This is a genomic window from Citrobacter sp. CK198, assembly GCF_030333295.1.
In the GTDB taxonomy this organism is placed as follows: Bacteria; Pseudomonadota; Gammaproteobacteria; order Enterobacterales; family Enterobacteriaceae; genus Citrobacter_B; species Citrobacter_B koseri.
In genome coordinates, this window is the sequence record NZ_JAOWGE010000036.1 from 255117 (window position 1) to 312787 (window position 57671).

At 55.3% G+C, this 57671-nt stretch carries 53 protein-coding genes and 1 tRNA gene (1 of these 54 only partly in view); 25 read left to right on the forward strand and 29 right to left on the reverse strand.

Going from position 1 to position 57671, the window contains the following annotated elements:
• Positions 1–253 precede the first annotated feature (253 nt).
• The 5 genes from OGY62_RS22200 to luxS all read left to right on the forward strand — a co-directional run bounded on the left by OGY62_RS22200 (position 254) and on the right by luxS (position 3880).
• Positions 254–330, forward strand: a tRNA-Arg gene (locus tag OGY62_RS22200).
• 263 nt (positions 331–593) lie between these two features.
• Positions 594–1160, forward strand: coding sequence for a fructose-1-phosphate/6-phosphogluconate phosphatase (gene yqaB / locus OGY62_RS22205; RefSeq protein WP_012134803.1), 567 nt, complete (start codon positions 594–596; stop codon positions 1158–1160).
• On the forward strand, positions 1157–1585 hold the full coding sequence (locus OGY62_RS22210) for a YqaA family protein (protein ID WP_012134802.1): 429 nt from the start codon (positions 1157–1159) through the stop codon (positions 1583–1585). The genes yqaB and OGY62_RS22210 overlap by 4 nt, the downstream gene beginning before the upstream one ends.
• Positions 1586–1658: 73 nt before the next feature.
• Entirely contained in the window at positions 1659–3215 is a 1557-nt protein-coding gene (gene gshA / locus OGY62_RS22215) for a glutamate--cysteine ligase (RefSeq protein WP_012134801.1), read from the forward strand.
• Between the two features lie 149 nt (positions 3216–3364).
• The gene (luxS, locus tag OGY62_RS22220; protein ID WP_012134800.1) at positions 3365–3880 is read left to right on the forward strand and encodes an S-ribosylhomocysteine lyase; all 516 of its coding nucleotides are present in this window, start codon (positions 3365–3367) and stop codon (positions 3878–3880) included.
• Between the two features lie 123 nt (positions 3881–4003).
• On the opposite strand, the gene emrB is transcribed toward luxS, so the two are convergent.
• From emrB to OGY62_RS22290, 14 genes are all read right to left on the reverse strand, one after another.
• Positions 4004–5542 carry a multidrug efflux MFS transporter permease subunit EmrB gene (gene emrB, locus OGY62_RS22225; RefSeq protein WP_012134799.1) on the reverse strand — a complete coding sequence of 513 codons (1539 nt, stop codon included), beginning with the start codon at positions 5540–5542 and terminating at the stop codon, positions 4004–4006.
• 16 nt (positions 5543–5558) lie between these two features.
• The gene (gene emrA / locus OGY62_RS22230; RefSeq protein ID WP_024130884.1) at positions 5559–6731 is read right to left on the reverse strand and encodes a multidrug efflux MFS transporter periplasmic adaptor subunit EmrA; all 1173 of its coding nucleotides are present in this window, start codon (positions 6729–6731) and stop codon (positions 5559–5561) included.
• A 128-nt stretch (positions 6732–6859) separates the two neighbouring features.
• Entirely contained in the window at positions 6860–7390 is a 531-nt protein-coding gene (gene mprA, locus OGY62_RS22235) for a transcriptional repressor MprA (RefSeq protein ID WP_012134797.1), read from the reverse strand.
• Between the two features lie 90 nt (positions 7391–7480).
• The gene (gene ygaH, locus OGY62_RS22240; RefSeq protein ID WP_047461737.1) at positions 7481–7816 is read right to left on the reverse strand and encodes an L-valine transporter subunit YgaH; all 336 of its coding nucleotides are present in this window, start codon (positions 7814–7816) and stop codon (positions 7481–7483) included.
• Positions 7806–8543, reverse strand: a complete 738-nt coding sequence (locus OGY62_RS22245) for an AzlC family ABC transporter permease (protein ID WP_012134795.1) — start codon at positions 8541–8543, stop codon at positions 7806–7808. The genes ygaH and OGY62_RS22245 overlap by 11 nt, the downstream gene beginning before the upstream one ends.
• Positions 8544–8667: 124 nt before the next feature.
• On the reverse strand, positions 8668–9852 hold the full coding sequence (locus OGY62_RS22250; protein ID WP_012134794.1) for an MFS transporter: 1185 nt from the start codon (positions 9850–9852) through the stop codon (positions 8668–8670).
• A gap of 191 nt (positions 9853–10043) precedes the next feature.
• A complete protein-coding gene (gene proX, locus OGY62_RS22255; RefSeq protein WP_286460553.1) occupies positions 10044–11039 on the reverse strand; it encodes a glycine betaine/L-proline ABC transporter substrate-binding protein ProX in 996 nt (331 codons plus the stop codon).
• A 189-nt stretch (positions 11040–11228) separates the two neighbouring features.
• Positions 11229–12293, reverse strand: coding sequence for a glycine betaine/L-proline ABC transporter permease ProW (gene proW / locus OGY62_RS22260; protein ID WP_047461746.1), 1065 nt, complete (start codon positions 12291–12293; stop codon positions 11229–11231).
• Positions 12286–13488 (reverse strand): glycine betaine/L-proline ABC transporter ATP-binding protein ProV, encoded by a 1203-nt coding sequence (gene proV, locus OGY62_RS22265; protein WP_012134791.1) that lies wholly within the window; start codon positions 13486–13488, stop codon positions 12286–12288. The genes proW and proV overlap by 8 nt, the downstream gene beginning before the upstream one ends.
• 354 nt (positions 13489–13842) lie before the next feature.
• Positions 13843–14802: a class 1b ribonucleoside-diphosphate reductase subunit beta gene (gene nrdF, locus OGY62_RS22270; protein WP_012134789.1), complete on the reverse strand. Its 960-nt coding sequence runs from the start codon at positions 14800–14802 to the stop codon at positions 13843–13845.
• A 10-nt stretch (positions 14803–14812) separates the two neighbouring features.
• Positions 14813–16957: a class 1b ribonucleoside-diphosphate reductase subunit alpha gene (gene nrdE / locus OGY62_RS22275; protein WP_248622639.1), complete on the reverse strand. Its 2145-nt coding sequence runs from the start codon at positions 16955–16957 to the stop codon at positions 14813–14815.
• Entirely contained in the window at positions 16930–17340 is a 411-nt protein-coding gene (gene nrdI / locus OGY62_RS22280; RefSeq protein WP_012134787.1) for a class Ib ribonucleoside-diphosphate reductase assembly flavoprotein NrdI, read from the reverse strand. The genes nrdE and nrdI overlap by 28 nt, the downstream gene beginning before the upstream one ends.
• Positions 17337–17582 carry a glutaredoxin-like protein NrdH gene (nrdH, locus tag OGY62_RS22285; protein ID WP_024130882.1) on the reverse strand — a complete coding sequence of 82 codons (246 nt, stop codon included), beginning with the start codon at positions 17580–17582 and terminating at the stop codon, positions 17337–17339. Before nrdH ends, nrdI begins: the two co-directional genes overlap by 4 nt.
• A 262-nt stretch (positions 17583–17844) precedes the next feature.
• Positions 17845–18276, reverse strand: coding sequence for a carboxymuconolactone decarboxylase family protein (locus tag OGY62_RS22290; protein ID WP_024130881.1), 432 nt, complete (start codon positions 18274–18276; stop codon positions 17845–17847).
• Positions 18277–18379: 103 nt separating this feature from the next.
• On the opposite strand from OGY62_RS22290, the gene pdxR reads away from it, so the two are divergent.
• Positions 18380–19732, forward strand: a complete 1353-nt coding sequence (gene pdxR, locus OGY62_RS22295) for a MocR-like pyridoxine biosynthesis transcription factor PdxR (RefSeq protein WP_286460554.1) — start codon at positions 18380–18382, stop codon at positions 19730–19732.
• 33 nt (positions 19733–19765) lie between these two features.
• Here the strand turns inward: pdxR and OGY62_RS22300 are convergent, their stop codons facing one another.
• Complete coding sequence (locus tag OGY62_RS22300; protein ID WP_286460555.1) at positions 19766–20092, reverse strand: ElaB/YgaM/YqjD family protein; 327 nt, start codon at positions 20090–20092, stop codon at positions 19766–19768.
• Between the two features lie 162 nt (positions 20093–20254).
• On the opposite strand from OGY62_RS22300, the gene OGY62_RS22305 reads away from it, so the two are divergent.
• The gene (locus tag OGY62_RS22305) at positions 20255–20611 is read left to right on the forward strand and encodes a DUF2002 family protein (protein ID WP_012134782.1); all 357 of its coding nucleotides are present in this window, start codon (positions 20255–20257) and stop codon (positions 20609–20611) included.
• A 39-nt stretch (positions 20612–20650) separates the two neighbouring features.
• On the opposite strand, the gene alaE is transcribed toward OGY62_RS22305, so the two are convergent.
• Positions 20651–21100 (reverse strand): L-alanine exporter AlaE, encoded by a 450-nt coding sequence (gene alaE / locus OGY62_RS22310; RefSeq protein WP_024130879.1) that lies wholly within the window; start codon positions 21098–21100, stop codon positions 20651–20653.
• Positions 21101–21608: 508 nt separating this feature from the next.
• On the opposite strand from alaE, the gene stpA reads away from it, so the two are divergent.
• Positions 21609–22010 (forward strand): DNA-binding protein StpA, encoded by a 402-nt coding sequence (stpA, locus tag OGY62_RS22315; RefSeq protein WP_286460556.1) that lies wholly within the window; start codon positions 21609–21611, stop codon positions 22008–22010.
• Positions 22011–22117: 107 nt separating this feature from the next.
• Here stpA and OGY62_RS22320 read toward each other — a convergent pair whose 3' ends face one another.
• The gene (locus tag OGY62_RS22320; RefSeq protein WP_200092764.1) at positions 22118–22645 is read right to left on the reverse strand and encodes a rhodanese family protein; all 528 of its coding nucleotides are present in this window, start codon (positions 22643–22645) and stop codon (positions 22118–22120) included.
• Positions 22646–22835: 190 nt separating this feature from the next.
• Here OGY62_RS22320 and lysM point away from each other — a divergent pair, with 190 nt between their 5' ends.
• Positions 22836–23285 carry a peptidoglycan-binding protein LysM gene (gene lysM, locus OGY62_RS22325; RefSeq protein WP_286460557.1) on the forward strand — a complete coding sequence of 150 codons (450 nt, stop codon included), beginning with the start codon at positions 22836–22838 and terminating at the stop codon, positions 23283–23285.
• A 6-nt stretch (positions 23286–23291) separates the two neighbouring features.
• Here the strand turns inward: lysM and csiR are convergent, their stop codons facing one another.
• From csiR to glaH, 6 genes are all read right to left on the reverse strand, one after another.
• On the reverse strand, positions 23292–23984 hold the full coding sequence (gene csiR / locus OGY62_RS22330) for a DNA-binding transcriptional regulator CsiR (RefSeq protein ID WP_104868285.1): 693 nt from the start codon (positions 23982–23984) through the stop codon (positions 23292–23294).
• Positions 23985–24040: 56 nt separating this feature from the next.
• Entirely contained in the window at positions 24041–25441 is a 1401-nt protein-coding gene (gene gabP / locus OGY62_RS22335) for a GABA permease (protein ID WP_115608926.1), read from the reverse strand.
• A 129-nt stretch (positions 25442–25570) separates the two neighbouring features.
• Entirely contained in the window at positions 25571–26854 is a 1284-nt protein-coding gene (gene gabT / locus OGY62_RS22340) for a 4-aminobutyrate--2-oxoglutarate transaminase (protein ID WP_012134773.1), read from the reverse strand.
• Between the two features lie 24 nt (positions 26855–26878).
• Complete coding sequence (gene gabD, locus OGY62_RS22345) at positions 26879–28327, reverse strand: NADP-dependent succinate-semialdehyde dehydrogenase (protein WP_110493914.1); 1449 nt, start codon at positions 28325–28327, stop codon at positions 26879–26881.
• Between the two features lie 23 nt (positions 28328–28350).
• Entirely contained in the window at positions 28351–29619 is a 1269-nt protein-coding gene (lhgD, locus tag OGY62_RS22350; RefSeq protein WP_047461764.1) for an L-2-hydroxyglutarate dehydrogenase, read from the reverse strand.
• A gap of 27 nt (positions 29620–29646) precedes the next feature.
• Positions 29647–30624 (reverse strand): glutarate dioxygenase GlaH, encoded by a 978-nt coding sequence (glaH, locus tag OGY62_RS22355; protein ID WP_058667993.1) that lies wholly within the window; start codon positions 30622–30624, stop codon positions 29647–29649.
• A gap of 254 nt (positions 30625–30878) precedes the next feature.
• On the opposite strand from glaH, the gene OGY62_RS22360 reads away from it, so the two are divergent.
• Positions 30879–32354, forward strand: a complete 1476-nt coding sequence (locus tag OGY62_RS22360; RefSeq protein WP_286460599.1) for an alpha/beta hydrolase — start codon at positions 30879–30881, stop codon at positions 32352–32354.
• 36 nt (positions 32355–32390) lie between these two features.
• Here OGY62_RS22360 and OGY62_RS22365 read toward each other — a convergent pair whose 3' ends face one another.
• From OGY62_RS22365 to OGY62_RS22375, 3 genes are read right to left on the reverse strand one after another with little or no spacing between them, the layout of a single operon-like run.
• Positions 32391–33905 carry a tripartite tricarboxylate transporter permease gene (locus OGY62_RS22365; protein WP_012134767.1) on the reverse strand — a complete coding sequence of 505 codons (1515 nt, stop codon included), beginning with the start codon at positions 33903–33905 and terminating at the stop codon, positions 32391–32393.
• 10 nt (positions 33906–33915) lie between these two features.
• Complete coding sequence (locus tag OGY62_RS22370) at positions 33916–34350, reverse strand: tripartite tricarboxylate transporter TctB family protein (protein ID WP_175479745.1); 435 nt, start codon at positions 34348–34350, stop codon at positions 33916–33918.
• Positions 34351–34361: 11 nt separating this feature from the next.
• Positions 34362–35339, reverse strand: coding sequence for a Bug family tripartite tricarboxylate transporter substrate binding protein (locus OGY62_RS22375; protein WP_200024130.1), 978 nt, complete (start codon positions 35337–35339; stop codon positions 34362–34364).
• A 152-nt stretch (positions 35340–35491) separates the two neighbouring features.
• On the opposite strand from OGY62_RS22375, the gene tctD reads away from it, so the two are divergent.
• Positions 35492–36166, forward strand: a complete 675-nt coding sequence (gene tctD / locus OGY62_RS22380; RefSeq protein WP_012134764.1) for a transcriptional regulator TctD — start codon at positions 35492–35494, stop codon at positions 36164–36166.
• A complete protein-coding gene (locus OGY62_RS22385) occupies positions 36153–37565 on the forward strand; it encodes a sensor histidine kinase (RefSeq protein ID WP_286460558.1) in 1413 nt (470 codons plus the stop codon). Before tctD ends, OGY62_RS22385 begins: the two co-directional genes overlap by 14 nt.
• 91 nt (positions 37566–37656) lie before the next feature.
• Here the strand turns inward: OGY62_RS22385 and OGY62_RS22390 are convergent, their stop codons facing one another.
• On the reverse strand, positions 37657–38013 hold the full coding sequence (locus OGY62_RS22390) for a KPN_00521 family repetitive protein (RefSeq protein WP_071257955.1): 357 nt from the start codon (positions 38011–38013) through the stop codon (positions 37657–37659).
• 273 nt (positions 38014–38286) lie between these two features.
• Between OGY62_RS22390 and OGY62_RS22395 the strand changes: the two genes are divergently transcribed.
• Both OGY62_RS22395 and OGY62_RS22400 read left to right on the forward strand, forming a co-directional pair.
• Positions 38287–39588, forward strand: coding sequence for an AAA family ATPase (locus tag OGY62_RS22395; protein ID WP_012134761.1), 1302 nt, complete (start codon positions 38287–38289; stop codon positions 39586–39588).
• Between the two features lie 15 nt (positions 39589–39603).
• Positions 39604–40290, forward strand: a complete 687-nt coding sequence (locus OGY62_RS22400) for an RloB family protein (protein WP_024130874.1) — start codon at positions 39604–39606, stop codon at positions 40288–40290.
• 126 nt (positions 40291–40416) lie between these two features.
• Here the strand turns inward: OGY62_RS22400 and OGY62_RS22405 are convergent, their stop codons facing one another.
• Positions 40417–41250, reverse strand: a complete 834-nt coding sequence (locus OGY62_RS22405) for a MurR/RpiR family transcriptional regulator (protein WP_047463948.1) — start codon at positions 41248–41250, stop codon at positions 40417–40419.
• Positions 41251–41463: 213 nt separating this feature from the next.
• On the opposite strand from OGY62_RS22405, the gene OGY62_RS22410 reads away from it, so the two are divergent.
• From OGY62_RS22410 to iolB, 10 genes are all read left to right on the forward strand, one after another.
• Positions 41464–42969, forward strand: a complete 1506-nt coding sequence (locus tag OGY62_RS22410) for a CoA-acylating methylmalonate-semialdehyde dehydrogenase (RefSeq protein ID WP_198448576.1) — start codon at positions 41464–41466, stop codon at positions 42967–42969.
• Positions 42970–42980: 11 nt separating this feature from the next.
• A complete protein-coding gene (iolD, locus tag OGY62_RS22415) occupies positions 42981–44906 on the forward strand; it encodes a 3D-(3,5/4)-trihydroxycyclohexane-1,2-dione acylhydrolase (decyclizing) (RefSeq protein ID WP_286460559.1) in 1926 nt (641 codons plus the stop codon).
• Positions 44907–45221: 315 nt separating this feature from the next.
• Positions 45222–46208: an inositol 2-dehydrogenase gene (iolG, locus tag OGY62_RS22420; protein WP_012134755.1), complete on the forward strand. Its 987-nt coding sequence runs from the start codon at positions 45222–45224 to the stop codon at positions 46206–46208.
• A gap of 39 nt (positions 46209–46247) precedes the next feature.
• Positions 46248–47177: a substrate-binding domain-containing protein gene (locus OGY62_RS22425; protein ID WP_012134754.1), complete on the forward strand. Its 930-nt coding sequence runs from the start codon at positions 46248–46250 to the stop codon at positions 47175–47177.
• A 54-nt stretch (positions 47178–47231) separates the two neighbouring features.
• A complete protein-coding gene (locus OGY62_RS22430; RefSeq protein WP_115181253.1) occupies positions 47232–48779 on the forward strand; it encodes a sugar ABC transporter ATP-binding protein in 1548 nt (515 codons plus the stop codon).
• Positions 48780–48790: 11 nt separating this feature from the next.
• Positions 48791–49819, forward strand: coding sequence for an ABC transporter permease (locus OGY62_RS22435; protein ID WP_012134752.1), 1029 nt, complete (start codon positions 48791–48793; stop codon positions 49817–49819).
• Between the two features lie 10 nt (positions 49820–49829).
• Positions 49830–50963 (forward strand): Gfo/Idh/MocA family protein, encoded by a 1134-nt coding sequence (locus OGY62_RS22440; RefSeq protein WP_047461787.1) that lies wholly within the window; start codon positions 49830–49832, stop codon positions 50961–50963.
• 12 nt (positions 50964–50975) lie between these two features.
• Positions 50976–52880, forward strand: a complete 1905-nt coding sequence (locus OGY62_RS22445; protein WP_012134750.1) for a bifunctional 5-dehydro-2-deoxygluconokinase/5-dehydro-2-deoxyphosphogluconate aldolase — start codon at positions 50976–50978, stop codon at positions 52878–52880.
• 15 nt (positions 52881–52895) lie between these two features.
• Positions 52896–53786, forward strand: coding sequence for a myo-inosose-2 dehydratase (gene iolE / locus OGY62_RS22450; RefSeq protein ID WP_200029621.1), 891 nt, complete (start codon positions 52896–52898; stop codon positions 53784–53786).
• 9 nt (positions 53787–53795) lie between these two features.
• Positions 53796–54611, forward strand: coding sequence for a 5-deoxy-glucuronate isomerase (gene iolB, locus OGY62_RS22455; protein WP_047461795.1), 816 nt, complete (start codon positions 53796–53798; stop codon positions 54609–54611).
• A gap of 57 nt (positions 54612–54668) precedes the next feature.
• Here iolB and OGY62_RS22460 read toward each other — a convergent pair whose 3' ends face one another.
• Positions 54669–56210 (reverse strand): methyl-accepting chemotaxis protein, encoded by a 1542-nt coding sequence (locus tag OGY62_RS22460; protein WP_101744378.1) that lies wholly within the window; start codon positions 56208–56210, stop codon positions 54669–54671.
• A gap of 505 nt (positions 56211–56715) precedes the next feature.
• Between OGY62_RS22460 and OGY62_RS22465 the strand changes: the two genes are divergently transcribed.
• Positions 56716–57671: the 5' portion of a sugar ABC transporter ATP-binding protein gene (locus OGY62_RS22465; RefSeq protein ID WP_286460560.1), read on the forward strand. Its footprint extends 547 nt past the window's final position; the window shows 956 of its 1503 coding nt (coding positions 1–956); it begins with the start codon at positions 56716–56718; the stop codon falls past the right edge of the window.

A 57671-nucleotide genomic window follows, 5' to 3' on the forward strand; every position in this document is an offset into this window, starting at 1 on the left:
GATAGAGTACTCGGCTACGAACCGAGCGGTCGGAGGTTCGAATCCTCCCGGATGCACCATCTTCCCCGATATAACAGCTACGCTGTTGTTTCATGGTCTGCGAAGCTATCGCAAGCACCAGGGAGGATAACGTTGCTTCAGCAACGGCCCGTAGGGCGAGGCGCAGCCGAGTAATCCTCCCGGATGCACCATCTCTTACTTGATACGGCTTTAGTAGCGGTATCAAAATCTGCAATAAAGTAAGTTTCCCGATGCATCCGTAGCTCAGCTGGATAGAGTACTCGGCTACGAACCGAGCGGTCGGAGGTTCGAATCCTCCCGGATGCACCATCTTCTCCGTTATAACAGTTACGCTGTTGTTTCATGGTCTGCGAAATCGTCGCAAGCACCAGGGAGGATAACGTTGCTTCAGCAACGGCCCGTAGGGCGAGGCGCAGCCGAGTAATCCTCCCGGATGCACCATCCTTCTCCACCATCTTCTCCTGAATACCTCCATTACCTCTCTACCCTGAACAATCCTCATTTCTCTGTCAGCGACAAAATCAGTCAATTACGATAAAGTAACATCTGGTCATTTGGTTTGTGAGAACACGATGTACGAACGTTATGCGGGTTTGATTTTTGATATGGATGGCACCATCCTGGATACCGAGCCGACGCACCGTAAGGCGTGGGACGAGGTATTAGGGCGCTATGGTCTTCGCTTTGATCTGCAAGCGATGGTGGCGCTTAACGGTTCTCCAACCTGGCGTATCGCGCAGTCGATTATCGAACTGAATCACGCCGATCTTGACCCTCATGCGCTGGCGCAAGAAAAAACTGATGCAGTGAAAAGCATGTTGCTGGATAGCGTAGAGCCTCTGCCGCTGGTTGAGGTGGTCAAAGCCTGGTATGGCCGTCGACCTCTGTCGGTGGGAACGGGCAGCGAAAGCGCAATTGCCGAAGCGCTATTGACCCATCTGGGGCTGCGTCGTTATTTTGATGCAGTTGTCGCTGCGGATCATGTTCTGCACCACAAACCCGCGCCGGACACGTTCCTGCTGTGTGCGGAGCGTATGGGCGTTGTGCCGACGCAATGCGTCGTGTTTGAGGATGCGGATTTCGGCTTGCAGGCAGCACGCGCGGCGGGAATGGATGCCGTGGACGTTCGACTATTGTGAGTGACGGGCTGTCGCTCCTGTCACTGTTTGCCAGCAGTTTTCTCAGCGCCACGCTGTTGCCCGGTAATTCCGAAGTTGTTTTAGTTGCCATGTTAGTCTCCGGGGTAAGTCATCCCTGGGTCTTAGTCTTAACAGCAACAATGGGTAATAGCCTTGGAGGGTTAACTAACGTTATCCTTGGGCGTTTTTTTCCGTTGCGCAAAACATCGCGCTGGCAGGAAAAAGCCACTGGCTGGCTTAAGCGCTACGGTGCAGTCACACTATTATTAAGCTGGGCGCCGGTTATCGGTGATTTGCTGTGCCTGTTAGCGGGATGGATGCGCATCTCGTGGGGGCCAGTGCTCTTTTTTTTATGCCTTGGTAAAGCGTTGCGTTACGTTATCGTCGCAGCCGCTACGGTTCAGGGCATTATGTGGTGGCACTAATTGTGGGATAGACATTTACCGTCACCATTACAATTATGCTAATTAAAACGATTTTGACAGGCGGGAGGTCAATTTGATCCCGGACGTATCACAGGCTCTGACCTGGCTGGAAAGGCATCCTCAGGCACTAAAGGGGATTCAACGCGGGCTGGAGCGCGAAACGCTGCGTGTTAACGCTGATGGCACGCTGGCAACCACGGGTCATCCTGACGCGTTAGGCTCGGCGCTGACGCATAAATGGGTCACGACAGATTTTGCTGAAGCCCTGCTGGAGTTTATTACCCCGGTAGACGGCGATATTCAGCATATGCTCACATTGATGCGCGACCTGCATCGCTATACGGCCAGAAATTTGGGTGATGAGCGAATGTGGCCGCTGAGTATGCCTTGCTATATTGCTGAAGGGCAGGATATTGAGCTGGCGCAGTACGGTACGTCAAATATTGGTCGTTTGAAAACGCTTTACCGGGAAGGGTTGAAAAACCGTTACGGCGCGTTGATGCAAACCATCTCCGGCGTACACTACAATTTTTCGCTGCCGATGGCATTCTGGCAGGCGAAGTGTGGCGTCGTGGACGGGGAAGATGCGAAAGAGAAAATTTCCGCAGGTTATTTCCGCCTGATCCGTAACTATTACCGTTTTGGGTGGGTCATTCCGTATCTGTTTGGCGCCTCTCCGGCTATTTGTTCCTCATTCTTGCAGGGCAAACCCACCACGCTGCCGTTTGAAAAAACGGACTGCGGTATGTACTACCTGCCGTATGCTACGTCGCTGCGTTTGAGCGACCTGGGTTATACCAATAAGTCGCAAAGCAATCTTGGAATTACGTTTAACGATTTGCATGAATATGTGGCAGGATTGAAGCGCGCGATCAAAACGCCGTCCACGGAGTATGCGGAGATCGGTCTGGAGAAGGACGGTAAACGCCTGCAAATCAACAGTAACGTGCTACAGATTGAGAACGAGCTGTATGCGCCGATCCGCCCTAAACGCGTGACGCGTAGCGGAGAAACGCCGTCAGATGCGCTTCTGCGCGGCGGGATTGAATATATCGAAGTGCGTTCGCTGGATATTAACCCGTTCTCGCCCATTGGCGTGGACGAGCAGCAGGTGCGTTTCCTGGATCTGTTTATGGTCTGGTGCGTACTGGCCGATGCGCCGGAAATGAGCAGCGACGAGCTGCTGTGTACGCGCACAAACTGGAATCGGGTGATTCTGGAAGGGCGTAAACCAGGGCTGACGTTAGGGATTGGCTGTGAAACCGCGCAGTTCCCGCTGCCGAAAGTGGGTAAAGATCTGTTCCGCGACCTGAAACGTGTGGCGCAAACGCTGGACAGCATCCACGGGGGAGAGGATTATCAGAAGGTATGTGATGAACTGGTTGCCTGTTTCGACAACCCGGAGCTGACGTTCTCAGCGCGTATTCTGCGATCGATGATTGATACCGGGATTGGCGGCACTGGCAAAGCGCTGGGCGAGGCTTATCGCAATCTGCTGCGCGAAGAACCGCTGGAAATTTTGCGTGAAGAGGACTTCATTGCTGAGCGTGAGGCGTCAACGCGTCGTCAGCTTGAGGTTGAAGCGGCGGATACCGAACCGTTTGATGCGTGGCTGGAAAAGCACGCCTGACAGAAAAGAAAAAGGCCACTCGTGAGTGGCCAAAATTTCATCTCTGAAAACAGGGATGATGATAACAAATGCGCGTCTTTCACATACTCAGACTCGCCCCGGAACGAAGAGTTCAGTTTATTTTAAAAAATATTATCGGAGGTGGCTAAATGCCGTTGTTAGATAGCTTCACAGTCGATCATACCCGGATGGAAGCACCAGCAGTCCGGGTCGCGAAAACGATGAACACCCCGCATGGCGATACCATTACCGTGTTTGACCTGCGTTTCTGCATCCCGAATAAAGAAGTGATGCCTGAGAAGGGTATCCATACGCTGGAGCACCTGTTCGCTGGCTTTATGCGTAATCATCTGAACGGCAACGGTGTTGAGATTATCGATATCTCCCCGATGGGCTGCCGTACCGGTTTCTACATGAGCCTGATCGGTACGCCTGACGAACAACGTGTGGCAGACGCCTGGAAAGCCGCGATGGCTGACGTGCTGAAAGTGAAGGAGCAGAATCAGATCCCGGAGCTGAACGTTTATCAGTGCGGTACGTATCAGATGCACTCTCTGAGCGAAGCGCAGGATATTGCACGTCATATTCTGGAACACGACGTTCGCATCAACAGCAACGAAGAGCTGGCCCTGCCGAAAGATAAATTGCAGGAACTGCATATCTAGTCGAATGCAATGCCCGGTGGCACGATGCTTACCGGGCCTACAATGTGCGTGTTCTGTAGGCCGGATAAGGCGCAGCCGCCATCCGGCAAAAAAAAGCCAGTTCATCATGAACTGGCTTTTTCATTAATGCGCGCCTCCGCCGCCGCCGCCCGCGCCGAAAGGTGGTTTGGCGAACCAGACCAGCCCAAGCAGCACGAGGAAGATCCCGGCCGACATCCAGAAGATCTCATTGGCGGAAATAATCAGCCCCTGATTGGTAATCTGCTGGGCGATCCAGCCTGACGCCTGCTGCTGCGTCATCCCCAGCCCCTGTAGCTGATCGTACATCGCCTGGGCATTGGGGTTGTATGGGTTCACCGACTCGGTCAATTGCGAATGGTGCATCGCCTCACGGTTGGTCCACATGGTGGTGGTGATTGATGTACCAATTGACCCCGCCAGCGTTCGCGTAAAGTTAGACAGGCTCGACGCCGCCGCCAGACGTTCAGGCGGCAAGCCGGAGAGCGTGATGGTGGTGAGCGGCATAAAGAAGCAGGCTACGGCGAAGCCCTGAATAAACTGCGGCCAGGCCGATGCGCCGAAATCCATACCCGGCTCAAACGTCCACGCACGCCAGTAAAAGCAGACGGCATACATGATAAAGCTGAACGTGACCAGCCTGCGCATATCCAGCTTGTGGGCGAAACGTCCGATAATCGGCGACAGGATCACCGGGATTACCCCGACCGGCGCTGAGGCCAGGCCGGCCCACGTCGCAGTATAGCCGTATACCTCCTGCAACAGCTGCGGTAACAACACAATCGCGCCGAAATAGAGCATATAGGCGAGACTGATACACAAACAGCCAATCGTGAAGTTACGCGACTTGAACAAGGAGAGGTCAACGATTGGGTTATCGTCGGTCAGCTCCCAGACAATCAGGAAACTGATGGCAATGACGGCGACCACGGTCAGGATGATAATCTCTTGCGAGGCGAACCAGTCCAGCTCTTTCCCGCGGTCAAGCATGATCTGTAGACTGCCGATACCAATCACCAGCAGCGCCAGGCCGATAGCGTCGATACGTCGCTGCTCGGTGCGGGTCTCGCGACCGCGCAGGGTTTGCAGCGTCATCAGCACGACCGCAACCCCAATCGGCACGTTGATGAAGAAAATCCAGCCCCAGTGATAGTTATCGCTGATGTAGCCGCCCAGTATCGGGCCGCAGATCGGCGCGACAATCACCGTCATCGACCATAGCGCCAGCGCGATAGAACGTTTTGCGGGAGGATAGTTATTCAGCAACAGGCTCTGTGAGAGCGGGATTAACGGCCCTGCGACGACACCCTGAACCACGCGGAAGAAGATCAGCATGTTCAGACTGTTGGAGACCCCGCACGCCCATGACGCAATGGCAAAGGCGACGGTTGACCACATGAACAGCTTCACTTCCCCGACGCGTTTCGCCAGCCAGCCGGTAATCGGGATGGAGATCGCGTTCGCCACCCCGAATGAGGTGATAACCCATGTCCCCTGGCTCAACGATGAGCCAAGGTTCCCGGCGATGGTGGGGATCGCCACGTTAGCAATGGTGGAGTCCAGCACCTGCATGAATGTCGCCAGCGACAGCGCAATCGTCATAATGACCAGCTGCGCGCCTTCCAGCGGTTTTTGCTGTTGCATTACACGCACCTCAGGATTATCCCGCGTTGGCCTGCACAATCTCTTCGATCAGCTTATTGACCGGAGCGAGATTAATTTCTCGTGCGTTACTCTCAGAAACCGGGGTACTACGAACCTGGCTTGCCAGCACCTGTCCGTCGCGGTTCGACGTATCCACGGTGACGAGGGTTGATAAGCCGATACGCAGTGGATGCTGCGCCAGTTGCTGCGCATCCAGTTCAATACGTACAGGCAAGCGCTGCACGACCTTGATCCAGTTGCCGGTCGCGTTTTGCGCCGGAAGCAGGGAGAAGGCGCTGCCTGTCCCCATATCCAGGCCGACAACCTTACCGGTGTATTTCACGTCATCGCCGTAAATATCGCTGATGACCGTTGCCGGTTGGCCGATACGCATATGGGCGAGCTGCGTCTCTTTGAAGTTCGCGTCCACCCACAGGTTGGTGGCAGGCACGACCGCCATCAGCGGCGTGGTCGGGCTAATCTGCGCGCCAGGCTGTACGGCGCGGCGGGAGACGTAGCCGGTCATCGGGCTGACGATTTTGGTACGCTCCAGCGCCAGCCAGGCGTTGCGCACTTCCGTAGCCGCCTGTTGCACGGCAGGCTGATCTTCCAGCTTGCTGCCGAGGATCATAGCCTGGTTTGCGTTATATTGTTGAATTGCCACATCCAGCTGCGCCTGCGCGCTGGCGACGGCATCACGCGCGTGTTGCAGCTCTTCGCGACCAATCAGGTTCGCATTGCCCAGCGGCACGCGACGATTAAAGTCGCTTTGCGCCTGCGCCAGTGCGGTTTTCTGCACTTCAATGCTGGCCTGGAGCTGCTTGCTATTGATCATCAACTGGTGCGTCTGGCGAACGCTGGAGGCCAGCGCCGTTTTCGCTTTTTCGAATGCCTGTCTGGCATCCGTCTGGTCGAGCGTGACCAGCACGTCGCCCTGTTTTACAAAGTCAGTGTTATCAGCCCAGACTTTCGTCACGCTGCCTGATACCTGCGCCATGATTTGAACCTGGTTCCCTGCCACGTACGCATCATCCGTTTCTTCGATATGACGCAGTACTAAAAACCAATAAATCCCATATGCCACGGCAATTGCGATAAAGAGCAAGGTTAAAAGGATTAGCGCGCTTTTACGTTTGCCATTCTTCTTAACCGGTTGCTGCGGGGTTTGAGTCTCCGCATTTGCGCTCATGTTGTTCTCCACGATCTTATTTTTCATATCGGCTGGGCCGACGTTTTTGTCAGAAAGGCCAGCAGTATGACGTGCTGGCCTGTCAGTTTTTTCTTTTATAAATCTGGATGATTGAGCGTGTCGACGCGTTAGCGTAGCGCCTCAAGAACGGCGCCATCCTGATCCATCTGATCGAGACGCGTCAGGAGCTTACGAGTGATGTGCTCAAGTTGATCTTTTTCGGCGGTGCTGAGAGAGGACCATAGCTGGTGCAGGCAGTGATGCTGAGGCGGTAACACCTCGCGCAAAAACGCGTGACCTTTCTCCGTCAGTTGCAGATGCAGGCAGCGACGATCGTTATCGCTTTCACGACGTTCGATCCAGCCGCGTTTCTCTAACTCATCTGCGATACGTGTTGCGTTGGTACGGGACGAGCCCAGCGCGCAACTCAGTTCAGATGGCTGAATACTGTGGTTTTCCTGAGACTCCAGCGTAATCAACGCCATAAACAACGTCTCGTTAATCCCTTGAGCTTTCAGCATCTTATTGCGGTTTTCCAGCAGTTTGCCTTGCATATGCATGCAAAGGCGGGTCAGAAGGATCTCCTGGTAAGGAAACTCTTCGTGGCGGCTGGCGCGAAATTTTAGCATTTGTTCAATGGGCGTAAACGAACTATCCATTTGGGCATGACCTCATTAATTTCAGCCGATATAGTAACGACAGTGACAAATAAAGTAAATGTATTATTAATTTAAAATGATTCTTTTGGGTTATAAAATGACCCCTATCTTCCAGGCGAGTCCATAGCCCAGAGCGCTCAGTAGCGTTGGGATGATGATGCTGCGCGTCTTGTAGAAACTGACGCCCAGGACGGCAAACCCGACCAGCGTCGGAATGAACCGGCTGGCGTCGTGCATCACTTCGGGAGCCGTAGACACCACCAGCAGGGCGCAGATGGATGCGATGCCAATGGTGTCGAGCAACACGCCCGTTGCCCCGCGCCTGGCGGGACGGGTGTTTCCCATTCGCAGACGAAGCGGTAAATAACGAAAACAATAATTGGCGCAGCCAACCAGCAGCCCCAGCAGCAAAACCTCATAACTCATCGGGCGCTCCTTGCCAGAACGACTGGATCAAGGCGGTCAGACACCCGCTGGCGATACCCGCCAGGATAGCCGCAGGAATGGAAAACAGCGTGACGCCTGCCAGCGCGCCGATTAACGCCGCCGTGACGCACAGCGTTTGTTTGCGTTGAAAAGAGGCGAGCAAAAAGCTCATAAACAGGGCTGGTAGCATAAAACCTAATGCCGCCTCAACGGCGGGGAAGCCTTTCAGCAATCCGCTCCCGGAAAATGCGCCAATGACCGTGCCGAGCACCCAGGAGGCCCAGGAGCAGAACGCGATGCCGATCATCCAGTTTTCACTCCAGCGGCGGTTATCCCGCACCAGTTTGGCCGTGGCGGCAGCAAACACTTCATCGGTGAGACCAAATGCCCACAGGGCGGTTTTAGGTTTACTGAGCCGTTGGCTGATGCGACTACGCAGGGAAGGGCCGTACAGCACATGGCGTACGTCCATCGCCATCACGGTCAGCGCGGCGACCCATAATGTGCTGCCCGCCGCGAGCATGGTGGTGATGACGAACTGGCTGGCGCCTGCGTAAATAATACAGGAGAAAAAAACGCTTTCGAGGGGAGTAAAGCCCAGACGGGTGGCGTTAAGGCCAAACGCAAACGCCACCGGAATATAACTTATGACTATCGGTAAACTGTCTTTGAATCCTTCCGTTAATGTTGCCGGACGGGGCTCAGACTGGGGTGCAGGGCTTTCCATAAGATTATCTGATTCGTCACCGATGTTAAAATAACCAGCATAAATGAATCATATAACCTTAACAGAGTGGGGGACGCCTTAACACCCTGGGGAGCTCAATCAAAGGTAAACGCTTGCCATCTGCTTAATTTGCGGCTTCTTGTCGGTGAAAACCTCGCCACCAGACCAGCAGATTGAGCGCGGCGACGGTGGTACCGGCCAGACAAACGCCGGCCCAGCCGGCATGCTGCCAGGCCGATGCCGAAATCAACGAACCGGCGGCGCCGCCGATAAAGTAGCTGGTCATATACCCGGCGGTGAGCCGGTTACGCGCATCCGGGTGGACGCGGTAAATCACCGTCTGATTGGTGATGTGTACGCCCTGCACGGTGAGATCCAGCACCAGGATGCCAATAATCAGCGCCAGCACGGAGCTGTGTCCGTACCAGATAGCCAGCCAGGAGAGCAACAGCAACAGCAGGCCGAAAGTCGTGGTGAGATGGGACTTCCCTTTATCGGCAAAACCGCCCGCCGGACGTGCGCCCAGCGCGCCAGCGGCTCCCGCCAGACCAAACAGCCCAATCATCCCTTCGGAATAGTTAAACGGCGGCGCGGCCAGTAAAAAGGCCATCGATGTCCAGAGAATGCTGAAGTTGGCGAACGTCAGGCAGCCTAACAACGCGCGGGTGCGCAGGAGGCCGTCGTGGATAAACAGGCTGAACACGGAACCCAATAGCTGCGGATAGTTAAGATGCGTTTCTGATTTCACCTTTGGTAAACCGCGCCACAGCGCGACGGCCATCAGCGCCATCAGCACAGAAGCGACCCAGAAGACGGTGCGCCAGCCGCCAAGATTCGCCAGCAATCCGGCAACGGTACGCGCCAGTAAAATCCCCAGCAGCAGGCCGCTCATGATGGTGCCGACCACTTTGCCGCGCTTATCCGGCGTGGCGAGCGTCGCCGCCAGCGGCACCAGGATTTGCGCCACGACGGAGAACAGCCCGGTGAGCGCCGTGCCGAGAATCATCATACCGAGCGACTGACTGCTGGCGGTAATCAGCATGCCGCCTGCGGCCAGCAGCGTCATGGAGACGATGAGCGTCCGGCGCTCGAACATATCGCCCAGCGGCACCAGAAAGAGCAATCCGGCGGCATAGCCCAACTGAGCGGCGGTAACGATAAAGCCCGCCGAGCTGGCGGAAAGCGAGAAATTGTTTGCGATAGTATCGAGCAGCGGCTGGGCGTAATAGTTACTGGCGACGGCCAGACCGGTTGCCACGGACATTAAAACAATCAGCGCCGGGCTAAGCCCGTGAGTGGATTTGGTCATTATTTTGAGTCAGATATGATTTCCTGGGGTATCAATCATAGCGGATGTTTATGAATGTGAGTGGTTTGTTGAGTGATGGATTGTGCGGTTGGGGGAGGGCGTATAGGCCGGATAAGGCGCATCGCGCCACCATCCGGCATTGGTGTGGTTACTGCGCCTGATGGCGCGCAGCTTTAAGGCCGACGAGTGGGTTATTTCTGCGCGGCCAGCGCTTCTTTTACCCAGCCGTCAAACTGCTGCTGGTGGGCTTTGATCCAGCCGTCAACGTGACCCTGAACATCAGCCTCGGACGATTTGCCTTCATGCATCATCGCGTTCTGCGCGTTGATATCCGCCAGCGGCACCTTCATGATGGCGAACAGCTTCGCCGCCGCCGGGTTTTTCTCTGCCCAGGCTTTGTTGGCGACAATGTGCATGGTGTTCACCGGGAAGCCATAGTTCGCGCCGTTCGGCAGTTTAGTATCAATGTCTTTCTGCTCGCCCGGCAGGGAAGAGAACGGCACCTGCAACCAGACAACATCTTTACCCGGCTTCATCACGTCGCTCACCCAGTACGGCGTCCAGGTGAAGTACAGAATCGGCTTGCCTTCTTTGAAGCGGGTGATGGTGTCGGCCATCATCGCGGCATAGTTACCGTGGCTGACGTCGACGGTTTTTTCCAGATCGAACGCTTTGTTCTGGTGGTTAATCACCGCTTCACAACCCCAGCCTGGTGAACAACCCATCATGTCAGCTTTGCCGTCGCCGTTAGTATCAAAGATTTTGGCGATTTTTGGGTCTTTCAACTGGGCGAGGTTAGTGATCTTGTACTGCTCAGCGGTTTTCTTGTCGATCAGATAACCCTGCGCGGCGCCCGTCACGAATACCCCCTCGCGATAGAACTTTTTGTCTCCGCCCGCAGCGGCGTACATATCATCATGCAGCGGCTGCCAGTTCACGGCGGTAAAAGTTGCATCGCCAGAGGCAATGGAGGTGTAACCGACGTTGTAATCAACTTCGCTTGGCTTATTAACGGTATAACCCAGTTTCTCCAGCGCGCGGCTGACCAGCAGCGTCTGGAAGGTTTCTTCGGTGATGGTGCTCTGCACCGGCTGTACGGTAACGCCTTTGCCCGGCAGGTCGGCAGCGAATGCGCTGGTAGAGACAAGGGTGGCAAACGCTGTGGCAAATAGAATGTTATGTCGCATCGTTGTTCCTTATTACACTTCATCTTTCAAGCTGCCTCTTTGTTGGCTGCACTCATGCACCCCGGTCACGTACTGCGTGTACGCTCCTGGGGATACATTCGTTTGCCGCCGCGATGCAGCTTGAACGATTCTGTGTAAGCTAATGAATTGTAGACCCGGTAAGCAATGCGCCACCGGGCAACGGGTGAATTACTTAACGAAAGGGCGAGTGATAAGCCCAACGGGACCGGTGGTATACCAGCGGCGGTTGCCACGGCTGCGCGAGTCGCGACCAACGGCCTGGGTCAGGCGGTCCAGAATGATAGCGAGGATCACAATACCGACCCCGCCGACGGTCGCCAGCCCCATGTCGAGGCGGCCAATGCCACGCAGCACCATCTGACCAAGCCCGCCGACGGCAATCATAGAGGCGATCACTACCATGGAGAGGGCAAGCATGAGCGTCTGGTTAACACCCGCCATAATGGTGGGCATGGCCAGCGGTAGCTGTACTTTAAACAGCATCTGACGCGGACTGGCGCCAAATGAGCGTGAGGCTTCGATCAAATCCGCCGGAACCTGGTTAATCCCCAGAATGGTCAGACGCACAATCGGCGGCAGGGCAAAGATAATGGTCACTACCACCCCCGGCACGTTACCGATACCGAACAGCATCACGATCGGCACCAGATAGACGAACGCAGGCGTTGTTTGCATCGCATCCAGCAGCGGGCGGACAATTTTCGCCGCACGCGGACTGCGCGCCAGCCATATCCCCAGTGGCAAACCGATGACCACGCAGAACAGCAGGGCGGTCAGCACCAGCGCCAGGGTAATCATCGCCTGTGACCAGGCGCCAATCGCGCCGATGGCAATCAGGGACACCAGCGTGGCGGCCCCCATCCCCAGGCCGGAGATCTGCCAGGCGATCAGTGCGAAAATGATAATCGCCACCGGAGCTGGCATACCCAGCAACAGCTGCTGGAAGCCATTGAGAATGTAATCCACCGGTACACGGATGCCCTGGAAAACGGGGCGGAAATGCGTAACGACCCAGTCGATCCCTTCAGTGACCCAGCTGTCCAGCGGGATCAGCGTCTTATGGAACGGGTCCATAATATTAAAATGTTCTGGCGCAGGCGCAGGCGCGCTGGTCAGCCAGTCTGCGCCGCCGCCATCGGCAGGCGCGCCCGAAGGCGTTCCCCAGGCGTCGGCGGATTGCGCGGCGCTATCCGCCGCTGGCGCGGTATCCCACGGATTAGTTTGTTCAGCCATTGTTTGCCCCCTCGCGATCTAAAGCCTGTAGCAGCATGCGTTTTGAAATAATGCCGACATACTGTTGTTCCTCGTCGACAACCGGCACCGCACAAGGCGCCTGGCCAACATGAGAGAGCAACTCGCTAAGAGGTGTTTGCGCATCCACCGCCAGTGACTCGTCAATAAGCGCTGCTTCAATACCTTGCGCCTGGCTTAATGCCGCTTTTAATGAGTCGATGGAAACAATGCCGACAAACTTATTACCGCGTTCAATCACATAACCAAATTCACGGTCTTCATCCTGCAATAATTTCAGTGCGGAACGCGGACCAAAACCTGGCGTTTTACGAATTAATCCCACCGGGCTGCGGCGGGCAATATCTTTGGCGCTGAACACCTGGCTAATATCGACCCCACGGAAGAAGGTGCGGACATAATCATTCGCCGGGTTATTCAGAATTTCATCTGGCGTTCCCACCTGAACGACTTCGCCGTTTTGCATAATGGCAATACGATCGCCAATACGCATCGCTTCATCGAGATCGTGGGAAATAAAAACGACGGTACGCTGATGTTTTGCCTGTAGTTTTACCAGCTCATCCTGCATCTCGGTACGAATTAAGGGATCGAGCGCCGAGAAGGCCTCATCCATTAACAGAATGTCAGGGTTGATCGCTAATGCGCGGGCCAGACCGACACGCTGACGCATACCGCCGGAGAGTTCATCCGGGTAGCCGTGCGCATAATTCTCCAGCCCCACCTGGCGTAAAGCATCCAGCGCTTTTTCACGGCGCTCTTCAGCGGCAACGCCGGCTAATTCCATGCCGAATGCCGTATTATCCAGTACGGTCATGTGCGGCATTAATGCAAATGACTGGAAAACCATCGCAATTTTCTTTCTGCGCACCTCGCGAAGCTCGGCGTCAGATATTTTTGCAATATCAACGCCGTCGATCAGCACTTGCCCGCGGGTGGGTTCAATCAGGCGATTGAGAAGGCGTACCATTGTGGATTTACCCGAACCGGATAATCCCATGATGACAAAAATCTCGCCTTCTTCAATGGCCAGACTGGCGTCTTTAACGCCAAGCGATAGCCCTGTTTTATCCAGAATTTGCTCTTTCGAAAGTCCTTTTTCAATATATTTGAAAGCTCGCTGCGGATGCTCACCAAATATCTTATAGAGATTCTTAACTTCTAATTTAATTGCCATGCAATAGAAAGATTCCTGTTATTTATTATGTCGATACGATACCTGATAGAAATAGTCACCTTTTTCTACCCTAACATACTGAGAATCTGAGACAACCCTGAATTTTCCTCAGACACAAATATTGCCGGAGGCCATTTGCCGGGATTTCCCATGATATAAGGGCTGAGCGGGAGTGGGGGGAGAGCGATATTTTTTGTAACGACCACCGAAAATGCGCCTGAATTGCTGAAATTCAGGCGAATAATGTGGCAGATATTGAGTGTAGATCACACAGAAATAATTGTGTGATAAAAACGTGATCCCGTTAAAATATTATCGCGGAAGTGTGATCGATATTTACCGCGATAATCGCCGTCAAAAATTCCAGTCTTCGTCTTCGGTTTCGATAGCTTTTCCCATCACATAGGAGGAGCCTGAACCGGAGAAGAAATCATGGTTTTCATCCGCATTCGGTGACAGCGCAGCAAGTATGGCAGGATTGACCTCCGCCATTTCTGCGGGGAATAACGCTTCGTAGCCCAGGTTCATCAACGCTTTATTGGCGTTGTAACAGAGAAAGGCGTTAACGTCTGCCACCCAACCGGTTTCGGCATACAGTTCTTCCGTATAGCGAGACTCGTTGTCATAAAGCTCCATCAGCAAATCAAGGGCGAAATGCTTCAATTCGTCGCGTTCGGATTCTGACAGTTTCTCCAGCCCTTTTTGGTATTTATAGCCGATGTAATACCCATGTACCGCTTCGTCACGAATAATCAGACGAATCAGGTCGGCGGTGTTGGTCAGCTTGCCCCGGCTGGAAAAATACATTGGCAGCCAGAAGCCGGAATAGAACAGGAAAGATTCCAGGAATACGCTGGCGATTTTCTTTTTCAGCGGATTGTCGGCGGTGTAATGTTGCAGGATAATCTGCGCCTTGCGTTGCAGCGGCGCATTTTCCTCACTCCAGGCATAGGCCGCGTCTACGTCTTTCGTCTGGCAAAGCGTAGAGAAAATCGAGCTGTACGAGCGGGCATGTACCGCTTCCATAAAGCTGATGTTTGACAGCACCGCCTCTTCATGCGGCGTCAGCGCGTCCTGCATCAACGCGGGGGCCCCGGCGATATTCTGAATGGTGTCGAGCAGCGTTAATCCGGTAAACACGCGGATGGTAAGCTGCTGCTCGGCGGCGCTCAGCGTCTGCCAGGCGGGGATGTCATTGGAAAGCGGCACCTTTTCCGGCAGCCAGAAGTTGCTGGTCAGGCGGTTCCACACTTCCAGGTCTTTATCATCCTGAATCTTGTTCCAGTTGATGGCGCTCACGCGTGATAGTTTCATCCTGCTCTCCTTATAGCGCGCATGATACGCAGCCTTCTATTTCAGTACCTTCCAGCGCCAGCTGACGCAGACGGATGTAATACAGCGTTTTGATCCCTTTTCGCCACGCGTAAATCTGGGCTTTGTTGATATCGCGGGTTGTCGCGGTATCCGGGAAGAACAGCGTCAGCGACAGTCCCTGATCAACGTGGCGTGTGGCTTCGGCATAGGTATCAATGATTTTTTCCGGGCCGATTTCATAGGCGTCCTGGTACATGTCCAGGTTCTCATTGGTCATAAACGGGGCCGGGTAGTAAACGCGCCCGGTTTTTCCTTCTTTGCGGATCTCTATCTTCGACACGATCGGGTGAATGCTTGACGTCGCGTGGTTGATATAGGAAATGGAACCGGTCGGCGGCACCGCCTGTAAATTCTGGTTATAGATGCCGTAGCGCATCACCTCATCCCGCAGCCGCGCCCACATTTCGCGGCCCGGAAGCGTAATGCCGCTACGGGCAAAGAGCGCACGAACCGTTTCTGTTTTCGGCTGCCAGTCGCCCTGCAAATATTGTTCGAAATACTCGCCGCTGGCATAGCGCGATTGTTTGAATCCGGCGAAGGTTTTACCGCGTTCACGCGCCATCATCATTGAGGTATTCAGCGCGTGCCAGGTCACGGTGTAGAAATAGAGGTTGGTGAAATCCAGCGCCTCCGGGCTGCCGTAGGCAATGCCTTCTCGCGCCAGATAACCGTGCAGGTTCATCTGCCCCAGGCCAATCGCGTGTGATGCGGCGTTTCCGGCTTCAATTGACGGTACGCTGCGGATATGGCTCATATCCGACACCGCCGTCAGGCCGCGAATCGCCGTTTCCACCGTGCGGCCAAAATTCGGGGAGTCCATCGTATGGGCGATGTTCAGCGAACCGAGGTTGCAGGAGATATCATGCCCGGTCTGCGCGTAATCCAGATTTTCATCATAGGTGGAGGCGCTGTTGACCTGCAAAATCTCCGAGCACAGGTTGCTCATGTTGATGCGACCGGCAATCGGATTCGCGCGGTTTACCGTATCCTCGTACATGATGTAGGGATAGCCTGACTCAAACTGGATTTCCGCGAGCCGCTGGAAAAATTCGCGCGCGTTGATGTACTGCTTGCGTACGCGTTCGTCGGCGAGCAGCTCATCGTACCGTTCGCTAATGGCGATATCTCCGAACGGTTTGCCGTAAATGCGTTCGACATCGTAAGGCGAGAACAGCGCCATCTGCGCGTTTTCTTTCGCCAGACGGAACGTTACGTCCGGGATCACCACGCCCAGCGACAGCGTTTTAATGCGGATTTTTTCATCGGCGTTTTCGCGTTTCGTGTCGAGAAAACGCAGGATATCCGGGTGGTGCGCATGCAGATACACGGCGCCCGCCCCCTGACGCGCCCCTAACTGATTAGCGTAAGAAAAGGCGTCTTCCAGCATCTTCATTACCGGGATCACGCCTGAGGACTGGTTCTCAATACGCTTGATCGGCGCGCCCGCTTCACGAAGATTCGAGAGCAAAAATGCCACGCCGCCGCCGCGCTTGGAAAGCTGTAGCGCCGAGTTAACCGCCCGACCAATGGACTCCATATTGTCTTCAATGCGTAACAGGAAGCAGGAGACCAGCTCGCCGCGCTGTTGTTTGCCGCAGTTTAAGAAGGTCGGCGTGGCCGGCTGAAAGCGCCCGGAGAGGATTTCATCGGTAAGCTGCATCGCCAGCGCTTCATTACCCTGCGCCAGCGTCAGCGCCACCATTGTCACCCGGTCTTCAAAGTCTTCAAGGTAGCGTTTGCCGTCGAACGTTTTCAGCGTATAGCTGGTGTAATATTTCCACGCGCCAAGGAACGTCTGGAAGCGAAAACCGCTGGCGTGGGCGTGAGCAAACAGCTTCACCACGAAAGCGCGATCGTAGCGGGTTAAAACGCTTTCGTCGTAATAGCCTTCGCGAAGCAGATACTCCAGGCGCTCGTCCTGGCTGGCAAAGGCGACGGAATTGGGGCGGACATGGGTGGCAAAGAACACCTCCACCGCCTGCCGATCCTTGTCGAACTGAATATGGCCTGCTTTATCGTACAGATTCAGCATGGCATTCAGCGCGTGATAATCCATCGTTTCTTGCTTCACACGTTCTGCGGTTGTCGTTGCCAAAATTCGCTCACTCCTTTTCGGACGTTGTCGATGTCGCTTTGCGTTCCCATCAGTTCAAAGCGGTACAGCCAGGGGACGCCGCATTTTTGTGAAATGACCTCGCCAGCGCGACCGTAAGCCTCGCCAAAGTTACGGTTGCCGGAGGCGATCACGCCGCGAATTAACGCCCGGTTATGTTCATCATTTAAAAAGCGGATCACCTGTCGTGGAACCGCGCCTGCCGTACCGCCGCCGCCGTAAGAGGGGACGACCAGAATGTAAGGTTCGTCTACCCTGATTCGCTCGCGTTCATTAAGCGGAATGCGAATAGCGGGCAGCCCCAGACGCTGCATAAAGCGGTGCGTATTTTCGGAGCTACTGGAAAAGTAGACGAGTTGGCTCATGCGCTGGCCACGCGCGCATCAGGATGCAGACGGTTGATCATATCCGGGCGGAAGCCTGACCAACTGGTATCGCCCGCGATGACCACCGGCAGCTGGCGAAAACCTTTTTCCCGCAGGGTATCTGCCGCGTCGGGAACCAGATCGACGTTCACCATCTCAAAGTCAAATCCACGGCTTTCCATCGCCCGTTTGGTGGCGTGGCACTGAACACAGTCGTTACGAGTGTAAATAGTAATGCGCATGATTCGTATTTCCATTTAAAATGAGAGAACGGCGCGATGATATGCGTCGGGTTGTGTGTGTCTTGATAGAGAGAATACTAGATGTAGATGAATAAAGTTTCAACCACACAAGATATGGGAAATATCGATTAATTTGCTTCTGCTGATTAGCTCAGCGGGAATGGGGGGGTATGGTTAAACGTCGCCCGATGGCGCTTACGCTAACCGGGCCTACGGTGTAGGCCGGATAAGGCGTTTACGCCGCCATCCGGCAATAGCGGGTTTACATCCGCATCCCAACAGCCAGACGGTTGAAGCAGTTCATCAGACTGATAGCAAAAGTCAGATCGCTGATTTCACGGGCGCTGAAACTTTCGAGTAGCGGCAGATACGCGTCATCTTCGGCATGCGTTCTTGCGATATCCGTGACGGATTCCGCCCAGGCCAGCGCCGCACGCTCCTGTTCGCTGAAGTGATGGCTTACCCGCCACCCGGCCAGCGCATCCAGTTTGCTTTGCGCCACGCCGGATTTACGCAGGGCTTTGCTGTGCATCTCCAGACAAAATGCGCAACCGTTGATCTGTGAGATACGCAGATAAATCAGTTCCATCAGCGTGGTGTCCAGCGCGCTGTTTTCCAACGCTTTTTTAGCCTGGCCCAGCGCACTATAGACTTCAGGGCTAAGTTCATAATAGGGCTGACGTAATGTCGTCATCATACTTCTCCTCGTTTAGACGTCAGCAATGTAGCACTATAATGGACTGCTAAAGAGAGCCATATTTTTATGAAAAAAGCAGACCATAAAGGATCGTTCACCTGTGCCACGCTACCAGCAAATCGCCCGTCAGTTAAAAAACGCCATTGAGCATGGCGAACTCAAGGCCGGGGCGCGTTTGCCGTCCAGCCGGACATGGTCGCAAGAGTTAGGCGTTTCACGCTCGACGGTTGAAAACGCGTACGGCGAGCTGGTGGCGCAAGGCTGGCTGGAGCGGCGCGGGCAGGCCGGTACGTTTGTCAGCGGGCATGTACGTCCAGAAAAAACGGTCGCTACGCCTGCCGTTTTCGCCGGAGAAAGCCAGACGCCCGATCCATTTCAAATGGGATTGCCTGCGCTGGATCTTTTCCCGCGTGAGATTTGGGCGCGGGTGATGGGGCGTCGCCTGCGTACGCAGACCCGCTTTGATCTCGCATTAGGCGACGTCTGCGGCGAAGCGATTTTGCGCGAGGCCATTGTCGATTATCTGCGGGTGTCGCGCAGTATTGAATGCCTGCCGGAACAGGTGTTTATCACTTCCGGCTATGCGTCCTCAATGACCCTTATCCTGCGCGCGCTGGCGAAACCTGGAGAAGGCATGTGGGTTGAAGATCCCGGGTTTCCCCTTATTCGCCCGGTGATTGCCCAGGAAAATATCGGGCTAATGCCGGTTCCGGTCGATGATCATGGACTGAATGTGGCGGCAGGTATTCACGATTACCCGCAGGCGCGTTTTGTGTTGTTAACGCCGGCCCACCAAAGCCCGCTCGGCGTGGCGCTCTCTTTAACCCGTCGCCGCCAGCTACTTGAATGGGCGGCGAGCGCGCAGGCATGGATTATCGAAGATGATTATGACAGTGAATTTCGTTACCACGGCAAGCCGCTTCCGCCGCTGAAAAGCCTCGATGCGCCGCAGCGGGTGATCTATGCCGGAACGTTCAGCAAGTCGCTGTTTCCGGCGCTGCGTACCGCATGGCTGGTGGTTCCGCTTAATCAGGTGGCGCGTTTTCGTCAACTGGCGGGGCTGATGGCCTGTAGCGTGCCGGTGCTGTGGCAGCAGACGCTGGCGGATTTTATCCGCGATGGTCATTTCTGGCGGCATTTGAAAAAGATGCGCCAGCATTACGCCAGGCGACGGCTTTGGATGGAAGAGGCGCTGCGTGAGCAGGGATTCGCCGTTGTCCCGCAGGAAGGCGGCATTCAGCTGGTTGTTGCGGTGGATGCTGATGACCGGTTGCTGACGGCGAAAGCCAATCAGGCCGGACTGGCGGTGCAGGCATTGAGCCGCTGGCGGCTTAAGTCAGAAGGAAGGGGAGGACTGCTGTTGTCGTTTACCAACATCACTTCAGCGGAAATGGCAAAACAGGTCGCACGTCAGCTACGGGAAGCCATAACCGACACGCAGTCGGCCGGATAAGACGCTCTGCGTCGCATCCGGCAAGATTCCCCGTTAACGGCGTAAACTTAACAGCGCCCCGACAACGATGCCGACAGCGGCGGCTGTCCCCATGCTGCACCAGGGTTTTTCTCGCACAAAGGTATCCGCGCATCCCACGGCATCACGCGCCGCCCGTTCTACTCGCGTGCGGCCATGCATACGGGCACGGGTTTCTTTCAGCAACGCCTGCGCTTTGCGCCGCGCGGTTTCCGCTTCATCTTTGGCATCACTTCCCCATGATTTCAGCACGTCTTCAAGGGTATCGGCTAATTGACTGACATCGTTCTGAATATCCTGAACATTTTCATCGGCGTCTTTTCGGCTCGGTCGGTTAAACATATGATCCTCCATTGATTTCGATGTGAACTTCAGTGTAGTCCATATTTTTTATCTTCTGAGGCGCGTCACGGTATATTCGCGAGTTTATGGATTTTTCTGAAAGCGTTGCTAATGCTGGATCGGGTAAGGTAAGCCCGCAGTAAAGGATAACGAGGATAAAATATGTATTTACGACCCGATGAGGTGGCGCGCGTACTTGAAAAAGTGGGTTTTACCGTAGATGTGGTAACACAGAAAGCATACGGTTATCGACGTGGCGAAAATTATGTGTACGTTAATCGTGAAGCGCGTATGGGGCGTACCGCATTAGTGATTCATCCGACGCTAAAAGAACGCAGTTCTTCACTGGCTGAACCCGCTTCGGAAATTAAAACCTGCGATCATTATCATCAGTTCCCGCTTTATTTAGGCGGAGAAATTCACGAACATTACGGCATACCGCACGGCTTTAGTTCACGGATTGCGCTTGAGCGCTATTTGCATGGACTGTTTGGCGAAGCAAAACCAAATTCAAACTAATGAAGCGACTGGCCTTGCCAGTCGCGAAGAAAGCGGGTCTCAGGCTTTGGCCTGGTGGTAGCTGCTGACTTTGAACAGGCGGCGGCAATAATCAAGGAAGTAGCCGTAAACCGCGCCCATCAGCATGGATATCACGATATTCGAACTGACTGCTGCTGTAATCTGGTGCCAGTCTGCGCCGACCGTCAACAAAATCGCGACATAAACCGGAGACTGGAAGGTGACGTAAGCCAGTACATCCGCCAGATTCTTCACCCAACTCGCCGGGCTCGCCTTACGCGCGACGCGCATAATCGCATCACGATACATTCCATAGGGCCACGCGATCAGAATATTGACCGGAATGGCGACCAGACGGGAAGACAGCGACTGTTCAAAGGTCATTCCAGAGAGGAATATCTCGATCAACATGTTCACGACAGAACAATAAACAACCATCGCGAACGTGTCTGCGACTGCATGACGCAAGCGTGACTGCGGTGAGAACATGTTAATGCTCCTTGTAAAAGGGTAAAAATCGCCATTGAACGTGTTGTTGTAGTGATTTAGCGTAGTACTTTCGCTAATGCATAGCGTATATCTCTATATAATAACTAGCAACTAGTGTAAAATTTTTATTTATTGCCTTTTTGTCGATAAAATACTCTGCCGGTGTCTGTTTTTTGTTCGTTTCGGGATTTTCGTTGTCCGCCGTGACTAATGTTTTCCAAATCAATGGCTTAACTTTTATTGTTTTTTTCGGCGTTTTGCGCAAGCGAGGCGGGAGCGAAAGGGCATCGACGGCTGCTGTTGTGTACGCCGGGGAGGGGCCGCTTTTTTAATTTTGCAGGCGTGCGTTATTCTGGCTGATATATAACGGCGAGGGCGAATAAATATAAGCGGCGGTGTGCAGGCCGGATATTACTGTATATCCCACTCTCTGGAAATATAATCAATAATCGAATATACTTTCTGGCGTAATACTTGTTTCCCCCTGCGTTAAAAGGTTTTTATTGTTATGGCTTTGATGTTACAGAATTTAAATGATATCCGTACACTGCGCGCAATGGCCCGCGAATTCTCCATTGACGTTCTTGAAGAAATGCTCGAAAAATTCAGGGTTGTCACTAAAGAAAGACGCGAAGAAGAAGAAGAGCAACAGCGTCTGCGCGCTGAACAGCAAGAGAAAATTAATACCTTTCTGGAGATGATGAAAGCCGACGGCATCAATCCAGAAGATTTATTAAATATGGGGGCGGCAACGCCGCGTTCAGGTAAAAAACGTCAGCCGCGCCCGGCGAAATATCGTTTTACCGATTTTGATGGTGAGACGAAAACATGGACTGGTCAGGGGCGTACGCCTAAGCCGATTGCCCAGGCGCTGGCGGCGGGGAAATCTCTGGATGATTTTCTGATCTAATTTCGCGGTATTTTGCCGGATGAGACGGTGCTTATCCGGCTGATATCAACCTGGTCAGTACAAACCACCCGGCCCGCCGGGGACTGCGGCGATTCTGGCGCTACCGCTTAATGCGTTCGCCGGTTCCAGGGCATCTTTTCGAGCAGTCGCGCCATGCCGCAGAAACCCGTGAATCCCGCCAGCATTAACCCGGCGCCAACAAAGCCGCTGATCAGGAAGAAACCGCTACTGACGGTGTAACCCAGCGCAACGCTCAGTAGAACCAGCCCTCCGGCGGCAATTTGCACCTGACGCATCAGCGGCAGCGGCTGAGACTTATCTTCCGCCACGGGCAGGCCCGCAGCTTTCCAGCCTTCGATTCCCCCCTCCAGCAGCCAGACTTCTGCGGGGGCGGCGACCGCCTGGAGCGTTGCGGCATTGCTGCTGGTACGCCTGCCTGACTGACAGTGAAAGATGACGCGTTCAGCCCGTAACGCCGCCGGAAAAGCGCCGTGCTCAAGCGTGGAGAGCGGCGCCAGCTGCGCGTCGGGAATATGTTCGCGCAGGTATTCATCGGCGTCACGGATATCAATCAGCGTTGCCCCTTGTGCTATCAGCGCCTGTGCTTCGCGCGGGGAAATCGTCCCGGTTGTCATGGTTTCTCCTGGTGGACAATACGGTGTATTTAGCAGCGTAAATCAGCTTCCTGGCAGCGTAAAGGGTGTAAATGAGGAATGTCTTGTTCGCCTTACAGTTTGCGCCAGCAATATGTCATGCCGTTTCCCTGTTAAGCCGCTTCCCTCTGCTACACTCTCTAGGTGTCTATTGTGTACAACCGAGGTAAATATGGGTCTCTTCAATTTTGTGAAAGATGCGGGCGAAAAGCTCTGGGATGCCGTAACCGGAAATCATGATAAAGATGATCTGGCGAAAAAGGTGCAGGAACACTTAAACAAAACCGGTATTCCTGATGCCGATAAAGTCAATGTGCAGGTGACGGACGGTAAAGCGACGGTAACGGGCGACGGTTTAAGTCAGGAAGCGAAAGAAAAAATCCTCATTGCGATCGGGAATATTTCCGGGATCGGCAGTGTGGAAGATCAGGTTAAAACGTCAGCGCCTGCGGCGGAGTGTCAATTTTATACGGTGAAATCAGGCGACACGTTGAGCGCTATTTCAAAACAGGTTTACGGTAATGCCAACCTGTACAACAAAATCTTTGAAGCGAATAAGCCGATGCTGAAAAGCCCGGATAAAATATATCCTGGGCAGGTTTTACGTATCCCGGAAGAGTAACCGGACTCAGCTCTGTTCCTGCTGAAGTTTACCGACCATCGCCTGTTGAATAATCGGAATTGGCGTCAGTAAATGCTGGCGCATTAATTCGCTGGCGCGTGCGGCATCGCGCGCCAGAATAGCCTCCATAAGCGCCCGATGCTGAATATGTTTATCTTCGAGCATTTCAACGGACAGAACCGTTTTGCGCAGCCAGATAAAACGGTAGCGTGCCGCCAGATCGAAAAGTCGCTCGCGCATTTGCAGCAGATAATGTGAGCCGCAACCGGCAACAATGGCCGTATGAAATGCCTGATGGCGCTGATCCCACTCATCCAGCATACGTTCGCTGGCATCGCTCGATTCCAGTTTGTTGAGCATATGCGCCCTGGCGAGAATATCGGCTTCCCACTCATCGCCGCCACGCGCAATAGCCAGTTGCACCAGCATGGCTTCCATATTGGCGCGGGCATCGAAAATATCGAGCAGTTCCTGCTCCGACATCGACGCCACGCGATAGCCTTTCTGGTTCACCACCGTGACCAGCCGTTCCGCCACCAGTTGAGAAAGCGCCTCCCGCAACGGCCCCACGCCTAACTCATAGCGTGATGTTAACAGACTCATGCGCAGCTTCTCATCGGGCTGATAAACGCCGCGAATAATATCGTTTTTGAGCCATCGGTATCCATCTATGGCCGTCGGTTGGGCAGAGGCGGTCATGGTACAACTCCTGAATAGCATTGGGCTGATATCCCGGCGCGCGCCGGGACACAGGTCTAACGCGTATTTTGCAACGGCGTTTTTTGCCACAATACCAGTTTTTTCCAGCGGGACATAATCGGCACGGTGCAAATGATCCCCAGTCCTAACAGCCCGGTAGAAATCACCTCCAGCTGTTGCGCCGGTCGGAATAGCATCACCACCAGCACAAAGCAGATAAAAGCGATAACCAGCCAGGTCAGCCACGGATAGAGCCACATTTTCAGCTTAATTTCACTCCCTTCCGCCAGCAGGATTTTCCGCATTCTGAGCTGGGAAACCGCAATCACCAGGTAGACGAGCAGGGCGATCGCGCCGGAGCTGTCGATCAGGAATTTAAACACTTTCGCCGGGGCGTAATAATTTACCACCACCGTGAGGAATGCCGCCCCCGTGGATAACAGCACCGCCACATACGGCGTCCTGCTGCGGTTGAGTTTGCCCATAACGGCGGGCGCATCGCCACGACGGCTGAGGGAGTAGAGCATTCTCGACGCCGTATACAGCGCGGAATTCAGGCAACTGGTGACTGACAATAAAATCACGCAGTCCATGATCGCTTTGGCATAAGGAATATGCAGCAATTCCAGTACCGAACGGTAAGAACCAACGTCTTTGAGTCCCGGCATGTTCCACGGGATGAGCGCGACCACCACGAAAATAGAGCACAGGTAGAAGATTGAAATACGCCAGATCACCGAGTTGGTGGCGCGCACTATATGCTTATCCGGCGTGTCGGACTCGGCGGCGGCAATCGTGACAATCTCTGCGCCCATAAATGAGAACATGGTGATCAGCATCGCGCTCAGTACCGCGCCGAAGCCATTGGGCATAAAGCCGCCGTGATCCCACAGGCGTGAAACGCCGCTCACGTCTGCGTAGGGATAAAAGCCGCTAATTGCCGCCGCGCCCAGCGCGATAAACGCCAGAATGGCAATCACTTTGCACAGCGCCAGCCAGAATTCGAACTCGCCGTAATTTTTGACGCTCAGCAAATTACTGCCGGTTAATGCGATGGTGATCGCCAGAGAGAACAGCCAGATGGGGACGCCCGGTATCCATGAATGCAGGATGATGGCGGCAATATTGGCCTCCAGCGGGATAACCAGCACCCAGAACCACCAGTACAGCCAGCCGATGGTGTAGCCCGCCCAGGGGCCGATGGCTTTATCCGCATAGGTTGAGAAAGAGCCGGTATCCGGCGTGGCGACGGCCATTTCGGCCAGCATTCGCATAATCATAACGACCAGCAACCCGGCAAACAGGTAAGCCAGCAGTACCGCAGGCCCGGCTTGCGCAATCGCGACGCTGGAACCGACAAACAGACTGGCGCCAATGACGCCGGCGATAGACAGCATGGTGACGTGGCGGGATTTCAGTCCGCCACCTAAAGCATGTGATTCTGACAATTGCCCCATCTTCTTACCCCGTTATTGTTATTGAAGCTGTTGGCTGCTCTTGATGCGTAGGCCCGGTAAGCGGAGCGCCACCGGGCATCACAACATTGCCGGATGGCAGCGCAAGCGCCTTATCCGGCCTATAACGACCTAACCTTGCTTCGCCTCATCAAAACACTGAGCGATGATGTCCAGCCCTTGTTGAATTTGCGCTTCTTCGATAGTCAGCGGCACCAGAATGCGCAGCACGTTGTAGTACGGCCCGCAGGAGAGCAGGATCAGCCCTTTATCACGGGCGCGGGCGACGATATCGGCGGTCAGCTTCGCGTCCGGTTTGCTGCGATCGCCATTTTCAAACAGTTCAATGGCGATCATCGCTCCCGGGCCGCGCACGTCGCCAATCTCGCGGTGCGTTTCAGCAATATTCAGCAGCCCTTTACGCAGGGTTTGCCCCAGGTCTTTGGCTTTTTGCAGCAGGTTTTCCTGCTCGAAAATGTTCAGTACCGCCAGCGCGGCGGCGCAGGCGAGAGGATTACCGGCGTAGGTGCCGCCCAGACCGCCCGGCGGGATGGCGTCCATCACATCGGCGCGACCGGTTACTCCCGCCAGCGGAAAGCCGCCGGCAATCGATTTGGCGAAGGTGGTGAGGTCCGGGGCGACGCCCGTCTGTTCCATCGCGAAAAGCGTACCGGTACGCCCCGCGCCGCTTTGCACTTCATCGGCAATGAGCATGATCCCGTGTTCGTCGCAGAGTGCGCGCAGACGCTGCATAAAAGCGGGCGAGGCCGCATAAAAACCGCCTTCTCCCTGTACCGGTTCAATGATGATGGCGGCAATATCTTCCGGCGCGGCATCGTTTTTAAAGATGCGCTGGATGCTGGCAATCGCGTCATCATCACTGATGCCGTGCAGGGCGCAAGGGTAGAGCGCGCGGTAAACGTGGCCTGGCATCAGCCCCATTCCGGCAGAGTAGGGATTGACTTTTCCGGTCAGCGACAGGGTGTAGTGGGTACGGCCATGATAAGCGCCGCTAAAAGCGATGGCGCCGCTACGCTTTGTCGCCGCACGGGCGATTTTCACCGCGTTTTCCACCGCTTCGGAACCGGTAGTCACCAGCAGGGTTTTCTTCGCGAAATCGCCCGGCACCTTCTGGTTCATGAGTTCGCACAGCTCCAGATACGGTTCGTAGGCGAGTACCTGAAAACAGGTATGCGACAGCTTTTTCAGTTGTGCTTCGACCGCCGAGACGATCTCCGGGTGCAGGTGCCCGGTATTCAACACCGCAATACCGCCTGCAAAATCGAGATACTCGCGGCCTTCCACATCCCAGACCCGGCAGTTTTCCGCGCGATCGGCAAAAATAGGGTGGATCTGTCCTACGCCGCGAGGGACGGCGTTACTGCGGCGATGCATTAATTCTTTATTGCTGCTCATCAGGTGTTCTCCAGTATTGTTTTTTTAAAGGCCGATACACATGTATTTGATTTCTAAATAATCTTCGATGCCGTACTTAGAACCTTCGCGGCCAAGACCGGAGGCTTTAATCCCGCCGAATGGCGCGACTTCGTTGGAGATAATGCCGGTGTTGATGCCGACAATGCCGTACTCCAGCGCTTCGCCGACGCGAAACACGCGGCTTAAATCGCGGGCGTAGAAATAGGCCGCCAGACCGAACTCGGTATCGTTCGCCTGCGCGATCGCGTCCGCTTCATCTTTAAAGCGGAATAGCGGGGCGAGGGGGCCGAACGTCTCTTCTTTAGCCACTTTCGCGTTATTGGGGACGTCCACCAGGATGGTGGGTTGGAAGAAGTTGCCGCCGAGCGCATGCGCCTTACCGCCGCAGAGCACTTTTGCGCCTTTCTCCAGCGCGTCGGCGATGTGCTCCTGCACTTTGGCTACCGCTTTTTCGTCAATCAGCGGCCCGGTGGTGACGTCTGCTTGCAGGCCGTCGCCGAGATGCAGCTTGCTCACCGCCTGCTGGAGTTTTTCCGCAAAGCGGTCATACACGCCGTCCTGTACATACAGGCGGTTAGCGCAGACGCAGGTCTGCCCGGCATTGCGAAACTTAGAGGCCAGCGCGCCTTCTACGGCGTTATCCAGATCGGCGTCATCAAAGACGATGAACGGCGCGTTGCCGCCCAGCTCCAGCGACACCTTTTTGATGTCTTTCGCACACTGTTCCATCAGCTGACGGCCAATTTCGGTTGAGCCGGTAAACGACAGTTTGCGCACCAGCGGGTTGCTGGTCAGTTCATTGCCGACCGCTCCCGCAGAACCGGTGACGACGTTAAAGACGCCTGCGGGAACCCCGGCGCGGTTCGCCAGTTCAGCCAGTGCCAGGGCGGAAAACGGCGTCTGGCTGGCGGGTTTCAGAACCATCGTACAACCGGCCGCCAGCGCCGGGCCGGCTTTGCGGGTAATCATCGCCGAGGGGAAATTCCACGGCGTGATGGCGGCGGTGACGCCAATCGGCTGCTTGATAACGATCAGGCGCTTATCGGCCTGGTGGCCTGGAATCGTGTCGCCATAGATACGCTTACCCTCTTCGGCAAACCATTCAATAAAGGAAGCGGCATAGCTGATTTCTCCTTTTGCTTCCGCCAGCGGCTTCCCCTGTTCCAGCGTCATCAGGCGGGCGAGATCGTCCTGGTGCTCCATCATCAAATTGAACCAGCGACGCAGAATATTCGCCCGCGCTTTGGCGGTGAGCGCGCGCCAGGCGGGCAGCGCGCGGTTAGCGGCGTCAATGGCTTCGCGGGTCTCTTCTGCCCCCATTTTCGGTACGCTGCCTAACGGCTGGCCGTTCGCTGGGTTGGTTACGGCGATTGTGTCGCCGCTTCTGGCGTCGCGCCATTGCCCCTCGATAAACGCCTGCTGGCGGAACAAGGTGGGATCGTTAAGTTGCATGATTGCTTCCTGTCTTAAAAGGGTTAACGGGTGAATGCGGCGTTTAATGAGTCCACGCGACGCGCCGCACGTAGCGTGCGTCCGGGATGACTCTGGCTTGCCAGCAGCGTCTGCACTTTGCTGACGATATGCGCCCCGATGGGAATGGCTGATGTGGCCGCCGGAGAGGGCGCATTGCAGGTGTGAATGGATCGTGGCGTGGTAACAAACAGGAAATCGTCGATCAGCTTGCCATCCGGCGACACCGCCTGCGCCCGCACGCCAGCAGGCCACGGCTGCAAATCTTTTAAGGTCAGGCTGGGGCAATATTTTTGCACCAGCCGCAGATAGCCGCTTTTGCACAGTGAGTTCTTCATTTCGCCAAGCCCTGAGCGCAGATTGTTTTGCAACACGCGGCGGATGCCGGATGAACCGAAAATTTCCAGCGTATCGGATAATGAAAAATCGCCTTTCCGGTAGCCTTCTCGTTTAAAAGCCAGCACGGCGTTAGGCCCGACGGTAACGCTGCCGTCGATCATCCGGGTGAGGTGGACGCCCAAAAACGGCATCGCCGGATCGGGAATGGGATAGATCAAATGGTTAACGATTTGATTATGCTGAGACGCCAGGCGGAAATATTCGCCACGGAACGGGCAGATGATAAAACCGGGATCGACCCCCAGCATTTTAACCAGCCGGTCGGCCATCAGCCCGGAACAGCTAATCAGGGTTGAGGCTTCGTATATCTGCCCGCCCCGGGTTGTGATCACCACGCCCGCCGCATGTTCCTTCAGCGCGCTGACCTCCGCGTTGTAGACAATCTCACCGCCTTTGGCCTGGAAGATTTTCGCCATCGCCGCCGTCACGTCCCGGTAGCTGACAATCCCGCTGGAGGGGACAAAAATCCCGCCCAGACCGGTGATGTTCGGCTCCCGCTCCCGCAGTTCCGCCGCGCTTAACCACTCGCGTTCCAGGCCGTTTGCCGCCGTGCGATCCCACAGCGCCCGCATCCGCGTCATTTCCAGTTCGGATGTCGCCACCAGCATTTTTCCGCAGGTGTCGTAGCGAATGCCGTTTTGATCGCAAAAGGCTTTGGTGGCGCGATTTCCGGCGAGGCAAAACTGCGCTTTGAGGCTACCGGGAGTGTAGTAGACCCCGGCATGGATCACGCCGCTGTTGTGACCCGTCTGATGACAGGCCGGTTCGGACTCTTTTTCCAGCAGGGCGATGCTGGCGTCTGGATACACATCAATAAGCTGCATGGCGGTCGACATGCCGATAATGCCGCCGCCAATAATTACAAAATCATACATCCGCTCAATTCCTTCGTCTGACCGCGCTTATTGATGAGTCTGGTAGCAATGGGTGGAATAAGCGAAATAACCGCGCTGGCGCATCAGTTCACGGCGCAGATCCGGGTGTGGCGTAAAACGATCGCGCCCGTGCAGCCAGAACAGGTTGTTAATCAACAGGAATTTACCGACCGGCACCGGAACAGAGAGGATGTTTTTGCTGGTTTCCAGTGCATCGGAGAGATCGCTGAGCCAGACGCCCTCTTCAAAATCTTTTGGCTGGACGAACTGGTCGATATAGCGCATGACCGGGCGCCCCTGCTGGTCAACGTCAAATACCGGATGATAAACATCGTGGCTGACGTTTTTGCTCGGCGGCGCGGCAAAACGCATGGAGCGACGCGCCAGCGGGTGGCTGAAAAAGCGCTCCAGATGCTCCCAGTCATCAAGGTGTAGCAACAGTGAATTTCCGCCCGCCATATTTTGTTCGTCGATTTTCATCATCAGCACGTAGTCGGTAACTTCCTCAACGTAGGTGCCGTCGTTATGCAGCTCCATCACGCGGTGCGGTTGTCGCAGGTAGCTGTCTGAATTATCGACGTTCTTCACCACAAAGCGCGCGTAGTACTGGCCGCTCATCGCATCGTAGTTAGAGCGCCCGATGAGGTGCGCCACCGCCGTCGCCAGCTTGACCATCTCGTCAGCCTGTTCTACGTTGTCGATCCCTTCGGCGTTGATCAGCAGTGCGCCTTCGGCGCGATCCAGCAGCGTTTTAATAAGCAGCGGCTGTAGCTGGTTGCCACATAAGGCGTCGAGGATCTGACCGACCTTAAAACGTAAAAAGGATTTGTATTCCAGCGCCTGTACCGGCCACTGTTCCACCTGCTGCAAAAATTGCGCCGTCGTTTTTGCGCTAAAGGTCAGTTCCAGCAGACGCGGCGACTGTACGGAAGGGGCGAAGGTAAATCCGGCGTCGCTGCGGGTGACACTATCAGCATTTGTTTTTACGGCGGTCAGTGCATTCATCAGAATCGATCCTCTCAGTAAATGGTCAGGGAGACATGGCGATGCTCATTTCGTAGCCATAAATTAAAAATATCTACATTTTTGATAAACGCATACAAAACTGACGATTTGTTTAATTTTTGTGATCAAAAACAACAAATATTTAACATTATAAATATCGGGGATTAAGAAATGAGACAGGATTTACATCCGCAACCTAAACTGATTCTGTTTGTGAAATAGCAGATGAGCGGGAGACAGGGATTAAGCCATTGATAAAAAATCTATTCCGACGCCTTAAATGGATGAGTGCCGGACTGGCATCGCTCATCAGGCATGTGGCGTTGACGCTGCTTGTGGTTCTGATCGTTTTTCTTGGCGTGCGGGTTTACCAGACAGAAAGCGGGCCCGATCTTCATCTCTGGCATACCTGGACCGGTAGCGAAATGTCTGCCAAAGCGCTGGACAAGGCCACTTTTTCGCAGTACCTGGCGCGGGAAGAGACGCTGTTTAGCCATCTGAAAACCGGGGTGACGGATAAGCTGAAGCCGGATGAGCAGACGCCCATCAACCGTTTTTACCATAACAGCCGGGTCTGGCCGCCGCAGTTTTCGCCCAACGGCAATCGCTCGTACGTACTCATGCCGCAGGGGAAACCGCGTGGCGTCGCCGTGTTACTGCATGGCTTAACGGATTCGCCCTACAGCATGAAATACGTTGCTAAGGATTATCAGCAGCGTGGCTTTATCGCCGTTGTGCCGCGTTTGCCTGGGCACGGCACTGCGCCCGGTGCGTTAACGGCGGTGGAGTGGGAACAGTGGCTTGCCGCCTCGCGGCTGGCGGTTCGGGAAGCGACGCGGCTTGCGGGGCGAGATGTGCCATTGCATCTGGTGGGCTACTCAAACGGCGGGGCGCTGGCGCTCAAGTACACGCTGGACGCGCTGGAAGACAACACGTTGCGGCGTCCTCAGCAGCTTATCCTGCTGTCGCCGATGATCGGCGTGACGGCATTTGCTCGTTTTGCCGGACTGGCGGGTTTGCCTGCGCTCTTTCCAGCGTTTGCCAAAGCGGCGTGGTTGAACGTCACGCCAGAATATAATCCGTTCAAATATAACTCGTTTCCGGTTAACGCCGCGCGTCAGTCTTATCTGCTGACAAAAGCATTACAACAGCAGATTTCGCGGGATGCGCGAAGTTCCCGCCTTAACGAACTGCCGCCGGTGTTGACCTTCCAGTCAATTATGGATTCTACGGTGAGCACCCGTGCGGTGGTGGATTCGTTTTATCGTTATCTTGGCAATAACGGCAGTGAGCTGGTGTTGTTCGATATCAATCAGGCCGCCAGTCTGCGTCCGCTGTTGCGCACCTCATCGTATACCGCCATTACTCAGTGGTTACCGCCTGCGCCGCGCAACTATCGCACGACAATTATCACGAATGCGACGCCGGAAACGCTGAATGTCGTGGCGCGCGATACCCCGGCCGGGGAGCATGTGGAGCAGGTTCAGCCGTTGCCGTTGGCCTGGCCGCAGGAGATGTATTCGCTGTCGCATGTGGCGGTGCCGTTTCCGCTCAGTGATTCGCTGTATGGTCTGCAACCGGACGAACTGAACCGCTATGGAATCAGTATCGGGACTATCGCGCTGCGCGGGGAAACGTCCACGCTGGCGGTGGGGCTGGATACGCTGATGCGCGTGACGTCGAATCCTTTCTTCCCGTATATGCTACAGCGAATTGAGGCGCGACAGTGATGATTGCCGGATGGCGCAACACCATCCGGCAATCCGTTAGCCGATATCCACCTGTGGCTTATTGTTGCGTTTGCGGAGCAGGCGCAGCAGCGGCGGGATGATAATCACCGCTATCGCCATCGTCAGCAGCGCTTTCGTCACACCGCTCTCCCACAAAATCGCCATATTGCCGTTGCTGATAGAGAGCGCGCGGCGCAGGTTCTGCTCCAGCATTTCGCCCAGCACAAAGCCGAGGATCAGCGGCGACATGGGGAAGTGCATTTTGCGCAGAATGTAGCCCAGTATGCCGAGCGCCACCATCAGCACCAGATCGAACGTGGTGCTGTGTACCGCGTACACGCCGACCGCAGACACGGCGGCAATCGCCGGGACAAGGAACCACAGCGGGATGGTCAGCATACGGGTGAACATGCCAATCAGCGGGATGTTCATGACCAGCAGCATCACGTTGGCGATCAGCAGCGCGGCGATCAGCCCCCAGACGATATCCGGCTGTTCGGTGAACATCGCAGGCCCTGGCGTGATGTTATACAGCGTCAGCGCTCCCATCATTACCGCCGTGGTGCCGGAACCCGGTACGCCGAGGGTCAGCATGGGGATGAATGAACCGCAGGCCGACGCGTTGTTAGCGGCTTCCGGTGCCGCCACGCCACGGATATCGCCTTTACCGAAGCTGTCGCTGTTGCCGCTGATCTTCTTCTCGGTCATGTAGGTGATGGCGCTGGCGATGGTGGCGCCTGCGCCCGGCAGCACGCCGACGAAGAAGCCAATCACCGATGAGCGTAACGTTGCGCCCACGCACTGCGCCCCTTCTTTGGCGTTAAACAACATGCGCCCGGTTTTGCGTACCAGTTTCTGGCCGCTGCTGGTATGTTCCAGCATTAATAGAATTTCTGAGACAGAGAACAAACCGATCACCACCACGATGAACTGCACACCGTCGGAGAGATGTACGCTGTCAAAAGTAAAGCGATAAACCCCGGTGTTGGCGTCTACGCCGACGGTCGCCAGACCCAGACCGATCAGCGCTGCCAGAAATGATTTCAGTGGATTTTGCGCCATCATGCTGCCGAGGCAGGCGATGGCAAAGACCATCAGCGCAAAGTATTCCGCCGGGCCAAACGCCAGCGACCATTGCGCCAGCAACGGCGCGAACAGGATGATCCCGCCGATGGCGATAAGCGATCCAAAAAATGAACTGACCGCCGAGATGGAAAGCGCGACGCCGCCGCGCCCCTGTTGCGCCATCGGATAACCATCGAGCGCGGTCATGATCGCCGCCGCATCGCCGGGCACGTTGAGCAGAATCGACGAAATACGCCCGCCGTATTCACAGCCGATATAAACCGTAGCCAGCAGGATCAGCGCGGACTCCGCAGGCAGATGCAGGGCGAAAGCCAGCGGCAGTAAAATCGCCACGCCGTTAATCGGGCCAAGACCCGGCAGCAGGCCGACAATGGTGCCGACGAAGCAGCCGATCAGCGCGATCACCAGGTTTTCTGGCGTCATTGCCACCGCAAAACCCTGAGAAAGATATATCCAGGTATCCATCGTTTCTCCGTTAACTCAGCCAGGCGCCGAGAGGTAAGGTGACGTCAAGCAGACGGTCGAAGGCATACCACAGCAGGATGCCGAGAACCGCGCCGGAAATGCCCGCAGCCGGGATTGTTGCGCCGAACAGAATGCCGATGACCAGGGTGAGAATGGCGGTGGCAATCGGGAAGCCCAGCCACTCAAATCCCCAGGCGTACATCAGCAGGACAATCACCATCGTGAGCAGCTTTTGCAGCACATGGTGGTGAGGCCAGCTAACGGTATCGGGATGACGCAATAACAGCGCCAGCGCGCAGAGCGCCATCAGACCGATAATGCCCAGCGGAAACGGGCGAGGGCCGACCGGTTCGTAGCTGTATTCACTCTGAATCTGCCAGGCGATGAACAGCCCGGCAACGCAGAGCAACAGCCAGATACCTGCAAAAATACGATCGCTCATGATTGCCTCCAGGTTTATTTCGCGAGGCCGAAGGCTTTCGCCTGCTCGCGGTAATCGGCGACCTGCTTTTTGACGTAGTCGTCAAGCTGCTTGCCGGTCATGTCGAATGCAAACAGGCCGCGCAGCTCGCGCTGCTTTTTAAACTCGTCGGTCTGCTGGAGCTTTTGGAAGGTCTCTACCCACCACTGGTAGTCGGCATCGCTGACTTTTGGCCCCACGTAGAAGCCGCGAATGATCGGCCAGACCAGGTCGTATCCTTGCTCTTTGGCGGTCGGGACGTTGGCTAACTGACCCGGCAGGCGTTCTTCAGAAAATACCGCCAGCACGCGAATTTTATCGCCACTCAGGTAAGGCACCATTTCACTGAGATCGCCGGAAACCACCTGCACATGGTTGCCCATCAGCGCAGTGACCGGCTCGCCGCCGCCTTCAAACGCCACGTAGCGCATCTTGTGCGGATCGACATTGGCCTTTTGCGCCAGCAGCGCCGACTTCATCCAGTCCTGGCTGCCAATCGATGCGCCAGCGCCAATCACCACGCTGTCAGGATTTTTCTCCATCGCGGCGAGCAGATCTTTTAGCGACTTCCACGGGGAGTCGGCGCGCACGGCGATCATGCCGTAATCAGTACCGGCGCTCGCCAGCCAGCGCACGTCATCCACGCCGTAACGACCAAATTTCCCCTGCGACAGATTAAGCAGCGAGCCGCCGGAGAAGGCGACGACCGTCCCCGGTTCGCCAGGACGCTGGGCGACGATAGCGTTATAGGCGACCGCGCCGACGCCGCCCGGCATGTAGGTGACGCGCATCGGTTTTTCGATAGCGCCGGTTTCCATCATGCTCACCTGAATCAGCTTACAGGTGAGGTCAAACCCGCCGCCGGGTTTGGCCGGGGCGATACACTCAGTACGCGACGGCGCGTCCTGCGCCAGTACAGCGGTGCTCATCAGTAAAACGCTTGCAGTAAGGGCACGAAGTAATTGTTTTGTCATTGTTTATCCTCACGCGGACGTCCGAGTTTTCAGATACGGAAGAAGATTTTTGTGATTATGTGAGCCGACATGTAGCAGTTCGGTTGCGTGATTGTTAAAACAATAACCTTTCAATTCCCTTTCAATGCGGCAGAAACTTTACAGGATGTGATATGCGTCTCTTATTAGCGGAAGATAACCGTGAACTGGCTCACTGGCTGGAAAAAGCGCTGGTGCAGAACGGTTTTGCCGTGGACTGCGTATTCGATGGCCAGGCGGCCGATCATCTTCTGCACACTGAGACCTATGCGCTGGCGGTGCTCGACATCAACATGCCGGGGCTGGACGGACTGGAAGTGGTGCAGCGCCTGCGCAAGCGTGGACAAACGCTGCCGGTGCTGCTGCTGACGGCGCGCAGCGCGGTGGCGGATCGGGTGAAAGGGCTGAACGTCGGAGCGGATGACTATCTGCCAAAACCGTTTGAGATTGAAGAACTTGATGCGCGGCTGCGGGCATTACTGCGGCGCAGCGCGGGTCAGGTGCAGGAGTTGCAGCAGCTTGGCGATCTGGCGTTTCACGATGAAGGTTACTTTTTGCTTCAGGCGCAGCCGCTGGCGCTGACCCCGCGTGAGCAGGCGTTGCTGACGGTATTGATGTACCGCAGAACGCGACCGGTGTCGCGCCAGCAGCTGTTTGAACAGGTCTTCAGCCTGAGCGATGAGGTCAGCCCGGAGAGCATCGAACTCTATATCCATCGTCTGCGGAAAAAATTGCAGGGCAGTAACGTGCGGATCACCACCCTGCGTGGGCTGGGTTACGTGCTGGAGTGCGGCGATGAGGTGGGCTAAACCCCAGTCGCTGTACCTGCAACTGTTGCTGTTCCTCGGATTGCCGCTGGTGCTGCTGTGGGGATTGTCGGCATTTAACAGCTACGTTAGCGCGCTACAGGCCGCGACGCAGGCCTACGACAGGACGCTGCTCTCTTCTGCGAGAACGGTGGCGGAACGGCTGGTGGTGCGCCACGACAAACTGGAGGTGAATGTCCCCTGGGTGGTGCTCGACAGCTTTGAACTCAACATGAACGACCGTCTCTATTACAAAGTCGTGGACCCGGGCGGCAAGGTGATCTCCGGTTATGACGATCTGCCCGCGATGCCGCCTTCCACCTCGCGAACCCGGCTCTACCCGGCGCTGGCGTGGTTTTATCACACCCAGTATCGCGGACAGGCGATCCGCGTGGCGCGTCTGCTCCAGCCGGTAAATGAAGGGGCGATATTCGGGATGGCGGAGATCTACGTTGCCGAGACGCTACAGTCCCGGCGCTATCTGGCCGGGCAACTGCTGTTCTCCTCATGGGTGTCGCAAGGGCTGCTGGTGCTGCTGACATTGATTCTCGTTGGCTGGCTGCTGCGACGCATTCTGAAGCCGATGCGCCAGCTCTCCTCGCTGATGGTGCGTCGTGAACCGGGCCTGCTGACGCCCTTGCCGGAACTGCTGCCCTGGTCAGAGACCCGGCTGCTGATCGTCGCCTTTAACCGCTACATTGATCGCCTGCGCGCGCTGATCTCCCGTCAGGAACGCTTTAGCGCCGATGCGTCCCATCAGTTAAAAACGCCGCTGGCCGTGTTGAAAACGCAGGCGGCGGTGGCGTTAGCCAGTCAACAGCCGCAGCAGTGGTACGAAAGTTTACGGGCGATGAGCGCGACGCTGGATAGCACGATTTTGCTGACGGAGCGGCTGTTGCAACTGTCGGCGGTGAAACGTAAAGAGCAGGGGGAGCGACAGTTCTTGCCGGTTAATCTGTATGAGGTGGTGCAGATGAGCTGTTTTAGCCGTCTGGCGCAGGCGCGCAGCAAAGCTATCGATCTGGGGTATGAAGGTGAGCAAGAGGCGGTGTGGATTGAAGGGGATAACGTTTTGCTCGGCGAGCTGTGCGCGAATTTGCTGGATAATGCGCTGAAATATACGCCGTCGCAGGGAACGGTAACGGCACGGCTATTGCGGGATGGCGAGGCTGTTGTGCTGGTGGTGGAAGACAATGGGCCAGGGATTGACGCTGAGCAGATCCCGCAGGCGCTGATGCCGTTTCATCGGCTTGCTAACGTGGGGAATGAGAGCGGGGCGGGGATCGGTCTGGCGCTGGTTAACGACATTGCCCGCCTGCACCGTACCCATCCACAGCTGTCGCGCAGTGAAACGCTGGGCGGTCTGCGTGTGCGGGTACGGTTTTTAACAACGGCGCAGTAAATAAAAACGTCATCACCGCAGGCCGGATAAAGGGTGATTCGCAGGAATAAAAAAAGCCGCATTAGCGGCTTTTTTCTCATGTCAGGCAAAATTATTCGCTGACTTTTTTCTCAAGTTCTGCTGCGCCTTCTTTGGTTTTGTTCCAGCCTTTCTCAGCACCTTCTTTCGTGGCATTCCAGCCTTTTTCGGTGCCTTCTTTGGTCTTATTCCAGGCCTTCTGCGAGCCTTCGCTCACTTTACTGCTCAGGTTGTCGCTTTTACCTTCAGCGGCATGTTCAGATTTCAGTTTCAGTTCTTCACCCTGATTCTGCGCCTTGTGCAGTTTCTCTTTGGCGGTATTTGCGCTTTCATGAGCGGCTGCAACGTCGTTATCGGTCGCGTGTGTGGTCGCAGCAAAAACAGGGGAAGCCAGCAGAAGTGCAGATAAGGCGATCATTGTTTTTTTCATAAGAACCTCGCTTAACGTTATCAGTTATATGCGTGGTTAAGCATGACACGGCAGAAAGGCGGTGGCTTTAGGAATAAACTGTAATTGAATCAATGAGGTCTGGATGTGGGAGAAACGGGGGCTCCGTAGGGGGTCGTGAATATTGTAGAAACTGCCGTGATAAGCGGTCATATGGGTTGACAATCAGACAACGTTGATCTGGCAATCGGGAAGGTTGCGTGATAGGCTTTAACCGGAAAATTTGTGATTTTTTCACAAAAAAAGGAGTTATAAATGCTTATTGAATTTTCAGTGCAGAATTTTAAAGTTTTTAGCCAAAAACAAACTTTATCGATGGCTGCTAAAAAATCTTATAAAGAGCATCCAGAGACGACGGCAACAGCTGAGCATTTTGATGATCTGTTGATTAATAAGGTCGCAGTAATTTATGGTGCTAACGGCGCGGGCAAAAGTAGTTTTGTTGAAGCTTTAGATTTTCTGCAATCCTATATCCTTAGAGGGTTTGCTGATAGTTCACAGAATGATTCAATAAGAACGCGGTTTATCGACAGAGAAATACCTAAATTTATTTTTGATGAGGAACAGTTAACCGCGCCTACTGATTTTGAGATCAGTTTTATCGGCACGACCGGTGAACGGTATCAGTATACGTTATCTATCGGTACAGACGCGATAGAAGCTGAAGGTTTATGGGTTTACTCAAAAAAAGGGGTAAGACCAAAGACGATTATCTCCAGAGTATATAATGCTGAAACCAATGAGTTCGAATACTACTGCCCATCGTTGCAGATAGATAAAAAAACGTATGAAGTGGCGATAGAAAAAGCCAATAACAGCAAACGCTCGCCATTCGTATCCATTCTGCATGCTTATGATGTCTCACAACTGGATGAGTTTATTAACTGGTTCAGAGGCGATTTAATTGTATCCAGTAATCGCAATGATGATGTTTTCCGAATGGCATCCAGATACTCTTTTTTAGACGATCTGGCTGATGGCGATGAACAGAAAAAAAATAAAATACTTGAGTTTTTAAACAAGTTTGATCTTTCTATTTCTGATATTTCGGTAACGAAAAAGAATGTGACGTTACCTGATGAGATGCCAGAAGAAATGAAAAAAATGATATTGAGCGATGTCGGTTTTCAAATTGTTTTAGAACATACGACGTCCAGCGGTATCAAGAAAAACATCCCTTATGAAAGATTATCTTCGGGAACGAAGAAGTTATTCGATCTATCAGGCATTCTTTTACTGTGCTGTGAGGCCGGTGAAAAAAGCGTACTGGTTCTTGATGAGTTTGAATCATCGCTCCACCCTTATATCGTCAGAGCGATTTTTGAGTTAATGGTCAAACACTCTGAACGTCTTTTGCAGCTGATTCTCACAACGCATTCAAACGTTCTATTAGATACGGAAAAACTCGTCAGACGGGATCAAATATGGTTCCTGGAGAAAAATAGCGAGCTTGAAACCGTGCTTTATCCACTGAGCGATTTTGCCCCCAGGTTTGAGGACTCTATTATAAAAGGCTGGGATTTGGGTAAATTTGGTGGCGTTCCTTTTTTGGGGTGAATGATGGCCAGGAAAATGAAAGAGTTAATTTCTCCTTCTGCATTGAAAAAACGAGGCAGCGGTAAAGTTAAATCTGAGCGTAAGAAAACCCTGATCGTTTGCGAAGGTACGGAGACCGAACCAACCTATTTTAAGGATATGGTTAAAGACCTTAAAATAGCGAATACAGACGTTTATATTGAACCTGGGCGCCATTCAAACCCAAGTAGCGTTGTACGCACCGCCATTGATCTTTATGAGCAGGATCTTGAATTTGAGCTGATTTATTGCCTAATTGATACGGATGAGTTTGGGAAAGATATTGACCTGGCATCCAGTATGTTAAAAGAACATACTTTTTCACGGCGTAAAAAGTCCCTTGGTGGCGACCGGTATCCTCAGGCGAAGATCCTGCGTTCTGATCCCTGCATCGAGGTCTGGTTTTTACTCCATTATGAAGTGTTAAGACGGCCATTTGTTAAAGCAAATAAAAGCGCGGCACAGAACTGCAAGGAATACCTTAAAAATACGCATTTGAAAGATTATAGCGAAAAGTATAATGGACTCTATAGCCTAATAAAGAAAAATGGTCTTAAGGCGTGTGAGGAAAGCGCCAGGCTCAGAGCATGGCTTGAGAAGAACGATTGTATCAATCCGTTTACGCAGATTGATGAGTTATATCTGGATTTACATGAAAAAGTTTTCGCGCCAGCGAAAAGATAAATAAAGAGTAACACTACACACGAAAAGCATTGCGTTTGTGCCCCTGTAAAGGGGCATTTTGAATTAACGCATGATCAAAAAATAACGCTATTTTAAGCAATATTATCTTCGTCCACGCCTTAACGATTATTTATGACTGTTTCCCTGCCTGTAAGCCAGAGCGACAACCAATGACTGCACCAGACAAAGCGTCGCGGACTGTGAGCGAAAAGCGTCTACCTGCGCCTCTTTGACTACAAAGCAGAGATCGCTGAAGGTCGCCAGTGGGCTTATCTGACTGTCGGTAATGACAATTTGCTTTGCGCCGACGCTGGCTGCGGTTTCGCTGACCATGACCGTCTCTTCTGCGTAAGGGGAAAAGCTGATGGAGATAACGATATCGCGACTCTTGATTCGGCTGATTTGCTCTCGCAGCATACCCCCCATGCCATCAAGCAGTATTGGGCGGCATTCAAGGTGGCTGAGCGCGTAGGTCAGATAGGCGGCCACGCTAAAAGAGCGCCGCAGGCCAGCGATATAAATCGTGTCGGCCTCCGCCAGTAATTGAACGGCGCGTTGCAGCATGTCGGGATCGGTACGCGACGCCAGCTGTTGCAGCGCCTGAGCATTCGAACGGGCAAATTCTTGCAGGATGTCTAACGGCGTTTCCGGTACGGATTCGCTCTCCATCTCTCTGAACAGCCGCGCGCGATCGCTGTAGCTGGCCGTTTCTTCCACCAGGTTCATACGAAACAGTTGTTTCATTTCGTTGAAACCGGTGAAGTCAAACGCGTTGGCGAAACGGATAAGCGTCGATGGCGGCACGTCCGCCCGCTCGGCGATGACGGCGACGGTATCGAACGCTACGCTGTTAGTGTTATCCAGCACATAGCGGGACACCTGCTGCAATCGTTTACTGAGACTATCGTAACGGTCGCGAATTTGCTGCTGTAGCTCGCTCAGACTGGATGCTGTCGTCATGTTATCCCCCATACTTAGTTTTCTGATTCTAAACGCAAAACCGTACATTTTAAATGTTAGCGATACATCCGGCCCGGCGATGCAGCCTGTTAACATAAAAATCCATTCCTGATCACAATAATCAATATTTATTTTATTTCAACTTAAAATAGAACGTTTGTTTCATATACAGTGTTCGGGTAACAGTCACGTATTAACAGCGAGAGGTTCAGGATGGAGACGGTAGCGAATTTTATTCACGGCGAATGTGTTACGGGCTCAGGCCAGCGCGTTCAGGCGATCTTCAACCCCGCCACGGGCGAGCAAATTCGTCAGGTGGTGATGAGCACGGCGCAGGAAACGGAGCGAGCCATTGCCGCTGCGCAGCAGGCGTTTGCCGCCTGGTCAAGGCAGTCGCCGCTGAAACGCGCGCGAGTGCTGTTTCGTTTTAAAGCGCTGCTGGAGCAGAACATGGATTCGCTCGCCCGGCTGGTCAGTGAAGAACATGGCAAAGTGTATTCTGATGCGGTGGGCGAACTGACGCGCGGTCTGGAAGTGGTCGAGTTTGCCTGCGGCATTCCACACCTGCAAAAAGGCGAACATTCGGCGAATGTCGGCACCGGCGTTGACAGCCATTCACTGATGCAGCCCCTGGGCGTGTGCGCCGGGATCACCCCGTTCAACTTCCCGGCGATGGTGCCGATGTGGATGTTCCCCATCGCGCTGGCTACCGGCAATACCTTTGTGCTTAAGCCGTCGGAAAAAGATCCCTCGCTGCCGCTTGCGCTGGCAAAACTGCTGAAAGAGGCCGGTCTGCCGGATGGCGTTTTTAACGTCGTGCAGGGCGATAAAGAAGCGGTGGATGTTCTGCTGACCGATCCGCGCGTTCAGGCCGTCAGTTTTGTCGGCTCGACGCCGATTGCAGAATATATTTATCAGACGGCGTCGGCGCACGGCAAACGCTGTCAGGCGTTGGGCGGGGCGAAAAACCACTGCATTCTGATGCCGGACGCCGACATGAATATGGCAACCAATGCGATTATGGGCGCGGCGTATGGTGCGGCGGGCGAGCGCTGTATGGCGCTCTCCGTGGTGCTGGCGGTGGGGGATAACACGGCGGACGAACTTTGCGCGCGGCTGGAAACGCAGATCGCCGCGTTACGCGTTGGGCCGGGGCTTGATCAAACGCCGGAAAATGAGATGGGGCCGCTGATCTCCGCCGCACATCGCAGTAAAGTGCTGGGCTATATCGACAGCGGCGAGGCGCAGGGCGCGCGGCTGCGGGTGGATGGCCGCGGCTTTAGCGTGAAGCGCCACGAGCAGGGCTTTTTCGTCGGGCCGACCTTGTTTGATAACGTCACGCCTGAGATGACGATTTACAAAGAAGAGATCTTTGGCCCGGTACTCTCCGTGGTGCGGGTGAAGGATTACGCCAGCGCGGTGGATCTGATTAATCGCCACGAATATGGCAACGGGACGGCGATCTTTACCCGCGACGGCGGCTGCGCGCGTCGTTTCTGTGAAGAGGTGCAGGCCGGGATGGTTGGCGTTAACGTGCCGATTCCGGTGCCGATGGCGTTCCACAGTTTCGGCGGCTGGAAACGGTCTATTTTTGGTCCGCTTAACGTTCATGGTAATGACGGCGTGCGTTTTTATACCCGCATGAAAACCGTTACCGCCCGCTGGCCGGAGATGCAGCAGGATAGCGGCGCCGCGTTCTCCATGCCAACGCTGGGCTGACGGAGGGACTTATGACAACCGTACGTATGACCATGGCGCAGGCGCTGGTCAAGTTTCTCAACCAACAGTACGTCGATGTAGACGGGCAGGAGATGCCGTTCATCGAAGGCGTGGCGACCATCTTCGGCCACGGCAACGTACTCGGCATCGGGCAGGCGCTGGAGCAGGACGCCGGGCATTTGCGGGTGCATCAGGGCTGTAATGAACAGGGAATGGCGCACATGGCGACAGGGTTCGCGAAACAGCACCGTCGCCAGCGTATTTACGCCGTCACCTCTTCGGTAGGGCCAGGCGCGGCCAATATGGTGACAGCGGCGGCCACGGCGACGGCGAACCGTATTCCGCTGCTGCTGTTGCCGGGCGATATCTACGCCAGCCGCCAGCCGGACCCGGTATTACAGCAAATCGAGCAGTACCACGATCTCAGTATCAGCACCAACGACTGCTTTCGCCCGGTTTCGCGCTACTGGGATCGTATCAACCGCCCGGAACAGTTGATGAGCGCGATGCTTAACGCTATGCGCACCCTGACCGATCCGGCTGATACCGGCGCGGTGACGATCTGTTTACCGCAGGATGTGCAGGGCGAAGCCTGGGATTACCCGCAGAGTTTCTTTGTCCGTCGCGTTCACCATATTGAAAGACGACCGCCGGACCCACACCGGCTGGCGCAGGCGCGGGCGCTGATTGCCCGTAAACGCCGCCCGCTGGTGGTTTGCGGCGGCGGGGTGCGTTATTCCGGCGCGCACGACGCGTTTCGTCAGTTTGTGGAAAACCTGCACCTGCCGTTTGCGGAAACCCAGGCCGGGAAAGGCGCGCTGGTCAGCGACCATCCGCTGAATCTGGGCGGTATTGGCGTTACCGGCGGGCTGGCGGCAAACCAGCTTGCGCCGCAGGCCGATCTGGTTATCGGCGTCGGCACGCGTCTGACCGATTTCACTACCGGTTCGAAAGCGCTGTTTGCACGCCCGGACGTAGAATTTCTCCTGCTGAATGTCGCCGAGTTCGACGCCCTCAAACTGGACGCCACGGCGCTGGTGGCCGATGCCCGCGCCGGTCTGACGGCGCTGACGGAAGGGCTTCAGGGTTATCGCAGCGGCTGGGGAGACGAGGTGGCGCAGGCGAAATCGGCCTGGGACGAGGAGTGCCGCAGGCTGTGGTCTCGCCAGTGGCGCCCGGATGACGCGCCGGAAATTGCCGGGCACCTTGATGCGCAGCTGGCGGAATACAGTGAAGCGCTGAACACGCGGCTGACTCAGACTCGCGTTCTGGGGATTATCAACCAGTACATTGAGGATGACGCCATTGTGGTCGGCGCAGCGGGATCGTTGCCGGGCGATTTGCAGCGTCTCTGGCAGGTGAAAACGCCCGACAGCTACCACCTGGAGTACGGCTATTCCTGTATGGGGTATGAAATTGCGGCCGCGCTTGGGGCGAAACTCGCGAAGCCGCAGCAGCCGGTCTATGCGATGGTGGGCGACGGTTCGTACATGATGCTGCATTCCGAGCTGCAAACGGCGGTGCAGGAGGGGATAAAAATCACCATCCTGCTGTTTGATAACGGCGGGTTTGGCTGCATCAATAACCTGCAAATGGGGCATGGGATGGGCAGTTTTGGCACCGAGAATCGCGCCCGTCAACCACAATCCGGTCTGCTGGACGGCCCGCTGGTGGCGGTTGATTTCGCCCAAAATGCGCAAAGCTACGGCTGCCGGGCGTGGCGGGTGCATGATGAGCAGAGCCTGCTGACGGCGCTGGAGGCGGCGCGCGCGCATCCGGGGCCGACGCTGCTGGATATTAAAGTGCTGCCAAAAACGATGACTCACGATTACGCCTCATGGTGGCGCACCGGCGATGCGCAGGTGGCCGATTCACCGTCGGTGCGAAAAGCCGCCGAGCAGACGTTCGATCAGGTGAAAAAGGCGCGTCAGTATTGAGTGAGTAATGCCGGATGGCGCTAACCCGTAGGCCGGATAAGGCGTTCGCGCCGCCATCCGGCAACCTGCGACAACGAAATTTTCATTTCATTTTTCCTGTTTTTTCATTCCTCGCCCTCTTTCTGAATGAAAGGGGGCCAATTTCTGCATCTTCTCCATCGTTGTGTTGTGAGATTGATAACAAAATTTACCTCAATCATCACAAGAATGTTAACTTGCGCGCAAAAACATAATTTTCACTATTTATAAAAATGAAATAAATGTTTTATTTAAGGGGTCGTTAGTTCACCGCATTCACCAACACCGGGAGCCGTTATGTTTAACATTGCTTTACTGGGAGCTGGCCGAATTGGTCAGGTACATGCCGCTAACATCGCAACCCACAAAGAGACTACCCTGTGGTCTGTCGTTGATCCGAACGAGACCTTTGCCTCCCGCCTGGCTACGCAATATCAGGCCCGTCAGCAAAGTCTTGATGAGGCGATGACCGATCCTGATGTTCATGCCGTGCTGATTGCCTCCGCCACGGATACCCACGCCGATTTGATTGAACTGGCCGCCCGCCACGGCAAAGCCATTTTCTGTGAAAAGCCCGTACATCTTGATCTTGCCCGCGTGCGCGACTGCCTGAAAGTGGTCAAAGAGTTCGACGTGCCGCTGTTTATCGGCTTTAACCGTCGTTTCGACCCACAGTTCCGCCGCGTTAAAACCGAAGCGCAGAGCGGGCGCATCGGCAAGCCGGAATCATTGCTGATTATCTCCCGCGATCCTTCTCCGCCGCCTGCGGAATATGTGCGCGTCTCCGGCGGGATGTTCCGCGATATGACCATCCACGATTTCGATATGGCGCGTTTCATCATGGGGGAAGAGCCTGTTTCGGTCTACGCCCAGGGAAGCAATCTGGTCGATCCGGCAATTGGCGCGGCAGGCGATATCGACACCGCGTTTATCGTGCTCAAGTATGCCTCCGGCGCGCTGGCGACCATCGTTAACAGCCGTCGCTCGTCTTATGGCTATGACCAGCGTCTGGAGCTGCACGGTTCCGAAGGTCTGCTTACGGCGGGCAATATTCTCGAAAACCAGGTGCAGCACTTTGGCCAGAACGGCTGCACCAGCGCGCTGCCTGAGCATTTCTTCCTGCAACGTTATCAGGCTGCCTATGCCGCCGAGTGGGAGCACTTTGTCGCCATCTTGCGCGGTGAGGCAGTGCCGGAGTGCAGCGGTGATGACGGTGAGCGTGCGCTGTATCTGGCTGATAAAGCGCTGGAGTCATTGCACAGCCAGCGTGAAGTTCTCCTCTGATTTTCCATAACAACACACCCTACACAGAGAGACATAACAATGAAAAAGCTGATTTTAGCCGCCTTCATCGCCATGACAGCCGGGGCGGCAATGGCCGAGAACGAACAAATTGTTTTCAGCACGCCGAACCTGGCAATGCCGTTTGAAGTTCACATGCAGCGCACGGCGGTGAAAGCCGCGAAAGAGATGGGCGTCAGCCTACAGGTTCTGGACGGGCAGGGAAGTTCGCCGAAGCAGGTTGCCGATCTGGAAAACGCCATCACCCGTGGCGCCCAGGGATTTATCGTCTCCCCGAATGATGTCAACGCAGTTTCCAGCGCGGTGGACGAGATTCAGGACGCTAAGCTGCCGGTGGTGACGCTCGATCGCTCCGTCGATAGCCAGAAGCAGGTTCCGCATTTTGGCGCGAACAACTACAAGGGCGGCCAGGCCATTGGCGACTTTGTCAAAAGCAAATTTCCTGACGGCGCGGACATTGTGCTGCTGACCGGCCAGCCGGGGTCTTCTTCCAATATTGAACGCACCAAAGGCATTCGCGACAGCCTGAAGGCGGGGGGCGATACGTACCGCATTGTTGCTGACCAGACCGGTAACTGGATGCGTTCGGAAGGAATGCGCATTGTTGAAAGCGTGCTGCCATCGTTGAAAAAACGTCCGCAGGTCATCCTCTCCGCCAACGATGATATGGCGCTGGGCGCGATTGAAGCGTTGCAGGGGCAGGGGGTGAAACCGGGCGAAATTCTGGTGACAGGATTTGACGCGGTGCCGGAAGCGCTGGCGCGGGTGCGCGACGGCTGGATGGCGGCGACGGCGGATCAGCGTCCGGGTTTCGCGGTACAGACGGCGATGAGCCAACTGGTTGCGAACGTGCGTGAGAAGAAAGCCATCACCGGTGCGGATTATCCGCCGACGTTAATCACCAAAGAGAACCTGCAACAGGCCGAGCGTATCGGCGAAGCCGGTAACTGATTTGCCCGGAGCCGCCGTCGCTGCGGCGGCTCGCATTAAAGGAGGAGCAGACCGATGTTGCAACCCTTACTGAACGTTACCGATCTGGCAAAGAGCTTTTCCGGCGTCTGGGCGTTGAGCAACGTACAACTGACCGTCGGGACGGGGGAGATTCACGCGCTGCTTGGCGAGAACGGCGCGGGGAAGTCCACGCTGCTGAAAGCGCTGGCAGGGGCGCAGCCGCAGACCCGTGGGGACATCTGGTTCAATGGCGAAACGCTGCCGGTGGAGGACTCGCCGGTTGAGCGGCAAAACAAAGGCATCATTACCATCTATCAGGAATTTAATCTGCTGCCCAACATGACCGTTGCGGAAAATATGTTTCTCGGGCGCGAGCCGCGCAAACGTAATGTGATTGTCGATGCGAAAGCCGTGAACCAGGAGGCGCAGGTGGTGCTGGACTATCTGCAACTGAATGTCGCGCCGACCACGCCGGTCGCCCGCCTGAGCGTGGCGCAGCAGCAAATGGTGGAGATCGCCCGCGCGCTGACCCTGAACGCGAAGCTCATCATTATGGATGAACCTTCCGCCGCGCTGAGCGACAGCGAAGTGGAAAGCCTGCACCGCGTCGTGCGGGAACTTAAAGGCCGGGGCGTGAGCATTATTTATGTCACCCATCGCCTGCATGAAGTTTTCCAGCTCTGCGATCGTTTTACCGTGTTTCAGGATGGCCGTTTTACCGGCAGCGGCGCGGTCGCGGAAACCAACGTGGAACAGCTGATCCGCCTGATGGTGGGACGAGACGTGGCCTTTAATCGTCGCCCCCCCAGTGAAACCCATCATGAAGACAAACCGATTCGCCTTGCGGTGAAAGGGCTGTGTCGCGAAAAGCCGCCGCTGGACCCGCACGGCATTGCGCTGCACGACATCAGCTTTCACGTTCACGCCGGGGAGGTGCTGGGGATTGCGGGGCTGGTCGGCGCCGGGCGTACTGAAGTGGCGCGCTGCCTTTTTGGCGCTGACGGCTTTACTTCCGGGACGTTCGCACTGGACGGCGCGGCGTATCACCCCCGTGACCCGATGTACGCGCTGGATCAGGGCGTGGCGCTGGTGCCGGAAGATCGCAAAAAAGAGGGGGCGGTGCTGGGACTGTCTATTCGCGACAACCTGTCGCTCTCCAGTCTCTCTTCACTGCTGCGCTGGCGCTTTTTCGTCAACACCCGCAAAGAAGATGACCTGATCGAATCTTACCGCCAGGCGCTGCAAATCAAGATGGTCAATAGCGAGCAGGAGGTGCGCAAGCTCTCCGGCGGCAATCAGCAGAAAGTGATCCTCGCGCGCTGTATGGCGCTCAATCCACGGGTGCTGATTGTTGATGAACCGACGCGCGGCATCGATGTGGGCACCAAATCCGAGGTGCACCAGGTGCTGTTTGATATGGCGAAACAGGGCGTGGCGGTGATTGTGATCTCTTCCGATCTGCCCGAAGTGATGGCGGTTTCCGACCGAATCATCACCTTAAGCGAAGGCCGGGTAACCGGTGAAATCCACGGCGATGACGCCACCGAAGAGCGGCTCATGATGATGATGGCCATCAACCATAACGCCCTGAACGCGGCATAACGGAGTTTCACATGACGCAGATAGTGACCAAAACGCAACCCCCTGCCAAACGTAGCGGACGTATCGATCCGATCGCTTTTTTCGAGCGCTTTGGGGTACTGATTTTTATGTTCCTGCTGCTGATTTTTTTCCAGACGCAGAACAGTAACTTCCTGTCAGAACGCAATATTTTCAACATCCTGACCGAGGTGTCGATCTACGGGATTATGGCCGTGGGAATGACGTTCGTCATTCTGACTGCCGGAATCGATCTGTCTGTCGGCTCCATTCTGGCGGTATGCGCCATGACGGCAGCATACGTGATTAAAGGCGACAACTTCACCACGGTAGACCCGAGCGCCTGGGGCGGAATGAGCTGGCTGATTGGCCTTGGCATCTGCCTGGCGATGGGGACGGCGATTGGCTTCCTGCATGGCCTGGGCGTGACCCGCCTGCGCCTGCCGCCATTCATTGTCACCCTTGGCGGGATGACCATCTGGCGCGGCCTGACGCTGGTGATTAACGACGGCGCGCCCATTGCCGGTTTTGACCAGGGCTACCGCTGGTGGGGGCGTGGCGAACTGCTTGGTATCTCCATCCCGATCTGGATTTTTGCGCTGGTGGCGATCGGCGGTTATCTGGCGTTGCACAAAACGCGCTGGGGCCGTTTCGTCTACGCCATTGGCGGCAACCCGGAGGCGGCGCGTCTTGCCGGGGTCAACGTCAAACGTGTGCTGGTCAGCGTGTATGTCGTGATTGGCTGTCTGGCCGGGCTGGCGGGGTTTGTGCTGAGCGCCCGCCTGGGCAGCGCGGAGGCGGTGGCCGGGATCTCCTTTGAGCTGCGCGTTATCGCCTCGGTGGTCATTGGCGGGACATCGCTGATGGGCGGCTATGGTCGCATCGGCGGCACCGTTATCGGCTCGATCATTATGGGCATTCTGATAAACGGTCTGGTGCTGATGAACGTCTCCGCCTACTACCAACAAATTATTACCGGGCTGATTATTGTGCTGGCGGTGGCGTTTGATACCTATGCCAAGAGCCGTCGTGGCGCGCTGTGAGGGATAAATAATGAAACAAGTGCGAATTGGATTGATTGGGACGGGATACATCGGCAAGGCGCACGCCATTGCCTATGCCCAGGCGCCGACGGTGTTCAACCTGCAAGGCCAACTGGTGCGCGAAATGGTGGCGGAAGTGACGCCGGAGCTGGCGGCGGAACGGGCGCAGGCATTCGGGTTTCGCCGTTCGACCGGCGACTGGCGCGAGCTGGTGGCAGACCCGAATATCGATGTGGTGGATATCTGTTCGCCCAACCATCTGCATAAAGAGATGGCGCTGGCGGCCATTCGCCACGGTAAGCACGTCTATTCGGAAAAGCCGCTGGCGCTGAACGCTCACGATGCCCGCGAAATGGTTGAGGCCGCAAAACAGGCCGGGGTGAAAACGCTGGTGGGTTTTAACTATATGAAGAACCCGACGGCGGCGCTGGCAAAAGAGATCATCGCGCGAGGGGAGATAGGCGACGTGATCCACTTCTACGGCACCCACAACGAGGACTATATGGCCGACCCGCTTTCCCCCATTCACTGGCACTGCTTTAAGGAGACGGCGGGGTTAGGGGCGCTGGGCGATCTGGCGGCGCATATCGTCAATATGGCGCACTACCTGGTCGGTGATATTCGCGAAGTCTGCGGCGATCTGAAAATTGTGGTGCCGGAGCGCCCGGCCAGCGCGGGATCGGCGCAGAAGGTGGCTGTGGAAAATGAAGATCAGGCGCACGCGATGGTGCGATTCGCCAGCGGCGCGCAGGGGGTGATCGAAACCTCCCGCGTGGCCTGCGGGCGCAAAATGGGGCTGTCATACGTGATTACCGGCACCAAAGGCGCCATCAGTTTTACCCAGGAGCGAATGGCCGAGCTGAAGCTCTATCTGCATGACGATCCGGTTAACCGCCAGGGATTTCGCACCCTGCTGGTGGGGCCCGCGCACCCGGACTATGCCGCGTTTTGCATGGGGGCGGGGCACGGCATCGGCTTTAACGATCAGAAAACGGTGGAAATCCGCGACCTGGTGAACGGCGTTGCCGCCGATGCGCCGATGTGGCCGGATTTTGAAGAGGGCTGGAAAGTGTCGCGCGTGCTGGACGCCATCGCGCTCTCGCATCAGGAAGGCCGCTGGCTGAATGTGAACGATATTGTCTGACGAGGTATCAACGTGGAAAAGCAGTTTGATGTGATATGCATGGGCCGCGTGGCGGTTGACCTCTACAGCCAGCAGATTGGCGCACGGCTGGAGGATGTCTCAAGTTTTGCCAAATACCTCGGCGGTTCCTCCGGGAATGTCGCCTACGGCGCCGCGCGCCAGGGGCTGCGTTCGTCGATGCTGGCAAGAGTGGGCGACGAACATATGGGGCGCTTTTTGCGCGAAGAACTTAACCATGTTGGCTGCGATACCAGCCATCTGATAACGGATAAAGAACGCCTGACGGCGCTGGTGCTACTCGGCATTAAAGACCGGGACACCTTTCCACTGATTTTTTATCGCGATAACTGCGCGGATATGGCGATTACCGCCAGCGATGTTGACGAGCAGTACATCGCTTCATCCCGCTGCCTCGCCATCACCGGGACTCATCTTTCTCATCCGCAAACCCGCGACGCGGTGCTGACGGCGCTGACCTGTGCCCGCCGTCACGGCGTGCGCACGGTACTGGATATCGACTATCGTCCGGTGCTGTGGGGGCTGACCTCGCTGGGCGATGGCGAAACGCGCTTTATTGCCGCAGAGCAGGTCACTCGCCAGTTGCAGGCGGTGTTGCACCTGTTTGATGTGATCGTCGGCACCGAGGAAGAGTTTCATATTGCGGGCGGCGCTACCGATACCGTGCAGGCGCTGGCGCAGGTGCGTGAGGTAAGCGCGGCGACGCTGGTTTGTAAACGCGGCGCGCTGGGCTGCTCGGTGTATACCGACTCGATTCCGCCATCGCTGGATGACGGGCTGACGGTGACCGGCGTGCGCGTCGAGGTGCTTAATGTGCTCGGCGCGGGCGATGCGTTTATGTCGGGGCTGCTGCGCGGTTATCTCAATGATGAAGGCTGGGAGCAGGCCTGCCGCTACGCCAACGCCTGCGGCGCGCTGGTGGTCTCGCGCCACGGTTGCGCGCCCGCGATGCCGAGTAAGGTGGAGCTGGATGACTACCTCTCCCGCGAGCATCAGGTGCCGCGCCCGGATCTTGATCCACGGCTTAATCATCTGCATCGCGTCACGACGCGTCGGCGTAACTGGCCGGAATTGTGCGTGATGGCGTTTGATCACCGCAGTCAGCTTGAAGAGATGGCGCTACAGTGCGGCGCCTCCCTGAAGCGCATTCCGGCGCTGAAAACGCTGATCTTACAGGCCAGCCGCGATGCGGCGAACAGCGCGGGGCTGGAAGGAAAAGCCGGTCTGCTGTGCGACGGAACGTTTGGCCAGGACGCGCTGAATGCGATAACCGGCGAAGGGTGGTGGATTGGCCGCCCGATTGAGCTTCCCGGTTCACGGCCGCTGGAGATGGAGCACGGCAACATTGGTACTCAGCTTATCAGTTGGCCGCAGGAACATGTGGTGAAGTGCCTGGTCTTTTTCCACCCGGAAGATGCCCACGGTCTGCGCCTGGAGCAGGAGCAGAAAATCGCCGAGGTGTATCACGCCTGCTGTCAGTCGGGGCATGAGCTGCTGCTGGAAGTGATTTTACCTGTGGGTATGCCGCGCAGCGATGAGCTTTACCTGCGGGCTATCTCCCGCTTCTACAACCTGGGCATTTACCCCGACTGGTGGAAACTGCCGCCGCTCTCCTCTGACGGCTGGACGGCGCTGAGTGACATTATCGAACGCCGCGACCCGCACTGCCGTGGCGTGGTGATTCTTGGGCTGGATGCGCCAGCCGAACAGTTACGCGCAGGGTTCAGAGCCGCTGCCGGACATGAGCTGGTGAAGGGGTTTGCGGTAGGGCGCACGCTGTTTGGCGAGGCTTCCCGCGCATGGCTGAAACATGACATTGACGATGCGCAACTGGTGACGCGCATTCGGGATAACTATCTGCAACTGATCGCCTGGTGGCGCGAGCGCGGGCAGGCATAACTTTAGGAGAACATTATGGCTGTGCAATTAGGCATTAATCCGCTGACATGGACCAATGATGATTTGCCCTCTCTTGGCGCGGAAACGCCGCTGGATACCTGTCTGAGCGAAGGTAAAGAGGCCGGTTTTGCGGGCTTTGAACTCGGTAATAAATTCCCACGCGAGGCGCGTCTGCTGGGGCCAATCCTGCAACGCCACGATCTGAAGCTGGTGTCGGGGTGGTATTCCGGTCGCCTGCTGGAGCGGAGCGTAGAGGAAGAGATTGCGGCGGCGCAGGCGCATTTGACGTTATTGCGCGAGCTGGGGGCGAAAGTGATGGTTTTCGCTGAGGTGAGCCATTGCATTCACGGCGAACAGCAGACGCCGGTTCACCTGCGTCCGCGATTCCCGCAGGCGCGCTGGGCGGAGTATGGCGAGAAGCTCACCGCGTTCGCCCGCTATACACAGCAGCAGGGAGTGCAGATTGCTTATCATCACCATATGGGGACGGTGATTGAGTCCGCTGAGGATGTGGACAATCTGATGACCCATACCGGTGATGAGGTTGGATTGCTGCTCGACACCGGACATTTGACCTTCGCTGGCGCCGATCCGCTGGCGGTGGCGCAACGCTGGGCGAGCCGTATTAATCATGTGCACTGTAAAGACGTGCGCGCCGACGTGCTGGCGGATGTGAAAAACCGTAAAACCAGCTTTCTGGATGCGGTGCTCAGCGGCGTCTTTACCGTACCGGGCGACGGCTGCGTGGATTACCCGCCGATTATGCGACTGCTGAAAGCGCACGATTATCACGGCTGGCTGGTGGTGGAGGCGGAGCAGGACCCGGCGATTGCCCATCCGCTGACTTACGCGCGGCTGGGATATAACAACCTGAGCCGCCTGGCGCGGGATGCCGGTCTTATCTGAGGAGGCGCTATGTCACGTTTACTGTCACGCTGGCAACAGCCTGACGCGCAGGGACGTACCCAGTCCGTCACCCCGGAGCGGGCAGGCTGGGGCTACGTCGGTTTTGACGCGTTTGAGCTTGAAGAAGGGCAGCAGTTGCATCTTCCCGCCGTTGCTGAAGAGCGCTGTCTGGTGCTGGTGGCGGGGAGGGCGTCTGTCACCACGCCAACCGCACAGTTTTCAGAGATTGGCGAGCGGATGAGCCCGTTCGAGCGTATTAAGCCGTGGGCGGTATACGTTACGCCCGGAGAAACGGTACAGGTACAGGCGTTAACAAAGCTGGAGCTGGCGGTATGCGCCGCGCCGGGCAAGGGGACGTATCCCACCCGCCTGATTGCGCCGCAGGATATCGACGGCGAGGCAAGGGGCAAGGGGCATAACCAGCGTTATGTACACAACATTCTGCCGGAAGATAAACCCGCCGATAGTCTGCTGGTGGTGGAAGTGTGGACTCACGAAGGCTGTACCAGTTCGTACCCGAGCCACAAGCACGACACTGACAATCCGCCTTACGAGACCCTTCTTGAGGAGACGTATTACCATCGCCTCAACCCGGAACAGGGATTTTGTATGCAGCGGGTATACACCGACGATCGCTCGCTTGATGAGTGTATGGCGGTCTACAATCGCGACGTCGTGATGGTGCCGAAAGGCTATCACCCGGTGGCGACAATGGCCGGGTATGACAGTTATTACCTGAATGTGATGGCAGGCCCGGTGCGCAAATGGATTTTCACCTGGGAAGACGATCACGCGTGGATTAACCGCGATTACCCTGCGCGTTGAGAACGCGGTAAATAAAAAAGCCCCTGGCGTATGCTGAGGGCTTTTTGCTTTTCGCTGCTATCGTGAGGCGCCAAAAACCTGTACGGCCTGTTGCAGCCGTGACGCGCGTCCCGTTAAATCCCCCGCGGCATCCGTCACCTGCTCCACCATTTCCGCATTGTTGTCCGTCATGGAACCAATTCGTGAAATTGAATTGTTGATCTGTTCGAGCGCTAAAGTTTGTTCCCGCGTCGCCAGGCTTATCTCTTTGATCATGGTAGACATCTGCAACACGTCATCGATCATTCCGGTAAGGTGTGTTTCCGTCTGCTCGACCATTTGCACTCCCGTATTGACGTTAGTGACGTTTTTCTCGATAAGCTGTTTGATCTCTTTTGCCGCAGACGCAGAATGCTGGGCGAGGTTACGCACCTCTGCGGCAACGACCGCAAATCCGCGCCCGGATTCACCGGCGCGGGCCGCTTCGACCGCTGCATTCAGCGCCAGGATGTTGGTCTGAAAAGCAATACTGTCAATGACGCCGATAATGTCCACGATTTGACTGTTATCGCGCGAGATAGCCTGCATCATGGTGATGGTTTGCTTCATGATATGGCCGCCTTCAGTCGCATTGGCGCTGGTACTGTCGGCCATCGTCATTGTCTGGGCCGCGGTATCTGCGGTTTGTTGCACAGCGCTACCGATCTCTTCAATGGCAGCGGCGGTTTGTTGCAGGTCGGCAGATGTCTCTTCTGAGCGGCTCTGTAATGCCGTGCCTTCCTGAGACACGCGCTGACTGATAGCCTGAATACCGGATATTTGCGTGCTGACATCATCAACCAGGGAGCGTAGATTAAGCCCCGATTGATTCACCAGTCGCATGAGCATCCCTATTTCGTCTACGCGCTGCAAATGGCAATTATCGGGTTTACGGCCCGAAACCACTTTTTTCATCTGCACCAGCAGCGTATTAACCGGCTGACAAATTTGAACCTTAAGGTAAATAGCCAGGAGCAAAAATAATACGATGATGCTGCCCCCCTGAATAGCAGGAGGAACAGGTAAGAAAATAAATAACAGGGCTGCCAGACTGGTGATGGCTAAAGCATAATTGACGCGTTGGCTAACAGACAGCCATTTAAACATCGAAAGCCAGGACAGCGCTCCGCGACGGATAATTATGCCTTTAAAAAGTCGAAACCCTTTAATTCCATTATTATTTATTTTCTGATAAAGCTGTTCGCTGTGCGAAACCTCATCCCGGGAAGGCACGGTGCGTACTGAAATATACCCCGTTAATTTTTCATTTTGCCAGACAGGGGTAACATTTGCGCGTACCCAGTAATGATCGCCGTTTTGTCGCCGGTTTTTGACCAGCCCGGTCCAGCTATCGCCTTGTAGTATCGTGTGCCACATGTCAGCGAAAGCGGCAGAGGGCATGTCCGGGTGGCGAATAATATTATGTGGTTTACCCATTAACTGCGTTTCATTAAATCCGCTGGCGTCAATAAATGCAGAGTTAGCATAGGTAATATGACTGTCTTTATCTGTGGTTGATAATAACGTTGTTTTATTGTTAAGCAAATATTCTTTTTGCGTGACAGCTGTGTTGTTTTTCATGAAAACTCCATGACGCTATTTATATGAAATGCAAATTTCACCCATTGTGCATCAGGTAAATAATAGTAAATGGCGGTTTTATCTGAGGTGTTACATTCTCTACTAATCATCATTTATATGAAAGCACTTCAAATGAATTTTTATTTTTAATAAACCTGGCGTGTCATAAATATGAAACACATAAATGCAGGTTGATAATCTGAAATTGATATATATCGACTTAAACTAAATCTAAAAGATAAAAAAGAGCTGATTTATTGGGGCTGATAAATGCCCGCTTTCCTTGATGGGTTTTAGTCCACCCTCGAAACCCGCTGCCGCGTAGCGGTCAGTATTCTTACTCATGATGCGATCCCTTTGTGATGAGCTAACCCGATGTCATTTATAGACATCTGGATGGCTAATAATATTTTGCTTTATCTTATGCTTTTTATGTCGTTGTCAGTCAGGGAGAGCTGTGAAAAATTTCGTAAATCAAATGATTATCAGAAAGGATTTACAGCGGATGCTCTCCAGTCGCCTCGACATGCGCGGTATCAGCCTGGCCTTTTCCGGCTTTCAGGCGCTCTCCCGCGTTGATTTCACCCTGACGGGCGGTTCCGTGCACGCGCTGACGGGGGCGAACGGTGCGGGGAAATCCACGCTGATGGCGGTGCTCTGCGGCACGCACGACCATTACGAAGGGGAAATTGCAATTAATAACCAGCCGGTGCCGATACGCGAACCGCTGGACGCCAAACGGCTGGGCATTCATCTGGTGCAGCAGGAGGTGGATGTTGCGCTGATCCCGGGGTTGAGTATTGCGGAAAATATTATGCTCGATCAGCTGGCGCAGCCGGGACACCGCTACCGCTGGCGCGCTATTCGCCAGCAGGCGCGTGACGCGCTGGCCCAGCTTGATGTTCATCTGGACGTGCGCCGGGTCATCGATGGTTGCACGCTCGCCGAAAAGCAGCAGATCCTGCTGGCCCGCGCGCTCTCGCACCACTGTCGTTTTCTGATCCTCGATGAACCCACCGCGCCGCTCGATCAGCATGAAAGCGAACGGCTGTTTGCAGTGGTGAAACGCCTGCAACAACAGGGGATCGGCGTGGTGTTTATCTCCCATCGCATTCATGAGCTGAAGGCCATTTGCGACACCTTAACCGTACTGCGCGATGGCAAGTTGATTGAGTCCGGGCCGATGGCGGAACTGAGCGCTGACGCCATCGTCGAGAAGATGCTGGGTCATGAGTTAAACGATATCTATCCGCCAAAACGCCCGCCGCATACTGATGAAACGCTGCTGCGCGTGGAAGGGTTGCACGATGAACGGCTGCTGAAAAATATCAGTTTGCACCTGCGTAAAGGTGAAATTCTCGGCATCGCCGGGCTGGCGGGAGCCGGGAAAACCGAGCTGTGCAAGGCGCTGTTCGGCGCGTCGAAAAGCCGCGTTGAACGCGGCGAACTCAATCATCAACC

Excerpts from the sequence above, each read along its gene's own strand:
- yqaB (WP_012134803.1), top strand. The coding sequence starts at position 594 with ATGTACGAACGTTATGCGGGTTTGATTTTTGATATGGATGGCACCATC.
- luxS (WP_012134800.1), top strand. The coding sequence starts at position 3,365 with ATGCCGTTGTTAGATAGCTTCACAGTCGATCATACCCGGATGGAAGCA.
- emrB (WP_012134799.1), bottom strand. The coding sequence starts at position 5,542 with ATGCAACAGCAAAAACCGCTGGAAGGCGCGCAGCTGGTCATTATGACG.
- emrA (WP_024130884.1), bottom strand. The coding sequence starts at position 6,731 with ATGAGCGCAAATGCGGAGACTCAAACCCCGCAGCAACCGGTTAAGAAG.
- mprA (WP_012134797.1), bottom strand. The coding sequence starts at position 7,390 with ATGGATAGTTCGTTTACGCCCATTGAACAAATGCTAAAATTTCGCGCC.
- ygaH (WP_047461737.1), bottom strand. The coding sequence starts at position 7,816 with ATGAGTTATGAGGTTTTGCTGCTGGGGCTGCTGGTTGGCTGCGCCAAT.
- OGY62_RS22245 (WP_012134795.1), bottom strand. The coding sequence starts at position 8,543 with ATGGAAAGCCCTGCACCCCAGTCTGAGCCCCGTCCGGCAACATTAACG.
- OGY62_RS22250 (WP_012134794.1), bottom strand. The coding sequence starts at position 9,852 with ATGACCAAATCCACTCACGGGCTTAGCCCGGCGCTGATTGTTTTAATG.
- proX (WP_286460553.1), bottom strand. The coding sequence starts at position 11,039 with ATGCGACATAACATTCTATTTGCCACAGCGTTTGCCACCCTTGTCTCT.
- proW (WP_047461746.1), bottom strand. The coding sequence starts at position 12,293 with ATGGCTGAACAAACTAATCCGTGGGATACCGCGCCAGCGGCGGATAGC.
- proV (WP_012134791.1), bottom strand. The coding sequence starts at position 13,488 with ATGGCAATTAAATTAGAAGTTAAGAATCTCTATAAGATATTTGGTGAG.
- nrdF (WP_012134789.1), bottom strand. The coding sequence starts at position 14,802 with ATGAAACTATCACGCGTGAGCGCCATCAACTGGAACAAGATTCAGGAT.
- nrdI (WP_012134787.1), bottom strand. The coding sequence starts at position 17,340 with ATGAGCCAACTCGTCTACTTTTCCAGTAGCTCCGAAAATACGCACCGC.
- nrdH (WP_024130882.1), bottom strand. The coding sequence starts at position 17,582 with ATGCGCATTACTATTTACACTCGTAACGACTGTGTTCAGTGCCACGCC.
- OGY62_RS22290 (WP_024130881.1), bottom strand. The coding sequence starts at position 18,276 with ATGACGACATTACGTCAGCCCTATTATGAACTTAGCCCTGAAGTCTAT.
- OGY62_RS22300 (WP_286460555.1), bottom strand. The coding sequence starts at position 20,092 with ATGTTTAACCGACCGAGCCGAAAAGACGCCGATGAAAATGTTCAGGAT.
- OGY62_RS22305 (WP_012134782.1), top strand. The coding sequence starts at position 20,255 with ATGTATTTACGACCCGATGAGGTGGCGCGCGTACTTGAAAAAGTGGGT.
- alaE (WP_024130879.1), bottom strand. The coding sequence starts at position 21,100 with ATGTTCTCACCGCAGTCACGCTTGCGTCATGCAGTCGCAGACACGTTC.
- stpA (WP_286460556.1), top strand. The coding sequence starts at position 21,609 with ATGGCTTTGATGTTACAGAATTTAAATGATATCCGTACACTGCGCGCA.
- OGY62_RS22320 (WP_200092764.1), bottom strand. The coding sequence starts at position 22,645 with ATGACAACCGGGACGATTTCCCCGCGCGAAGCACAGGCGCTGATAGCA.
- lysM (WP_286460557.1), top strand. The coding sequence starts at position 22,836 with ATGGGTCTCTTCAATTTTGTGAAAGATGCGGGCGAAAAGCTCTGGGAT.
- csiR (WP_104868285.1), bottom strand. The coding sequence starts at position 23,984 with ATGACCGCCTCTGCCCAACCGACGGCCATAGATGGATACCGATGGCTC.
- gabP (WP_115608926.1), bottom strand. The coding sequence starts at position 25,441 with ATGGGGCAATTGTCAGAATCACATGCTTTAGGTGGCGGACTGAAATCC.
- gabT (WP_012134773.1), bottom strand. The coding sequence starts at position 26,854 with ATGAGCAGCAATAAAGAATTAATGCATCGCCGCAGTAACGCCGTCCCT.
- gabD (WP_110493914.1), bottom strand. The coding sequence starts at position 28,327 with ATGCAACTTAACGATCCCACCTTGTTCCGCCAGCAGGCGTTTATCGAG.
- lhgD (WP_047461764.1), bottom strand. The coding sequence starts at position 29,619 with ATGTATGATTTTGTAATTATTGGCGGCGGCATTATCGGCATGTCGACC.
- glaH (WP_058667993.1), bottom strand. The coding sequence starts at position 30,624 with ATGAATGCACTGACCGCCGTAAAAACAAATGCTGATAGTGTCACCCGC.
- OGY62_RS22365 (WP_012134767.1), bottom strand. The coding sequence starts at position 33,905 with ATGGATACCTGGATATATCTTTCTCAGGGTTTTGCGGTGGCAATGACG.
- OGY62_RS22375 (WP_200024130.1), bottom strand. The coding sequence starts at position 35,339 with ATGACAAAACAATTACTTCGTGCCCTTACTGCAAGCGTTTTACTGATG.
- tctD (WP_012134764.1), top strand. The coding sequence starts at position 35,492 with ATGCGTCTCTTATTAGCGGAAGATAACCGTGAACTGGCTCACTGGCTG.
- OGY62_RS22385 (WP_286460558.1), top strand. The coding sequence starts at position 36,153 with ATGAGGTGGGCTAAACCCCAGTCGCTGTACCTGCAACTGTTGCTGTTC.
- OGY62_RS22390 (WP_071257955.1), bottom strand. The coding sequence starts at position 38,013 with ATGAAAAAAACAATGATCGCCTTATCTGCACTTCTGCTGGCTTCCCCT.
- OGY62_RS22395 (WP_012134761.1), top strand. The coding sequence starts at position 38,287 with ATGCTTATTGAATTTTCAGTGCAGAATTTTAAAGTTTTTAGCCAAAAA.
- OGY62_RS22400 (WP_024130874.1), top strand. The coding sequence starts at position 39,604 with ATGAAAGAGTTAATTTCTCCTTCTGCATTGAAAAAACGAGGCAGCGGT.
- OGY62_RS22405 (WP_047463948.1), bottom strand. The coding sequence starts at position 41,250 with ATGACGACAGCATCCAGTCTGAGCGAGCTACAGCAGCAAATTCGCGAC.
- OGY62_RS22410 (WP_198448576.1), top strand. The coding sequence starts at position 41,464 with ATGGAGACGGTAGCGAATTTTATTCACGGCGAATGTGTTACGGGCTCA.
- iolD (WP_286460559.1), top strand. The coding sequence starts at position 42,981 with ATGACAACCGTACGTATGACCATGGCGCAGGCGCTGGTCAAGTTTCTC.
- iolG (WP_012134755.1), top strand. The coding sequence starts at position 45,222 with ATGTTTAACATTGCTTTACTGGGAGCTGGCCGAATTGGTCAGGTACAT.
- OGY62_RS22425 (WP_012134754.1), top strand. The coding sequence starts at position 46,248 with ATGAAAAAGCTGATTTTAGCCGCCTTCATCGCCATGACAGCCGGGGCG.
- OGY62_RS22430 (WP_115181253.1), top strand. The coding sequence starts at position 47,232 with ATGTTGCAACCCTTACTGAACGTTACCGATCTGGCAAAGAGCTTTTCC.
- OGY62_RS22435 (WP_012134752.1), top strand. The coding sequence starts at position 48,791 with ATGACGCAGATAGTGACCAAAACGCAACCCCCTGCCAAACGTAGCGGA.
- OGY62_RS22440 (WP_047461787.1), top strand. The coding sequence starts at position 49,830 with ATGAAACAAGTGCGAATTGGATTGATTGGGACGGGATACATCGGCAAG.
- iolE (WP_200029621.1), top strand. The coding sequence starts at position 52,896 with ATGGCTGTGCAATTAGGCATTAATCCGCTGACATGGACCAATGATGAT.
- iolB (WP_047461795.1), top strand. The coding sequence starts at position 53,796 with ATGTCACGTTTACTGTCACGCTGGCAACAGCCTGACGCGCAGGGACGT.
- OGY62_RS22460 (WP_101744378.1), bottom strand. The coding sequence starts at position 56,210 with ATGAAAAACAACACAGCTGTCACGCAAAAAGAATATTTGCTTAACAAT.